43 protein-coding genes, 1 rRNA gene and 1 riboswitch (1 of these 45 cut by a window edge) are annotated in these 43,361 nt (G+C 42.3%); of the genes, 38 read left to right on the top strand and 6 right to left on the bottom strand.

The genetic code is table 11. The features are described 5' to 3' along the window. Positions 1 to 109: ribosomal RNA gene (gene rrf / locus LCL91_RS16005) — 5S ribosomal RNA — on the top strand; the annotation flags it as partial. 304 nt (positions 110 to 413) lie between these two features. Here rrf and LCL91_RS16000 read toward each other — a convergent pair. Continuing rightward, the gene (locus LCL91_RS16000; RefSeq protein WP_224599312.1) at positions 414 to 740 is read right to left on the bottom strand and encodes a winged helix-turn-helix transcriptional regulator; all 327 of its coding nucleotides are present in this window, start codon (positions 738 to 740) and stop codon (positions 414 to 416) included. 158 nt (positions 741 to 898) lie between these two features. Here LCL91_RS16000 and LCL91_RS15995 point away from each other — a divergent pair, with 158 nt between their 5' ends. From LCL91_RS15995 to LCL91_RS15950, 10 genes are all read left to right on the top strand, one after another. Then, positions 899 to 1,747 carry a VOC family protein gene (locus tag LCL91_RS15995; RefSeq protein WP_224883782.1) on the top strand — a complete coding sequence of 283 codons (849 nt, stop codon included), beginning with the start codon at positions 899 to 901 and terminating at the stop codon, positions 1,745 to 1,747. A 29-nt stretch (positions 1,748 to 1,776) separates the two neighbouring features. Further along, entirely contained in the window at positions 1,777 to 2,421 is a 645-nt protein-coding gene (locus LCL91_RS15990; RefSeq protein WP_224883804.1) for a nitroreductase family protein, read from the top strand. A gap of 270 nt (positions 2,422 to 2,691) precedes the next feature. Further along, positions 2,692 to 2,994 carry an urease subunit gamma gene (locus LCL91_RS15985; RefSeq protein ID WP_224883780.1) on the top strand — a complete coding sequence of 101 codons (303 nt, stop codon included), beginning with the start codon at positions 2,692 to 2,694 and terminating at the stop codon, positions 2,992 to 2,994. A 12-nt stretch (positions 2,995 to 3,006) separates the two neighbouring features. Then, on the top strand, positions 3,007 to 3,330 hold the full coding sequence (locus LCL91_RS15980; protein WP_224599307.1) for an urease subunit beta: 324 nt from the start codon (positions 3,007 to 3,009) through the stop codon (positions 3,328 to 3,330). Further along, complete coding sequence (gene ureC, locus LCL91_RS15975) at positions 3,327 to 5,033, top strand: urease subunit alpha (protein WP_224883778.1); 1,707 nt, start codon at positions 3,327 to 3,329, stop codon at positions 5,031 to 5,033. The genes LCL91_RS15980 and ureC overlap by 4 nt, the downstream gene beginning before the upstream one ends. A gap of 11 nt (positions 5,034 to 5,044) precedes the next feature. After that, positions 5,045 to 5,485 (top strand): urease accessory protein UreE, encoded by a 441-nt coding sequence (locus LCL91_RS15970; RefSeq protein ID WP_224883776.1) that lies wholly within the window; start codon positions 5,045 to 5,047, stop codon positions 5,483 to 5,485. A 13-nt stretch (positions 5,486 to 5,498) separates the two neighbouring features. Then, positions 5,499 to 6,164 carry an urease accessory protein UreF gene (locus LCL91_RS15965; RefSeq protein WP_224883774.1) on the top strand — a complete coding sequence of 222 codons (666 nt, stop codon included), beginning with the start codon at positions 5,499 to 5,501 and terminating at the stop codon, positions 6,162 to 6,164. Between the two features lie 17 nt (positions 6,165 to 6,181). After that, a complete protein-coding gene (gene ureG / locus LCL91_RS15960; RefSeq protein ID WP_224599299.1) occupies positions 6,182 to 6,799 on the top strand; it encodes an urease accessory protein UreG in 618 nt (205 codons plus the stop codon). Then, a complete protein-coding gene (locus tag LCL91_RS15955) occupies positions 6,796 to 7,605 on the top strand; it encodes an urease accessory protein UreD (protein WP_224883772.1) in 810 nt (269 codons plus the stop codon). The genes ureG and LCL91_RS15955 overlap by 4 nt, the downstream gene beginning before the upstream one ends. Positions 7,606 to 7,629: 24 nt before the next feature. Continuing rightward, on the top strand, positions 7,630 to 8,262 hold the full coding sequence (locus tag LCL91_RS15950) for a sulfite exporter TauE/SafE family protein (protein ID WP_224883769.1): 633 nt from the start codon (positions 7,630 to 7,632) through the stop codon (positions 8,260 to 8,262). A 39-nt stretch (positions 8,263 to 8,301) separates the two neighbouring features. Here LCL91_RS15950 and LCL91_RS15945 read toward each other — a convergent pair whose 3' ends face one another. Further along, positions 8,302 to 8,745, bottom strand: coding sequence for an Hsp20/alpha crystallin family protein (locus LCL91_RS15945; protein ID WP_224883767.1), 444 nt, complete (start codon positions 8,743 to 8,745; stop codon positions 8,302 to 8,304). Positions 8,746 to 8,969: 224 nt separating this feature from the next. Here LCL91_RS15945 and LCL91_RS15940 point away from each other — a divergent pair, with 224 nt between their 5' ends. From LCL91_RS15940 to purD, 14 genes are all read left to right on the top strand, one after another. Then, positions 8,970 to 9,497 carry a DUF2179 domain-containing protein gene (locus LCL91_RS15940; protein WP_098446117.1) on the top strand — a complete coding sequence of 176 codons (528 nt, stop codon included), beginning with the start codon at positions 8,970 to 8,972 and terminating at the stop codon, positions 9,495 to 9,497. A gap of 3 nt (positions 9,498 to 9,500) precedes the next feature. Beyond that, complete coding sequence (locus LCL91_RS15935) at positions 9,501 to 9,695, top strand: NETI motif-containing protein (protein WP_098446118.1); 195 nt, start codon at positions 9,501 to 9,503, stop codon at positions 9,693 to 9,695. Positions 9,696 to 9,774: 79 nt separating this feature from the next. Next, a riboswitch (purine riboswitch) is annotated at positions 9,775 to 9,876 on the top strand. 142 nt (positions 9,877 to 10,018) lie between these two features. Continuing rightward, on the top strand, positions 10,019 to 10,504 hold the full coding sequence (purE, locus tag LCL91_RS15930) for a 5-(carboxyamino)imidazole ribonucleotide mutase (RefSeq protein WP_224883765.1): 486 nt from the start codon (positions 10,019 to 10,021) through the stop codon (positions 10,502 to 10,504). Next, the gene (purK, locus tag LCL91_RS15925; RefSeq protein WP_224883763.1) at positions 10,501 to 11,613 is read left to right on the top strand and encodes a 5-(carboxyamino)imidazole ribonucleotide synthase; all 1,113 of its coding nucleotides are present in this window, start codon (positions 10,501 to 10,503) and stop codon (positions 11,611 to 11,613) included. Before purE ends, purK begins: the two co-directional genes overlap by 4 nt. Positions 11,614 to 11,638: 25 nt before the next feature. Beyond that, a complete protein-coding gene (gene purB, locus LCL91_RS15920; RefSeq protein ID WP_224883761.1) occupies positions 11,639 to 12,931 on the top strand; it encodes an adenylosuccinate lyase in 1,293 nt (430 codons plus the stop codon). Positions 12,932 to 12,953: 22 nt separating this feature from the next. Next, positions 12,954 to 13,679, top strand: a complete 726-nt coding sequence (gene purC / locus LCL91_RS15915; RefSeq protein WP_224883758.1) for a phosphoribosylaminoimidazolesuccinocarboxamide synthase — start codon at positions 12,954 to 12,956, stop codon at positions 13,677 to 13,679. Next, complete coding sequence (purS, locus tag LCL91_RS15910) at positions 13,667 to 13,918, top strand: phosphoribosylformylglycinamidine synthase subunit PurS (protein ID WP_098446125.1); 252 nt, start codon at positions 13,667 to 13,669, stop codon at positions 13,916 to 13,918. Before purC ends, purS begins: the two co-directional genes overlap by 13 nt. Beyond that, positions 13,915 to 14,598: a phosphoribosylformylglycinamidine synthase subunit PurQ gene (purQ, locus tag LCL91_RS15905; RefSeq protein ID WP_224883757.1), complete on the top strand. Its 684-nt coding sequence runs from the start codon at positions 13,915 to 13,917 to the stop codon at positions 14,596 to 14,598. Before purS ends, purQ begins: the two co-directional genes overlap by 4 nt. Next, entirely contained in the window at positions 14,582 to 16,807 is a 2,226-nt protein-coding gene (gene purL, locus LCL91_RS15900; RefSeq protein ID WP_224883756.1) for a phosphoribosylformylglycinamidine synthase subunit PurL, read from the top strand. The genes purQ and purL overlap by 17 nt, the downstream gene beginning before the upstream one ends. Then, positions 16,783 to 18,195: an amidophosphoribosyltransferase gene (gene purF, locus LCL91_RS15895; protein ID WP_224883755.1), complete on the top strand. Its 1,413-nt coding sequence runs from the start codon at positions 16,783 to 16,785 to the stop codon at positions 18,193 to 18,195. The genes purL and purF overlap by 25 nt, the downstream gene beginning before the upstream one ends. A 15-nt stretch (positions 18,196 to 18,210) precedes the next feature. Continuing rightward, a complete protein-coding gene (gene purM / locus LCL91_RS15890; protein WP_224883754.1) occupies positions 18,211 to 19,251 on the top strand; it encodes a phosphoribosylformylglycinamidine cyclo-ligase in 1,041 nt (346 codons plus the stop codon). Further along, positions 19,248 to 19,826 (top strand): phosphoribosylglycinamide formyltransferase, encoded by a 579-nt coding sequence (gene purN, locus LCL91_RS15885; RefSeq protein WP_224883753.1) that lies wholly within the window; start codon positions 19,248 to 19,250, stop codon positions 19,824 to 19,826. The genes purM and purN overlap by 4 nt, the downstream gene beginning before the upstream one ends. A gap of 14 nt (positions 19,827 to 19,840) precedes the next feature. Next, positions 19,841 to 21,379 carry a bifunctional phosphoribosylaminoimidazolecarboxamide formyltransferase/IMP cyclohydrolase gene (gene purH / locus LCL91_RS15880; protein WP_224883752.1) on the top strand — a complete coding sequence of 513 codons (1,539 nt, stop codon included), beginning with the start codon at positions 19,841 to 19,843 and terminating at the stop codon, positions 21,377 to 21,379. 15 nt (positions 21,380 to 21,394) lie between these two features. After that, entirely contained in the window at positions 21,395 to 22,663 is a 1,269-nt protein-coding gene (gene purD, locus LCL91_RS15875) for a phosphoribosylamine--glycine ligase (protein WP_224883750.1), read from the top strand. Here purD and LCL91_RS22265 read toward each other — a convergent pair. Both LCL91_RS22265 and LCL91_RS15870 read right to left on the bottom strand, forming a co-directional pair. Further along, positions 22,641 to 22,742: an EYxxD motif small membrane protein gene (locus LCL91_RS22265; RefSeq protein WP_337958033.1), complete on the bottom strand. Its 102-nt coding sequence runs from the start codon at positions 22,740 to 22,742 to the stop codon at positions 22,641 to 22,643. The genes purD and LCL91_RS22265 overlap by 23 nt on opposite strands. Before the next feature lie 66 nt (positions 22,743 to 22,808). After that, on the bottom strand, positions 22,809 to 23,054 hold the full coding sequence (locus LCL91_RS15870; protein ID WP_224883748.1) for a YgaP family membrane protein: 246 nt from the start codon (positions 23,052 to 23,054) through the stop codon (positions 22,809 to 22,811). A 93-nt stretch (positions 23,055 to 23,147) separates the two neighbouring features. On the opposite strand from LCL91_RS15870, the gene LCL91_RS15865 reads away from it, so the two are divergent. From LCL91_RS15865 to LCL91_RS15840, 6 genes are all read left to right on the top strand, one after another. Next, on the top strand, positions 23,148 to 24,887 hold the full coding sequence (locus LCL91_RS15865; RefSeq protein ID WP_224883746.1) for an adenine deaminase C-terminal domain-containing protein: 1,740 nt from the start codon (positions 23,148 to 23,150) through the stop codon (positions 24,885 to 24,887). A 155-nt stretch (positions 24,888 to 25,042) separates the two neighbouring features. Beyond that, on the top strand, positions 25,043 to 25,339 hold the full coding sequence (locus LCL91_RS15860; protein ID WP_136948324.1) for a YerC/YecD family TrpR-related protein: 297 nt from the start codon (positions 25,043 to 25,045) through the stop codon (positions 25,337 to 25,339). Between the two features lie 736 nt (positions 25,340 to 26,075). Beyond that, positions 26,076 to 26,765, top strand: a complete 690-nt coding sequence (locus LCL91_RS15855) for a heptaprenylglyceryl phosphate synthase (protein WP_224883744.1) — start codon at positions 26,076 to 26,078, stop codon at positions 26,763 to 26,765. Positions 26,766 to 26,828: 63 nt separating this feature from the next. Then, positions 26,829 to 29,051 (top strand): DNA helicase PcrA, encoded by a 2,223-nt coding sequence (gene pcrA / locus LCL91_RS15850; RefSeq protein ID WP_224883742.1) that lies wholly within the window; start codon positions 26,829 to 26,831, stop codon positions 29,049 to 29,051. Positions 29,052 to 29,070: 19 nt separating this feature from the next. After that, positions 29,071 to 31,077, top strand: a complete 2,007-nt coding sequence (gene ligA, locus LCL91_RS15845) for an NAD-dependent DNA ligase LigA (protein WP_425589691.1) — start codon at positions 29,071 to 29,073, stop codon at positions 31,075 to 31,077. 13 nt (positions 31,078 to 31,090) lie between these two features. Next, positions 31,091 to 32,308: a CamS family sex pheromone protein gene (locus LCL91_RS15840; RefSeq protein WP_224883737.1), complete on the top strand. Its 1,218-nt coding sequence runs from the start codon at positions 31,091 to 31,093 to the stop codon at positions 32,306 to 32,308. Positions 32,309 to 32,343: 35 nt separating this feature from the next. On the opposite strand, the gene LCL91_RS15835 is transcribed toward LCL91_RS15840, so the two are convergent. Then, positions 32,344 to 33,321, bottom strand: a complete 978-nt coding sequence (locus LCL91_RS15835) for a metal ABC transporter solute-binding protein, Zn/Mn family (protein ID WP_224883736.1) — start codon at positions 33,319 to 33,321, stop codon at positions 32,344 to 32,346. A gap of 616 nt (positions 33,322 to 33,937) precedes the next feature. On the opposite strand from LCL91_RS15835, the gene putP reads away from it, so the two are divergent. From putP to rlmD, 6 genes are all read left to right on the top strand, one after another. Continuing rightward, a complete protein-coding gene (gene putP / locus LCL91_RS15830; RefSeq protein ID WP_224883734.1) occupies positions 33,938 to 35,401 on the top strand; it encodes a sodium/proline symporter PutP in 1,464 nt (487 codons plus the stop codon). Positions 35,402 to 35,637: 236 nt separating this feature from the next. Next, positions 35,638 to 35,928: an Asp-tRNA(Asn)/Glu-tRNA(Gln) amidotransferase subunit GatC gene (gene gatC / locus LCL91_RS15825; RefSeq protein WP_224883732.1), complete on the top strand. Its 291-nt coding sequence runs from the start codon at positions 35,638 to 35,640 to the stop codon at positions 35,926 to 35,928. A 14-nt stretch (positions 35,929 to 35,942) separates the two neighbouring features. Then, positions 35,943 to 37,391: an Asp-tRNA(Asn)/Glu-tRNA(Gln) amidotransferase subunit GatA gene (gene gatA, locus LCL91_RS15820; protein ID WP_224599249.1), complete on the top strand. Its 1,449-nt coding sequence runs from the start codon at positions 35,943 to 35,945 to the stop codon at positions 37,389 to 37,391. 16 nt (positions 37,392 to 37,407) lie between these two features. Next, the gene (gatB, locus tag LCL91_RS15815; RefSeq protein WP_098446149.1) at positions 37,408 to 38,841 is read left to right on the top strand and encodes an Asp-tRNA(Asn)/Glu-tRNA(Gln) amidotransferase subunit GatB; all 1,434 of its coding nucleotides are present in this window, start codon (positions 37,408 to 37,410) and stop codon (positions 38,839 to 38,841) included. A 279-nt stretch (positions 38,842 to 39,120) separates the two neighbouring features. Further along, positions 39,121 to 40,068 (top strand): diacylglycerol kinase, encoded by a 948-nt coding sequence (locus tag LCL91_RS15810; RefSeq protein ID WP_224883730.1) that lies wholly within the window; start codon positions 39,121 to 39,123, stop codon positions 40,066 to 40,068. A gap of 298 nt (positions 40,069 to 40,366) precedes the next feature. After that, positions 40,367 to 41,746, top strand: coding sequence for a 23S rRNA (uracil(1939)-C(5))-methyltransferase RlmD (gene rlmD / locus LCL91_RS15805; protein WP_224883728.1), 1,380 nt, complete (start codon positions 40,367 to 40,369; stop codon positions 41,744 to 41,746). Positions 41,747 to 42,003: 257 nt separating this feature from the next. On the opposite strand, the gene LCL91_RS22070 is transcribed toward rlmD, so the two are convergent. Continuing rightward, positions 42,004 to 42,126: a hypothetical protein gene (locus LCL91_RS22070; protein ID WP_255640057.1), complete on the bottom strand. Its 123-nt coding sequence runs from the start codon at positions 42,124 to 42,126 to the stop codon at positions 42,004 to 42,006. 274 nt (positions 42,127 to 42,400) lie between these two features. Between LCL91_RS22070 and LCL91_RS15800 the strand changes: the two genes are divergently transcribed. Next, positions 42,401 to 43,361, top strand: the 5' portion of a protein-coding gene (locus tag LCL91_RS15800; protein WP_224883726.1) for a hypothetical protein. The gene runs 554 nt beyond the window's last position; the window shows 961 of its 1,515 coding nt (coding positions 1-961); the start codon lies at positions 42,401 to 42,403; the stop codon falls past the right edge of the window.

The raw sequence follows: 43,361 nt of genomic DNA, 5'->3' as shown, positions 1-43,361 counted from the left end.
CGATGGCGAAGAGGTCACACCCGTTCCCATGCCGAACACGGAAGTTAAGCTCTTCAGCGCCGATGGTAGTTGGGGGATCTCCCCCTGCAAGAGTAGGACGTCGCTGGGCAATGATGAAAGGCGAGAGACCAAATGGTTTCTCGCTTTTTTTGTGGTTTTACGGATTTGGTTTTGACTAGCTGAAAGCCCTTATGGACTACGTTCGTGGAATTAATCTCAAATTCGCGGAATTAATAAGGATAATCGCGGAAAAATCTCAACTATCGCGGAATTTCTGGTCAGTTCTAACTTTCTCACCTGATTTATCCCCCAATTCCCGCATTAAAAGTACTGGTTCTCCAAAAAGCTGCCGATTTTCTTAAAACAAAAGCCGATTGCTCAAAATAAGAGCAATCGGCTTTATTTATGCTATTTTACTTATCAGTATCATCAATTTCTATCCAATGCTCTGCCCAGTTTTCAATCTCATGCAAAACTGGAGCGAGTGCGTTCCCTTTATCGCTTAATGAGTATTCTATCCGAACAGGTGTCTCAGGATATACATTTCGGATAACGATCCCCTGTTGCTCAAGGTCCTTTAACCTCTCTGAGAGTACACGACCACTGATAGAAATGGAAGTTTCTATCGTGCAAAATCGCTGAGGTCCCTCTAAAAGTTGATGAATAATTAGACCTGTCCACCTCTGACTCAAAAGGGACATTGCTTTTTCAAATCTAGGACATAGAGACGATTTATTCATAATTACTCACTCCCAAATTTATTATAACTCAGTATGAATTCAAATCAAAAGATTATTGATTGAAATCAAGTAACTTGACGTATCTTATTTATAATTATATAGTTACTTACATAAAGTAAGTAACTGAGTGTATTAAGAACTCTTAAAGGAGATCGATTATGAAATTTCATTCTGAATTTGTTCCTCACACTAGTGAAATCCAGTTGTATGTAAGTGATTTAAATCGATCAATTAATTTTTATAAAAAAATAGTCGGGTTCAAAATACTTACTAAATCCAACGATACTGTCGTTTTCACAACGAATGGTAAGACGCCCCTTCTCACAATTGAACAAACAAGCACGAGAAGAGCACACCCTTCAACTGGACTGTATCACTTTGCTTTACTTGTACCTGAACGAAAGCATCTTGCGAATGTCCTAAGGCACCTATTAAGTACTGGATATCCCCTTCAAGGTGCTGCTGACCATTCTGTTAGTGAAGCGATCTATTTAGGAGATCCTGATGGAAATGGGATTGAAATCTATGCAGATCGACCTTCAACACAGTGGAGGTGGGAGGAAGATCAAGTAGTGATGACAACAAATGCATTGAACGCCGAAGACTTAATGAAAGAAGCGTCGTCAGGGGTTTTTGAAGGTCTTCCTGAGCATACCGTTCTTGGACACGTTCACCTTCAAGTGTCTAATCTACAAGAAGCTAAATACTTCTATCAAAATGGTTTAGGTTTTCAAGTTGTAAGTCAGTTAGGTGACCATGCGGTATTCGCATCGTATGGGGGCTATCATCATCATATTGGATTGAATACCTGGCAAAGCGCTGGGGCATTGCCCTCTAAGGAAGGAAGTATTGGTCTTAAGTGGTTTTCGCTTGTTTTTACAAGTGAGTTAGAAAGAAGTAAATGCGTAGAGCAATTGAAAAAGTTCAACAACGTATGGCAGAAGGATGATGATTACTATACAGAAGATCCTTCAGGGAATAGGATTCGTCTGAGTTTGAAAAAATAAAGAAAAAGGTGGTTATCAACTTGAGTATGATGGATAGGATTTTTGGTTCAACAAAAAACGAGACAAGTACAGACAAGAAAGGGTTTTACGAGGATGTAAAAGCAAGAAGGTCAATTTACGGGATTGGAAAAGAGCGCCTGATTTCAGACGAAAAACTGCAAGAGGTAATTGAGTATGCGGTTAAACACACACCTTCCGCTTTTAACTCACAAAGCGCAAGAGTACTTGTTCTTTTAGATGAGAACCACACAAAACTGTGGAATGAGATTACAAAGGAGACACTTCGAGCTATCGTTCCTGCAGATCAGTTTGAGGCAACTGAAGGACGTATGAACGGATTTGCAGGTGGTTATGGTACCGTTCTTTTCTTCGAAGATCAAGACGTGATTAAAGGACTTCAAGAAAAGCTTCCCACATTTGCTGACAATTTTCCGAAGTGGTCACAGCATTCTTCTGGTATGCTTCAGTTTGTTATCTGGACAGCATTAGAAAAAGAGGGTCTAGGTGCATCTCTTCAACATTATAATCCATTAATTGATGATCAGGTAAAAGAAGAGTGGGATGTACCATCTAATTGGGAGCTTATTGCGCAGATGCCTTTTGGAAACCCTACGGCTCCCCCAGGGGGAAAAGAATTTCAACCAGTTGAAGAAAGAGTAATTTTTCATAAGTAATCATTTAGAAGAAGCGAAAAGCTTCTTCTTTTTTTGGTATGAAATCCCTCGTATGTAAGTTAATCTAACATATTATTTCAAGTTTAAAATGAATTATTGAATGCGCTAACAAAAGCTGACATATTAGGGTTCTTGTTCATGTGCCATCTGTATCTCTATGTGAAGTTGTGAATTAAAAATAATCTTATGTTCTTTTATAACCGTCTATTTTATGTATAATATGAATTATCATAATTTTCGGTTTCTATTGTGAGTTAGGAGAGGATTTACTTGAAGTTAATGGCGAGAGAACAGGAGAAATTAATGGTTGTCGTTGCGGCAGATTTAGCGAGAAGGAGGCAGGATAGAGGGCTAAAGCTTAATTACCCGGAGGCCATTGCGATTATTACATATGAAGTACTTGAAGGAGCAAGAGACGGACAGAGTGTTGCTGAATTGATGCAATATGGAAGAACGATTTTAACTAGAGAAGATGTTATGGAAGGTGTGCCAGAAATGATTACGGATATTCAAGTAGAGGCTACCTTTCAGGATGGTACCAAATTAGTCACAGTTCATGATCCGATTATTTGAGGGGGTGAAGCGTTGATTCCAGGTGAGTACAAGTTAAAGTCAACTACCATTGTATGTAACCAAGAGAAAGAAGCGATTGAAATGGAAGTCATTAACGTTGGAGACAGACCGGTTCAAATAGGTTCGCATTTTCATTTCTACGAAGTGAATGAAGCGCTAAATTTTGATCGCGAGCGCGCTTTTGGTATGCATTTAAATATTGCTGCAGGTACGGCTGTTCGGTTTGAACCAGGAGATGCGAAAGAAGTAACACTCGTTGAATTTTCAGGTGATCGTAAAGTGTTCGGACTTAATAATAAAACAAATGGTTCGTTAGATGGTGAGGTGAATCGATGAGTTTTGAACTTTCAAGAAAAGCTTATTCGGATATGTTTGGTCCAACAGTTGGAGATCAAGTTCGATTAGCTGATACAGAGTTATTTATTGAAGTAGAACGGGATGAAACAAGCTATGGGGATGAAGTGAAATTCGGTGGTGGCAAGGTGATTCGCGATGGTATGGGGCAGCATCCTCTAGCGACTAGAAGTGACTCTGTCGATCTAGTTGTCACCAATGCTCTTATTGTGGATTATACCGGTATTTATAAAGCAGATATCGGTGTAAAGGATGGTCGTATTGCTTCGATTGGTAAAGCTGGCAATCCTTATTTAATGAATCATATCGATATTGTGATTGGTGCTTCTACAGAAGTCATTGCAGCTGAAGGAATGATTGTCACAGCAGGAGGAATCGATTCGCATATTCATTTTATTTGTCCGCAATTAATTGAGACTGCAATCGAATCTGGAATTACAACAATGCTTGGAGGAGGAACGGGTCCAGCGACTGGAACAAATGCGACAACCTGTACACCGGGTGAGTGGAATATTCATCGTATGTTGGAGTCAGCAGAAGCATTTCCAGTGAATCTTGGCTTTCTTGGGAAAGGAAATGCTTCAGGTGAGGAAGCATTACAAGAACAAATTGAAGCAGGAGCAATTGGGCTAAAGCTTCACGAAGACTGGGGAACAACTGCAGCCTCGATCGATACGGCATTAACGGTTGCCGATCAGTATGATGTTCAAGTAGCAATTCATACCGATACATTAAACGAAGGTGGCTTTGTAGAGGATACACTGAATGCCATTAACGGAAGAGTGATTCATACATATCACACAGAAGGCGCTGGAGGAGGACATGCTCCCGATATTATTAAGGCAGCTTCCTATGAACACATTCTTCCGTCTTCAACGAACCCAACTCGTCCCTTTACAACAAATACAATTGCAGAGCATCTTGATATGTTAATGGTTTGTCATCATCTCGACTCTTCCGTACCAGAAGATGTGGCATTTGCAGACTCGAGAATCCGGAAAGAGACAATTGCAGCAGAAGATATTTTGCATGATATGGGCGTCTTTAGCATTATTAGCTCTGACTCGCAGGCGATGGGACGAGTGGGCGAAGTGATTTCTAGAACGTGGCAGACGGCTGATAAAATGAAAAAGCAACGCGGAACCATGCCAAAAGACGATGCCAATGATAACGAACGTGTGAAACGTTACATAGCGAAATATACGATTAATCCAGCGATTGCACACGGCATTTCAGATGAAGTTGGATCTATTGAGGTAGGGAAGCTAGCAGATTTTGTTTTATGGAAGCCAGGCTTTTTTGGGGTGAAGCCGGAGCAAATTGTGAAAGGCGGGATGATTGCATGGAGCGTGATGGGGGACCCGAATGCTTCGATCCCCACGCCACAACCGGCTCTGTACCGACCGATGTTTGGGCAATTTGGAAAAGCGAAATCAAGAACCTCTATTACCTTTTTATCTCAAGCAGCTATTGAAAGAGGGGTTCATGAAAAGCTTGGTCTACAAAAGATGATTAAACCTGTCCAAAATATTAGAAAGCTTAGAAAGAAAGATATGAAATACAATGGCGAAACACCGGATATTCAAGTGGATCCAGAAACGTATGAAGTGAAAGTGGATGGTGAGCTGATTACATGTGAGCCCGCAACCAGCGTACCACTTGCTCAACGATATTTTCTATTTTGAGGTGATGGCGGATGATTATTAGTGAAATAAAGGGAAACATTCACGAAGAAAAAGAAGCACAACCGCATGTAGAGCGTGTTTATCTTCGTAGTGATGAGCTCGTGAAACGAATTCAGCGTGTGAAAACCGATCACGGGAAAGAGATTGGGATTAAACTATCCAAACCCGTCGATTTGATCGATGGTGATATTCTTCATCGCACATCAGAAAATGTGATTGTTATTAGTGTACTGGAGGATGAAGTCATCGTGATTCAGCCAGATTCATTAAAACAGATGGGAGAAGTAGCGCATATGCTTGGCAACCGTCATTTGCCCGCACAATTTGAGGGGAACGAGATGATTGTGCAGCATGACTATCTCGTCGTTCGGTTGTTAACTGAAATGAACGTTACCCACGTTATTGAAGAACGAAAAATGAAAGAAGCGTTTAAATACATTGGGCATGACTAATGTGCTTTTTCCAATGCTCCAAATGAGTGATTCCCAGTTTCCATCAGGTGCATTCTCGCATTCGTTTGGAATTGAGACGTATATCTCGAACGGTACCGTTCATGATGCCCCCTCCTTTCAACACGTGCTTGAGCTTTTTCTGATGAATCAGCTTGTTTACACGGATGGATTAGCCTGTCGGTTCGCTTACGAGTGGTTAGAATCAGGCAAAGTTGATCAGCTTTGGGAGCTCGATCAATCGCTGTATGCGCTTGGAATGGCGCGAGAAACAAGAGAAGGGAACAGGAGAATTGGCGATCGCCTTGTTAAGGTCGTCTCAACACTTTATCCCAATTTCATTTTTGAACAGTACCTCGATGAATTGAAAGAGAAGAACGTTTATGGACATGGTGCTTTAGTCTTTGCAATTGTTTCTCACCATCTTGGGATTGACGTGGAAACAGCGGTTTCCTGCTATGGGTTTGCGACAGCTTCGTCACTTGTTCAAAATGCTGTCAGAGGCGTGCCGCTTGGGCAAACAGATGGTCAGCGTATTCTTGTCGAGATCCAGCCTCTCCTCACCAAGAGTGTAGAAAAGATCATGTCACTTGATGAGAGTGACTTCGGAATCGGGTCCCCAGGTCTTGAGATCGCGCAAATGCAGCATGAGACGATTAATGTCCGATTATTTATGAGTTAAGGAAAGGATGATCGAAAATGAGTGAACCGATTCGAATTGGCATCGGAGGGCCAGTTGGTGCTGGCAAAACATTATTAGTTGATCGATTAACTCGAGCGATGAAAGATGAATTTAGCATGGCGGTTATTACAAATGATATTTACACAAAAGAAGATGCAAAGTTTCTAACGAAGAATGGGATTTTACCATCCGACAGGATTATTGGAGTCGAAACTGGTGGGTGCCCGCATACGGCGATTCGAGAAGATGCATCGATGAACTTTGCTGCTATTGATGAATTAAACGAACGTCATGAAGATCTTGATCTTATTTTTGTGGAAAGCGGAGGCGATAATCTCGCTGCTACGTTTAGTCCTGAGCTCGTTGATTTCTCCATTTATATTATTGATGTGGCGCAGGGAGAGAAGATCCCTCGTAAAGGGGGGCAGGGAATGATTAAGTCAGATCTGTTTATTATTAATAAAACGGATCTTGCTCCTTACGTTGGCGCGAATCTTGATATCATGCGTGAGGATACGCTGAAATCAAGAGGAGATCGCACATTTTTCTTCACGAACTTAAAGGATGAAACAGGGGTTAGTGATGTAGTGAACTGGATCAAAGAACAGGCATTTTTTGTAGGACTTGAGCAGTGACCTATACAGGTTATCTTCAGTTAGAAGCATCTGAGAGATATGGCAAGTCCGTTCTGTCAGATGCTTATTACAACGGAGTATTTAAAATCTCACGTCCTACTTACACAGAAGAAGGTCTCCCACTTGTACAGTTGATTCATGTAGGCGGTGGCTATGTTGATGGCGATACATATTTTACTAAGATTAATGTAAGAAAGAATGCGAAGTTAGCAGTGACAACGCAGGCATCTACGAAGATTTATAAAACACGAAACAAGCAAGTCGAGCAGAAAAGCGTTTATAAGCTAGATGAAAAGAGTCAATTACATCTAAAGCTGGATCCGCTCATCGCGTATCGAGATGCGCGCTTTATCCAACAAACGGATGTATACATGGATAAAAGCGCCGTTTTATTTCTAACCGATATTGTGACGCCAGGCTGGTCGAAGGAAGGGGAACTATTCCCTTATACGTGTGTGACATCTAAGGTGAAAATCTATCAGAATGAAAAGCTAGCCGTTTATGACCATCTACGATTAAAGCCTGATGAGGATGTAAGAAGCCTGCTTCAGTTAGAAGGGAATACCCATATCGGATCCTTATTTTTTATCCACCCGAGTGTAAGTGAGGAATGGATTGAGACGTTGAGAGAGGAACTTTCTTCCTTTCCTGATGCTCATTTCGGCGTTTCGATGTTACCGATTCCTGGCTGTTGCTTTCGAATTCTTGCAAAGCGGACTTCTCGTATTGAGAAGGTGTTTGCTGCAATTGAAACATTCATTCATCGAACAATTAACAATCAAAGCGCGATATCCTGGCGTAAATAGTAGGAGACATAGAGGGGGGAAAGGATGGACGCTAGTCTAGTATCCATATTAGTAATTGGTTTTTTACTTGGTATCAAACATGCAATTGAACCAGATCATGTGATTGCCGTTTCAACCATAGCGAGCAAAACGCGTAGTTTGTGGAAATCGTCGTTAGCGGGTGTTTACTGGGGAATTGGACATACCTCAACGCTTTTCCTGATCGGCATGCTTCTCTTTCTCTTTAATGCAACGATTACAGACACTTGGGCGATGTCGCTTGAAATGCTCGTAGGATTTATGCTCGTGTTTCTGGGGATTAAAACGTTCTTAACAAAAACAGCAAATAAAGAATTGAAGGGTGATCGCAGTTACCTCCAATCAGGTATGATTGGATTTGTTCATGGGTTAGCCGGAAGTGCAGCAATGGTTCTTTTAACGATGGGGACAGTAGAGACGCTGTGGCAAGGAGCGATCTATATTCTCGTTTTTGGAGTTGGGACATGCGTTGGTATGCTAGGATTTACCACTATCCTTGGTATTCCGTTCGTCATTACAAGAAAACAAAGGAAACTAAACCATCGACTAACTCAGCTAACTGGCATTCTATCAGTGGGGTTTGGATGCTATTATATCTACCGTATTGGCGTAACGGATGGCTTATTTAGCTTTCTATAGAGGGTGTGACAGAGGCAATCGTCAATTGCCTCTGTTTTTTTAGGATTCATCTAATTCGACATCGGTGATTTTCAATCGCTTCTTATCTTCTCTTGATTCAATAAGTCTATGAAGATGAATTAATAGGATACCTCTTTTATAACTCGCATCAATCGGTTTATCGCGAACGGGAAAAGGAAGTTCAACAATGCGTTCAAATGGGCCATGCTTATACTCCTCCTGAACGTTTCGATACCCTTTAAGGTTCATTGTCGTCTGACCTTTTACTTTAAGTGTCCGATAATGAATGTACACATCTACATCATCGATCTTCTTAATTCCCGGAAGGTAGACGGTGCAAATAAGTTCGTTTCCTGCTTCGTAAAGATTGACAAGTGGACCGTTCGAAGCGAACATATCCTGAAAATCTGTCCAGAAGTCATCCCCCATAAATTTATTCATCTTATTTCGCCAATCATACATTTGACTCCAATAGTCCCCCATATGGTTTCCTCCCCGGGCTTTTTCCCAGTATATGCACCAAACAATTGATTGTTAAGTGCATACAAAAACAGTTTTCAAAAGCGAATCCTGTTAAAAGAGAAACATGGAAAAATTAGTCGAAACTTTTTAGCTAAATTCGATAAATATCGCATGCGGTTTTCTGTTTCCTCGTGTTATGCTAGGGAAAGTTCGAGTTAGAACGATAAGGGAAAAGGAGGATGGACATGCTGGATACAGGTCTTGGCATGGTTTTGACTATTTTTGTGATTAATATTTTCTATGTATCGTTTCTTACGATGCGGACGATTCTAACACTTAAAGGTCAGCGGTACCTTGCAGCTGTTACAGGAACAATTGAAATTGCCATATATGTTATAGGACTTGGTCTCGTCCTCGATAACCTAGGGCAAATTCAAAACGTAATTGCATATGCCCTAGGTTTTGGTGTAGGAATTATCGTTGGGATGAAGATTGAAGAATACCTTGCGCTTGGTTATATTACAGTGAATGCCATTACAACAAAGCTTGAAGATGATATTCCTAATAAATTAAGAGATATCGGGTATGGTGTTACGCATTACCTTGCACATGGTAGACAGGGAGAACGTTTGGTGATGCAAGTACTAACGTCACGTAAATCGGAAAGAAAGCTCTATAAAGCGATTGAAGATCTTGATCCGAAAGCTTTCGTTATCTCTTATGAACCCCGGACCTTCCAGGGTGGATTCTGGGTTAGAAAAATTCGGAGGTAATGTATGGAAAAGAAAGCAAAGAAAAAGAAGTTCGAGGTTCATGAAAATGAATCACTTTCTGACTGTTTAAAACGAATGGATGACGAAGGATATATGCCTGTGAGACGTAGGGAAGAACCTGTCTTTAAAGAAAGTAAGGGATCTAAAGAACCAGAGCTAGCCGGTCGGAAAATTGTTTTTGATGGAAAGTTAAAGTAAAAACCGAACATTATAGTCGATATAAAACACATCGTTCGATTTTTCGTTGACAGTTGAACGTCGCTCTTGTTACTATGAAAGAGGAGCAAAAAGGATACCTCATATAATCTTGGGAATAAGGCCCATAAGTTTCTACCTGACGACCTTAAATCGTCGGACTATGAGGGGGAAAGTCGTGTTTTGCGTACGCGCAGATCAGGACGGATGTGTTTTCGCCCGAGGTAGAAGCTTCTTCTAAGTAAATAGAAGAATTCTATCTCGGGCTTTTCTGTTATTTTCACACTATTTTGATTAATTAGCACCTTCATTTAAGGAGGAATAGCATGAACGCAAAAGTTGGCGTCATCATGGGAAGCACTTCTGATTGGGATACGATGAAGCATGCCTGTGACATACTAGAAGAACTTCAAGTACCATACGAGAAAAAAGTTGTTTCGGCTCATCGAACGCCGGAATTAATGTTTGAATATGCAGAATCGGCAAGAGAACGTGGCTTGAACGTAATCATTGCTGGTGCTGGTGGTGCTGCACACTTACCAGGGATGGTAGCAGCCAAAACAACCCTCCCAGTCATTGGTGTACCTGTTCAATCACGCGCATTAAACGGTTTAGATTCTCTCCTTTCGATCGTACAAATGCCAGGTGGCGTGCCTGTAGCAACCGTGGCGATTGGAAAAGCGGGAGCGAAAAATGCTGGATTGCTTGCTGCGCAAATTCTAAGTACAGGTGATGAAACGATCGAGCAAAAGCTTAGCGAATATCGATTTCAAATGAAAGAAACCGTACTCGAAAGTAGTGACAGCTTATGAGGAAAACCATTTTGCCAGGAAGTACAATTGGAATTTTAGGTGGCGGACAGCTAGGGAGAATGATGGCGTTAAAGGCAAGAGAGATGGGCTACAAAATCGCAGTTCTCGAACCGAAAAAAGATTCTCCTTGTGGGCAGGTAGCGGATCATGAGGTGGTCAGTAGCTATGATGACTTAGATGGCGCTCGTAAGCTAGCTGACTTAAGTGATGTGATCACGTATGAATTTGAAAATATAACACACGATACAGCAAAATGGTTGGAAGAAAATGCATATATGCCTCAGGGGGGAGAACTACTTCGAGTGACGCAAGATCGCTATGTTGAGAAAACAGCGATTCAGGATTCTGGTCTTCAAGTAGCGCCTTTTGAACCAGTCGGCTCTCATCAAGAATTTATGGATGCACTCGAGAAAATCGGTCTTCCTTCAGTCCTTAAAACACGTACGGGTGGTTATGATGGGAAAGGGCAGTGGGTACTTAAAACGGAAAAAGATGTTGAAGCTCTCACTTTTCCGGATGTACCTTGTATTCTTGAAAGCTGGGTTCCATTTCAAAAGGAACTCTCTGTGATTGTGACACGCAGTGTATCAGGGGAAACAACAACTTTTCCTGTAGGTGAGAATGTTCATGTGAACAATATTCTTCATCAAACGATTGTTCCTGCTCGAGTAGACGAAGCGGTCATAACGAAAGCGGATGAGGTTGGAAAGAAGATTGCAAATTCACTTCAACTTGTTGGAACACTTGCAGTTGAGCTATTTCTTAAAGATAATGAGATTTATGTGAATGAGCTTGCACCACGTCCGCATAATTCTGGTCATTATACGATGGAGGCATGTGAAACATCACAATTTGAGCAACATATTCGAGCGATATGTGGATTGCCGCTTGGGAACACAGAACTGTTAAAACCTGTGGTGATGGGAAACTTGCTCGGTCAGCATGTGACTCCGCTTATGAACAGCATTTCAGAGCTCGGCGATGCAAAGCTACATTTATATGGAAAAGACGAAGCAAAGCCAAATCGTAAAATGGGCCACATTAACTTTCTTGCCCCTTCAACCGAAGAAGCAATCAAGCGAATGAACTCATGGAAGTTATGGCAGTAAAGACAAGAGACCAGGAGGACTTACAATGATTGAACGTTATACTCGCCCTGAAATGGGAGCGATTTGGACAGAGGAAAACCGCTACAATGCGTGGCTAGAGGTAGAAATTTTAGCATGTGAAGCTTGGGCTGAACTTGGCATCATTCCGAAAGAAGATGTTCAAAAAATCCGTGAAAACGCTGGTTTCAACGTTGATCGCATTCATGAGATTGAAGAAGAAACGCGTCATGATGTGGTGGCTTTCACAAGAGCGGTATCTGAAACACTTGGAGAAGAACGGAAATGGGTGCACTACGGCCTAACATCCACAGATGTCGTTGATACTGCACTTTCTTATCAGCTGAATCAAGCGAACGACATTTTGATTAAAGACATCGAGAAATTCATTGACGTTCTAAAAGCAAAAGCGCAGGAACATAAGTATACCGTCATGATGGGAAGAACTCATGGTGTTCATGCAGAACCAACAACGTTCGGTCTTAAAATGGCGCTATGGTATGAGGAAATGAAGCGTAACTTGGATCGATTTAAAACAGCTTCTGACAACGTTCGTTTCGGTAAACTATCAGGAGCAGTTGGAACATATGCAAACATTGATCCATTTATTGAGCAATATGTTTGTGAAAAGCTTGGGTTACAACCAGCGCCGATTTCAACACAAACGCTTCAGCGCGATCGTCATGCGCATTACATGTCAGCTCTAGCACTTGTCGCGACATCGATCGAAAAGTTTGCTGTTGAGATTCGTGGTCTTCAAAAGAGTGAAACGCGTGAAGTAGAAGAGTTTTTCGCGAAGGGACAAAAGGGATCTTCCGCTATGCCACATAAGCGTAACCCGATTGGTTCTGAGAACATGACTGGAATGGCACGTGTGATTCGTGGCTATATGACAACAGCTTACGAGAACGTTGCTCTTTGGCACGAACGTGATATTTCTCACTCATCAGCAGAACGCGTAATTCTTCCGGATGCAACGATTGCACTCAACTATATGCTGAATCGTTTTGCAGGAATTGTTTCGAAACTAACGGTCTTCCCTGAGAACATGAAGCGTAACATGACAAGAACATATGGCTTGATTTATAGTCAGCGCGTTCTGCTGTCACTTATTGATAAAGGCATGGCGCGTGAAGCGGCGTATGATCTCGTTCAACCAAAAGCAATGGATGCTTGGGAAAGAGGCATTCAATTTAGAGAACTTGTTGAAGCAGACCCTAAGATTACAGATCAACTGAGTGAAGCAGAAATTGAAGATTGCTTTGACTACAATTACCACCTAAAGCCGGTGGATATGATTTTTGAACGTCTCGGACTTTAATTAAGCATCGGAGGGGATCACCATGGAAAAGCAAACATTGTTGTACGAAGGAAAAGCGAAAAGAATTTACGCAACGGATGAAGCGGAGGTTGTCTGGGTCGAGTATAAAGACTCAGCAACTGCTTATAACGGGGAGAAGAAAGCAACGATTACAGGCAAAGGTCGCCTGAACAATGAAATTACAAGCTTGCTCTTTGACTATTTAAAGAGTGCTGGCATTGAAAGTCATTTTATTGAAAAGCTTTCTTCTACTGAACAGCTTGTAAAACGCGTATCGATTATTCCACTTGAAGTAGTCGTTCGAAATATCGCAGCTGGTAGCTTTTCCAAACGGACGGGTGTGGATGAAGGGAAGTTACTAAAACAGCCGATCGTTGAGTTTTATTACAAGAATGATGACCTTGGTGATCCTCTTCTTACGCTTGATCATGTGTTAGAACTTGAACTTGCAACAGAAGAAACCGTTCAAGAATTAAAAGAACGCGCGTTAAAGATCAATACGCTATTACGCGAATACTTCCTTGAGCGTGACGTGAAGCTCGTTGATTTTAAATTAGAGTTTGGTGTAACACCGGAAGGCAAGATTATGTTGGCGGATGAAATCTCTCCAGATACTTGCCGCTTATGGGATAGTAAAACGAATGAGAAACTAGATAAAGACGTGTTTCGAAGAGATATTGGAAATTTGACAGAAGCGTACGAACAAATTTTAACTCGCCTGGGGGGCTCCGAATCATGTACAAAGTAAAAGTCTATGTAACGTTAAAAGAAAGTGTTCTAGATCCACAAGGAAGTGCCGTAAAGAATTCATTGCACAGTCTTTCGTATCATGAAGTGGAAGACGTACGGATCGGGAAATACATGGAACTTACAGTGAAAGATACGGAGAATCTCGATCAGCGAATTAAAGAAATTTGCGAAAAGCTTCTTGCGAATACGGTTATTGAAGACTACACCTACGAAATCGAGGAGGGAGTCGCACAGTGAAATTTGCGGTGATTGTGTTCCCGGGTTCTAACTGCGATGTGGATATGTATCACGCCATCAAAGATGAGCTTGGAGAAGAAGCGGTTTATGTCCGGTACGATGAGCAAAATCTAGCAAACTATGATGCGATTCTACTACCAGGCGGTTTCTCTTACGGAGATTACCTTCGAAGTGGTGCCATTGCACGCTTTGCGCCGATTATGGCTGAGGTCGTGAAGGCAGCTGAAGCAGGGAAGCCGATTCTAGGTGTTTGTAATGGATTCCAAATTCTCTTGGAAGCAGGTCTGTTACCAGGAGCGATGAAGCGAAATAAAAACCTGAAGTTTATGTGTCGTCCAGTGACACTACGCGTTCAAAACAATGAAACTATGTTTACTTCAGCTTATGAAAAAGAAGAAGAAATTACGATTCCAATTGCGCATGGTGAGGGAAACTATTATTGCGATGAAGTAACGCTTGCAACACTGAAGCAGGAAAATCGAATTGCGTTTACCTATGCGGATAATCCGAACGGATCGGTTGAAGATATTGCTGGGATTGTAAACGAAAAAGGCAACGTCCTCGGGATGATGCCTCACCCTGAACGAGCGGTAGATGAGCTATTAGGAAGTGCAGATGGATTAAATCTATTTAAATCGATACTACGCAACTGGAGGGAATCCCATGTCACACATGCATGAACCAACACCCGAGATGATTAAAGACCAGAAGCTCTACAGTCAGATGGGCTTAACAGATGAAGAGTTCGGTATGGTGGAAGAGATTCTCGGCCGTACACCGAACTATACGGAGACGGGGCTATTTTCTGTTATGTGGTCGGAGCACTGTAGCTACAAGAATTCAAAGCCAGTGTTAAAAAAATTCCCTGTTACGGGTGAGCGTGTTCTTCAAGGTCCTGGTGAAGGAGCTGGAATCGTTGATATAGGTGATGAACAGGCGGTGGTATTTAAGATTGAAAGCCATAACCACCCGTCAGCTATCGAGCCGTATCAAGGTGCTGCAACAGGAGTTGGTGGCATTATCCGAGATGTCTTTTCGATGGGTGCACGTCCTATTGCCCTTCTTAACTCGCTTCGTTTCGGAGAGCTGAGCAATCCAAAAGTGAAGTATCTTTTTGAGGAAGTTGTAGCCGGTATTGCAGGATACGGAAATTGCATTGGTATTCCAACAGTTGGTGGGGAAGTTCAGTTTGATTCTTCTTACGATGGAAATCCTCTTGTGAACGCGATGTGTGTTGGCTTAATTGATCATAAAGATATTCAGAAAGGGATCGCATCAGGAGCTGGGAACACGGTCATGTACGTTGGCGCGAGCACGGGACGTGACGGGATCCACGGCGCAACCTTCGCATCTGAAGAATTGACAGATGCTTCTGACGAAAAGCGTCCTGCCGTTCAAGTTGGTGATCCATTCATGGAAAAGCTTCTGCTTGAAGCATGCCTTGAACTTGTTCACTGCGAGTCACTTGTCGGTATTCAAGATATGGGAGCAGCTGGACTAACGTCTTCAGCTTCCGAAATGGCGAGTAAGGCAGGCATGGGACTTGAAATGAATCTTGATGAAGTGCCACAGCGTGAAAAAGGAATGACGCCATACGAAATGATGCTTTCTGAATCTCAGGAGCGTATGCTCGTTGTGGTGAAAAAGGGACATGAAGCTGAGATTAAAGCGATCACAGATCGCTGGGGTCTTTTAGCGAAAGAGGTTGGTGTAGTAACGGAAGATAAGCGATTCCGTCTCCTTCATAAAGGAGAAGTCGTTGCGGACGTTCCTGTAGATGCATTAGCAGAGGAAGCACCTGTTTATCACAAACCATCTCGTATCCCAGAATATTATATTGAAAATCAGCAGCTTCATAAGCCAATTCCAAATGTGGAAGACGCGAAGGAAATGCTCTATACCTTGTTAAGTCAGCCGACAATTTCAAGTAAGGAATGGGTTTTTGATCAGTACGACTATATGGTGCGAACAAATACAGTTGTGGCACCTGGGTCAGATGCGGCTGTTGTTCGAGTGCGTGGAACGAACAAAGGGTTAGCGATGACGACGGACTGTAATTCCCGTTATTTATATCTTGATCCTGAAGTAGGCGGTCAAATTGCAGTTGCAGAAGCAGCGCGTAACATTGTCTGCTCGGGTGGCGAGCCACTAGCGATTACAGATTGCTTAAACTTCGGTAACCCTGAGAAACCAGAGATCTTCTGGCAAATTGAGAAAGCGACAGATGGTATGAGCGAAGCTTGCCGTATGCTAAATGCTCCTGTTATTGGGGGGAACGTGTCCCTTTATAACGAGACGAACGGCATTGCGGTATATCCAACACCGGTAGTTGGCATGGTCGGTCTCGTTCATGATCTTAGTCATGTGACAACGCAGCATTTTAAAAAAGAAGGTAACTTGATTTACATGCTTGGCGAAACGGGAGAAGATTTTGGCGGTAGCGAGCTTCAAAAGTACCTTGATGGTAAGATCTCAGGTCAAGCCCCAACTCTTAATCTTGAAATTGAAAAAGAACGCCAAAACCAACTTCTAACGGCCATTCAAGATGGTCTTGTTGAATCAGCTCACGATCTCGCGGAGGGCGGCCTTAGTGTGGCCCTTGCAGAATCGCTCATTGGCACAGAGCTTGGAGCCAACGTAAGGATTGACGGAGATATTACGACAGACCTTTTTAGTGAAACACAATCTCGTTTTCTTGTAAGCATCAAGGGAGAACACCAGCAGGCATTTGAGCAGCGAACGGGGGCAAAGCTAATCGGTGAAGTAACCGGTACGGGCGTATTAACGATGATGCATGAGGATGAAACACATATCTTCGATGCTCCAGTTCAAGAGCTTGAAGCAGCCTGGAAAGGAGCTATTCCATGTTTGGTGAAATCAAAGGCCTAAATGAAGAGTGTGGCGTATTTGGTATCTGGGGTCACCCAGATGCTGCGTCATTAACATACTACGGTCTTCATAGTTTACAGCATCGTGGGCAAGAAGGTGCTGGAATTGTTACGACTGACGGTGATCGTCTCTATAACCATAAAGGCCTTGGACTTGTGAATGATGTCTTTGGACCAGGTGACCTTGAGAAGCTTGAAGGAAATGGTGCAATCGGCCATGTGAGGTATTCAACTGCTGGAGGCGGGGGCTATGAGAACGTTCAGCCTCTTGTGTTCCGCTCACAGAACGGTGGCCTCGCTCTTGCGCATAACGGAAACCTTGTAAATGCGAATGCCCTTAAGCACCAGCTCGAAGGTCAAGGGAGTATTTTTCAGACGACATCAGACACAGAAGTTTTGGCTCATCTGATTAAACGAAGCGGCTACTTAAGTCAGCGTGAAAAAGTAAAGAATGCCCTCACAATGGTGAAAGGTGCTTATGCTTTCATTATGATGACGGAGAAAGAGATGATGGTCGCTCTTGATCCCCATGGACTAAGACCACTCTCATTAGGCATTTTAGAAGGGGCTTACGTTGTTGCTTCAGAAACGTGTGCATTTGATTTAATTGGAGCGGAATATATACGAGATGTGCAACCAGGGGAGCTATTGATTATTAGTGAGAACGGTTTGGAATCTGAGCGCTTTTCTTCTTCAATCTCACGTGCCATTTGTTCAATGGAGTATATCTACTTCTCAAGACCAGATAGTAACATCGAGAACATTAACGTGCATACCGCTCGTAAACAGCTAGGCAAACAGCTTGCTAAAGAAGCGCCAATTGAAGCGGATATCGTAACGGGTGTTCCTGACTCAAGTATTTCAGCTGCGATTGGGTACGCAGAAGAATCAGGTATTCCATATGAAATGGGCTTAATTAAAAATCGCTATGTTGGTAGAACGTTCATCCAACCTTCTCAAGAGCTTCGTGAACGCGGTGTAAAGATGAAGCTTTCACCAGTTCGAGGAGTTGTTGAAGGCAAGCGTGTCGTGATTGTGGATGATTCAATTGTAAGAGGGACAACAAGCAGACGAATCGTGACAATGCTTCGTGAAGCAGGAGCGAAAGAAGTTCACGTTCGCATTAGTGCGCCTCCGATTATCAGCCCATGCTATTACGGAATTGATACATCGAACTCAGGCGAATTGATTGCGGCGAAGATGAGCGTTGAAGAGATGTGTGAAGAGATTGGAGCGGATTCGCTAACTTTCCTTACAACTGATGGCATGACAACAGCAATTGGTAGAGAGGATAAAGATTCCTCGTGTGGTCAGTGTCTTGGTTGTTTTACAGGCAATTACCCGACGGAAATTTATCCTGATACCGTTCATCCTTACGAAAAAGTATAACCGAAGGAGGCCATTATGGCACAAGCATACAGGCAGGCAGGCGTTAACATAGAAGCAGGTTATGAAGCGGTGGATCGTATAAAGCCTCACGTAAAGAAAACGATGCGCAAAGGTGTCATGGGCGGACTTGGTGGCTTTGGCGGCATGTTCGATCTGTCTGAACTAAACTACGAGAAACCAGTTCTCGTTTCAGGAACCGACGGTGTTGGTACAAAGCTCATGCTTGCGATCCAACTCAATCAGCATGATACGATTGGCATTGATTGCGTGGCCATGTGCGTCAATGATGTTGTTGCACAGGGAGCAGAACCCCTCTATTTTCTTGATTACATTGCAACAGGAAAGCTCGCACCAGAGCGAGTTGAGAAAATTGTAAAGGGTGTGGCAGAAGGCTGTTCACAGGCAGGCTGTGCTTTAATTGGTGGAGAAACAGCGGAAATGCCTGATATGTATCAAGAAAACGACTATGATCTTGCTGGGTTTACTGTTGGAGCTGTTGAAAAGTCGAAGCTGATCACGCCAGAGAATGTGAAAGAAGGAAATATCCTCATCGGTCTTGCTTCAAACGGTATTCACAGCAACGGTTTTTCCCTTGTACGTAAAGTGTTGTTAAAAGATCATAAGATGGATCTTGCAATCTCATATGATGAGCTTGAGTCAACGCTTGGCGAGGCGTTACTTGCCCCGACGCGTATTTATGTTAAACCGGTTTTAAATGTTCTTAAGTCCCACACTGTAAATGGAATCGCTCATATTACAGGCGGTGGCTTTGAAGAGAACATTCCGCGTATGCTTCCTGAAGGACTGGCAGCCCAAGTTGATTATGGTTCATGGCCAATTCCGCCAATCTTTGATTTGATCGAAAAGAAAGGCAATCTTTCTCGTAAGGAAATGTTTACAACATTTAATATGGGCGTAGGTATGGTACTTGCTGTGCCGGAAGATGAGGCTGTTAATGTCATTAAAGCTCTTGAACAGGATGGCGAACGAGCTTATATGATTGGTCGTGTAGTCAAAGGAGCAGGAATTGAATTTGGAGGCGGTGATCTGTCGTGAAGAAGCTAGCCGTATTCGCATCTGGAAGCGGCTCGAACTTCGAAGCGATTGCCGCAGCCATTGAAAGAGGACAATTAGAGGCTGAAGTTGTTCTTGTTGTATGCGACCGTCCTGGAGCAAAAGTTGAAAAAAGGGCAGAACGCTTTGGCATTCCTGTCCTTTCCTTTTATCCTAAATCATATGACTCAAAAGCTGATTTTGAAAACTTTATTCTTCAACAATTGAACGATGCAGGGGTGGAGTGGATCGTTCTTGCAGGTTATATGAGGTTAATTGGTCCAACACTCCTTCAAGGTTTTGGAGGAAGGATCATCAATATTCATCCCTCTCTCCTTCCGTCTTTTCCAGGAAAAGACGCGATTGGCCAAGCATTTGAAGCTGGTGTTAAAATCACAGGTGTTACCGTTCACTTCGTGGACGAGGGAATGGATACAGGGAAAATTATTGATCAAGACAGCGTTCGAATTGATGAGGGAGATACGAAAGAGGACCTGGCAAATAAAATTCAGGCCGTTGAACACCTTTTGTATCCAGCTGTCATTCGTTCCCTTCTTCAAGAAAAAAACAAGAGATAGTAGGAGGAGTTCACATGACGATTAAACGCGCACTCATTAGCGTTTCTGATAAAACAGATATTACAGCATTTGCAAGAGGACTTGCGGACAAAGGAGTAGAGGTGATCTCAACAGGTGGAACAAAGCGTGCCCTTGAAGAAGCCGGTGTTAAGGTGATTGGCATTTCAGACGTCACTGGTTTCCCAGAAATTCTTGATGGCCGAGTAAAAACACTCCATCCAAACGTACATAGTGGTCTTCTTGCTATGCGTGACAATGAAGCTCACCAAGAACAGTTGAACGAGCTAAACATTAAACCGATTGATCTTGTCGTTGTGAATTTGTATCCTTTTCAGGAAACAATCGCAAAACCAGACGTGACGTATGAAGAAGCAATTGAAAACATTGATATTGGTGGACCTACAATGCTTCGTTCCGCTGCTAAAAACCATCGGGATGTTACTGTAGTTGTCGATCCTTCTGACTACAACCGCGTTTTACGTCAAGTTGAAGAAAATGGCGACACAACAGAAATTCTTCGTCGTGAACTTGCAGCAAAAGTATTCCGTCATACGGCTTCCTACGATGCTGTGATCTCTGAATATTTAACGGCTCAATCCGGTGAAGAAGAGCCCGAATCGCTAACGGTAACCTTTGAGCGTAAACAAACGCTTCGCTATGGTGAAAATCCTCATCAAAAAGCTGTTTTCTACAAAAAACCATTGTACAAAGGAGCATCACTTGCTTCAGCTGAGCAGTTAAATGGGAAAGAGCTTTCTTACAATAACATTAATGATGCAAATGCAGCGCTAAATATTGTGAAGGAATTTAATCAGCCTGCTGTTGTCGCTGTTAAACATATGAACCCGTGTGGCGTAGGTACGGGGGAGACGATTGTCGAAGCGTATCAAAAAGCGTATGAAGCGGATTCAACATCTATTTTTGGTGGAATTGTTGCGATTAATCGTGAAGTGGACGAAGCAACAGCGCTGAAACTAAAAGAAATTTTCCTAGAAATTATTATGGCACCTTCCTTCACGGAAGAAGCTCTCACTGTATTAACAGAGAAAAAGAATTTGCGTCTATTAAAGCTCGACGTAGCCGCTTCACCAGCTGTAGAGCATCAGCTTACTTCCGTAAATGGTGGACTTTTACTTCAAGAGCGTGATCGTTATGGATTTGATGAAGCGGATATTTCCGTACCGACGAATCGCGAACCAACTGAAGAAGAATGGGAAGCATTAAAGCTGGCTTGGAAAGTTGTAAAGCACGTGAAGTCAAACGCAATTGTTCTTACAAAGAATGATCAAACAATCGGAATTGGTGCTGGACAGATGAACCGTGTCGGTGCGGCAAATATTGCGATTGAACAAGCAGGCGAGAAGAGCAAAGGATCGGTCATGGGCTCAGACGCTTTCTTCCCGATGGATGATACGGTTGAAGCAGCAGGACGAGCTGGTGTGACAGCGATCATCCAACCTGGCGGATCGATCCGAGATGAGGATTCGATTAAGAAAGCGAATGAATACGGCATTACAATGGTCTTTACTGGCATTCGTCATTTCAAACATTAAGAGGAGGTTTTTCGAGTGAAGGTATTGGTAATTGGCCGCGGTGGTCGCGAGCATGTAATGGCCTGGAAAGCGGCAGAAAGCAGCCTTGTCGATCAAGTCTACGTCGCTCCGGGTAACGCAGGAATGACGGACGTAAGCCAGCTTGTAGCAATTGATGAGAGTGATCATGAGGGGCTAGTTGCCTTCGCGAAAAAGGAAAACATTGATTTAACACTTGTTGGTCCTGAACAACCTCTACTTGCTGGAATTGTGAATCGTTTTGAAGAGGCTGGCCTTCGCGTCTTTGGTCCAAAGAAGGAAGCAGCTTTAATTGAAGGAAGTAAAACGTTCGCCAAAGAACTAATGGTTGCCAACAGTATTCCTACCGCATTCTCTAAGTCCTTTACTGACTATGCAGAAGCGAAAGCCTATGTTGAAAAAGTCGGCGCTCCGATCGTCTTAAAAGCAGATGGGCTTGCTGCGGGTAAAGGTGTAGTCGTGGCAATGTCACTGACAGAAGCGCTGGAAAGTCTTCATGATATGATGGAGAACAATCAGTTTGGTGCCGCCAGTGAGCGTGTTGTTGTGGAGGAATTTCTTGAAGGAGAGGAATTCTCTTTAATGGCTCTTGTCGAAGGAGAACGGGTATACCCACTCGTTATATCGCAAGATCACAAACGGGCTTTCAATGGTGATCAAGGGCCGAATACTGGTGGGATGGGAGCTTATTCCCCAGTGCCCCAAATCTCTCAAGATATTGTTGATCATGCGGTAGAGACAATTTTGAAGCCGGCTGCCAAAGGAATGAAGACGGATGGTCGCTCCTTCACAGGTATTCTCTATGCGGGTCTTATGTTAACGGCGGATGGTCCAAGAGTAATTGAATTCAATGCAAGATTTGGCGATCCGGAAACACAAGTCGTTTTACCAAGAATGACATCAGATTTCGTTCAAGCAATTCTAGATCTTCTCAATGGAGAAGAACCTACGCTTGAATGGAGTAAACAAGCCGTTGTCGGTGTCGTTGTTGCTTCAGGTGGCTATCCAGGTAGTTATGAAAAAGGTAAGATCATTACAGGGCTAGACCATGTTGGTTCTGAGGCACTTGTGTTCCACGCTGGAACGAAACAAAGTGGAGAGCACCTTCTAACAGACGGTGGTCGCGTACTTCTTGTCGCTTCATCAGGTGTTGATTTGAAAGCGGCTAGTGAATCTGTTTACAACGAACTTGAGTATGTTCATGTTACGGACGGTTTTTATCGAACTGACATTGGACATCGTGCTATTTCACACGTTTCTTCCTAATGTAGGCAAACGCAACCGCTACAATACTTCCGATGATCATCGTGTAAATTAACCAGGTATCTGTTATATACTCGAGCATAACTAAACCTCCTTTTGATAAGGTAGAGAAAACTTCCCTAAATATAGGGAAGTTTTTTTTTGAAGATTAAGAAGGGTTGATCACTCTTTCAAGTGCTGTTTCATCTGGGTCGCGTGTTTCATCATGCGTCATAAGATCAACGACAGGGCAATAACGCGTATGGCCTTCTGCTACCTTCATGGCACCGACAGCAGCGAGAAGCCAGGCTGAGTTTGACTCCTCTTTAGAAAGCTTGGCGGTTGAATAGGCAAGCAGAGTGAAACCGGCTGTTAAGCGAATAAAGGCATTTAACATACTAATATTTGGCTTCATTTGAAAATCTCCTTTCTTCATTCACAAATCTAAAGTAGCAACGTGTCGAAATTATGTTAAAATAAAGAAAACTTCTTGAAGCGGGTGATGGTTATGGCGAAAAGAAAAAATTTATGGACGAAGCAGCAATTACGACAACACGTTCAAGTTGTGTCTGGAGAACTGCCTCCATCGATCGTTTTCTACAATGCAACGTATTTAAACCACGGAATAAAAAAATGGGTGACATCTAATATATGGGTATATGAAGATCGGATTGTTTACGTTGGCGATCATCTACCTGAAAAGCATCCAACGACTGAATGGATTGATTGCGAAGGCCGATGTCTTGTGCCAGGTTACATTGAACCACACGCACACCCATTTCAACTATATAATCCCCTTACTCTTGCGCGATATGCATCTCAGCGGGGAACGACGACAATGATGAATGATAACCTTCTTTTACTTCTGGGTTTGCCAAAAGAGAAAGCGCTTACATTGATTGAAGAGCTTGATCAGTTTCCTGTTTCCATGTATTGGTGGGCGCGTTATGATTCGCAAACAAAGCTGTTAGATGAAGATATGATTACGAATAAATTGATGAAGGAATGGCTTGCCCACCCATTAGTCATTCAAGGCGGGGAACTGACCGCATGGCCTGATGTACTTAGTGGAGATGATGAAATTCTAGAATGGATGCAAGAGACGCGAAGACTCGGTAAACCTGTTGAAGGTCATTTGCCCGGTGCCTCTCTTGCCACATTAACAAAGATGGGACTGCTAGGTGTTTCATGTGATCATGAAGCGATGACGGGTGAAGAGGCCTTACGCCGCTTAGAGATGGGTATGATGACATCACTTCGTTATTCTTCGATCAGGCCAGACCTTCCAGTCATTCTTGAATCCTTACTTAAAAAAGGGGTCACTTCCTTTGATCGAGTGATGATGAATACAGATGGTTCAACGCCTTCCTTCTTAGAAAAGGGCACGACAGACAAATTAATCGAAATGGCGCTTGAGAAAGGAGTATCCGCAGAAGATGCGTATTCAATGGTGTCATATAATGTGGCAAACCACTACGGAATAAGCGATACACATGGTATGATAGCACCGGGTAGAGTCGCTCATATTAATATTCTTGAATCAAAAGAAAAGCCCCTTCCTGTTGCTGTACTTGCGGGTGGGAAATGGTTAAAGTGTGATGGAGAAGAAATGGACCAGGACTGGTCTTTTGAGTGGGAAAAGCATGGGCTTACGCCACTTAACAATACCTGGAAAATACAGCCTAATGACTTAACGTTTTCAGGTCCAGCAGGAATAGAAATGATGAATGCGGTGATTACAAAGCCGTATAACTTATCTGTTGAAACGTCCGTAGACGAGCTTCCGGCAGAATCAGATGAAAGCTTTATCATGCTCCTTAGTCGCGAAGGAAAATGGCGGGTAAATACGATCATTAAAGGCTTCGCGAATCGAGTGAAAGGTTTTGCCAGCAGTTTTTCGAACACGGGTGATTTTATTCTTATCGGTAAAAATAAAGCAGATATGATGACGGCTTTTAATCGAATTAATGAAATTGGTGGAGGTATCTCACTTGTTGAAGACGGAGAAGTTATTTCCGAAATCCAATTGCCTCTGATGGGGAAAATGTCCGATCTTCCGCTTGAAGAATTGATTACAAAGGAAAAACAAATGATCCAAGAACTTGAGGATAGAGGCTATTTATACAAAGATCCGGTTTATAGCTTGCTCTTTTTCTCTTCGACGCATTTACCTTTTATTCGATTGACGCAGCAAGGAATTTATGACGTAAAGAGAAAAATGGTACTTTTTCCTTCGATAATGCGTTAAACTATAACCAAGTAAATCCTTAACGAAGTAAAGCACGTGAATTTCTCACGTTCAATTGTTAAAATGAACGCAAAGTGGAATAATAGCGCATCATGATGAGTGCAGAATAGAAAACATAGACCGATACAGAATGAAGTAAGGAGAGTGGATGTAACATGCAAATTGATAAACTTCGAGGTAAAACACTGGACCAATTGTTTGAAGCGATTCTTTCATTAAAAGATCTAGAAGAGTGTTATTTATTCTTTGATGATTTAGCAACTGTGAACGAAATACAATCTCTTGCTCAGCGATTGGAAGTAGCAAGAATGCTTCGTGAAGGGTTTACGTATCATAAAATTGAAACGGAAACAGGCGCAAGTACAGCGACGATTTCCAGAGTAAAGCGTAGTTTAAATTATGGAAACGACGGCTACCAAATGACGCTTGATCGCGTCCATAATAAGGAGTAGATGAAATGAGCCGGATTCCGGCTCATTTTTGTTTTGGTTGAAGTGTTACCGTATATGATGCAGTTTAGCGATTTCGCGGAAATATTTGAGGAATCGCGGAAAAAAGGTTCGATTTCGCGGAAAAAATCAGATTATCGCGGAATTATTAAGAAATTCGCGGGAATATGGCGCGGGTCTAAACGGAGGCTTCCGCTTTTCATGATCTAGCTGCAGTGGGCAGGTCCTTGATCGCTTCACCATTTCATCCGAACACAAAGGGCGTGTTTAAATGAAATGCCTCCAGCGCTTGTCGGACCTAAACGCCCACTTCCGCTTTTCATGATCTAGCTGCAGCCTCCAGACCCTCGGTCACTTCACCCTCCAACTCGAACACAAAGACCGTGTTCAATTTGGAGGGCTCCAGTGCCTGCCGGGTCTAAACGGAGGCTTCCGCTTTTCATGTATCCAGCTACAGCGTCCAGCCTCTCGATCGCTTCACCCCATCAAATGAACACAAAGACCGTGTTCTTTTGATAGGGTTCCAGCGCTTGTCGAGGCTAAACGGACGCTTCCGCTTTTAGGTGATCCAGCTGCAGTGGGCCAAATCTTCCGGCTGTTTCGCCCAATCGAATGAGACAAAAAGCGTCTCAGTCTCATGGGCTCCAACATCCTGCAGATTTAAACGGGCCCACTTCCGCTTTTCATGTATTCTTTGATATAATCCAATTTATGAGGAAAAGTGGGAGGAAGGGTTAGGATGTTTGATTTTCAAGAGTGGAAGCATGTGTTTAAGCTGGATCCGAACAAGGAGATTGAAGATTATGATCTTGAGGCGATTTGTGAGTCTGGGACGGATGCGGTGATTGTTGGTGGTAGTGATGGTGTGACGCTTGATCGGACGTTAGATTTACTTGCTAGAATTCGCCGTTACGCGGTACCATGTGCTCTTGAGGTATCGACTGTGGAAGCAGTGACCCCAGGGTTTGATTTTTATTTTATTCCAACCGTGTTGAATACGGAAGACAGCCGTTGGGTAACGGGTTTGCATCATGAAGCTGTAAAAGAGTTTGGTGAGATTATGAATTGGGATGAAATCATTATGGAAGGGTATTGTATTCTCAATCAAGATTCTAAGGTTGCTCAGTTAACTTCTGCTCATACTAATCTTGATGAAGAAGATGTACTTGCTTATGCCCGAATGGCAGAAAAGATGTTCAAACTGCCGATTTTTTATGTGGAATACAGTGGAACCTATGGAGATAAAGAACTTGTTCAGAAGGTAAGCCAGGTTCTTGATGAGACGAAACTTTTCTACGGCGGAGGAATTGACTCGCCGGAGAAAGCAAAAGAAATGGCTGCTTCTGCAGATACTGTGATTGTTGGGAATATTATTTACGGTAATATTAAACAAGCGATTAAAACAGTTGCTGCTGTGAAAGAAAATTGATTCTCTCCTATCGATCAGGTAAAATAAGATATAAGAACATACGTTTGTGAGGAGTGCGAAAACATGCAACGAATAGTTGATAAGTTATTAAATGGATTAAACCCCGAACAACAGGAAGCGGTCAAGCACACGGATGGACCGCTTTTAATTATGGCTGGAGCAGGAAGTGGAAAAACGAGAGTGCTCACGCATCGAATCGCGTACCTTCTTGTTGAGAAACAGGTCTCTCCATGGAACATCCTTGCGATTACCTTTACAAATAAAGCGGCACGAGAAATGAGAGAACGAGTGAATTCCATTACAGGCCCGGTTGCCGAAGACATTTGGATTTCAACATTCCATTCCATGTGTGTCCGTATTTTAAGAAGAGACGGCGATCGCATTGGCATTAATCGGAACTTTACGATTCTCGATTCTGGTGACCAGCTGACGGTAATTAAGAAAATATTGAAGGAACAAAACGTCGATCCTAAGAAATTTGAGCCGCGAGGGATTTTAGGAAGTATTAGCTCTGCTAAGAATGAATTAGAAACGCCGGAAGATTACAAAGCAAACGCAAAAGGACCGTACGAAAGTGTTGTAGCGGATGCATATGAACAATATCAAAAGCAGCTACGTAAAAACCAGGCGCTCGATTTTGATGATTTGATTATGAGAACCATTACACTCTTTAAAAAGGTGCCAGAAGTCCTTGAATTTTATCAGCGAAAATTCCAATACATTCACGTGGATGAGTATCAGGATACGAACAAAGCACAATATGTCCTAGTTAAATTAATGGCTGAGAAATATCAAAACCTTTGCGTAGTAGGTGATTCTGATCAGTCGATCTATCGCTGGCGCGGGGCGGATATTCAAAATATCCTTTCATTTGAAAAAGACTATCCAAGTGCACGTGCCATTTTCCTTGAGCAAAACTATCGCTCGACAAAGAAAATTCTCCAAGCGGCGAATGTTGTGATTGAAAACAATATGAATCGAAAACCTAAAAAATTATGGACTGATAATGAGGATGGTCCGCACATTACGTATTATCAAGCCAATGATGAACATGATGAGAGTCGCTTTGTAACAGGGAAAATTCTTGATATGGTGAATAGCGGAAAGCGAACGAATGCACAAATTGCGATTCTTTATCGGACGAATGCACAGTCTCGAGTGATTGAGGAAATTTTAAATAAGTCGAACATTCATTACAACATTGTCGGAGGTACAAAGTTCTACGATCGTAAAGAAATTAAAGACGTTCTTGCTTATCTGCGTCTTATTGCAAACCCGGATGACGACATTAGCTTACTTAGAATCGTCAATGTCCCAAAACGCGGTGTCGGAGCATCGACTATGGACAAGGTAGCGCAATATGCCGCTAATCAAGATATTTCTATCTTTACAGCCCTTCAAGAGGTGGAACAGATTGGGTTAAGTGCCCGTTTTACCAAGTCTCTTAAAACGTTTGGTAATCAAATGGCCAACTGGTCGCAAATGCAGGAATATTTAGCGGTATCTGAACTTGTTGAAGAAGTGATTGATAAATCGGGCTATCGAGATGCGCTACGAAACGAGAACACGATTGAATCACAAACCCGACTTGAAAATATTGATGAATTTCTTTCTGTAACGCAGGAGTTTGAGAAAGCAAGTGAAGACAAGAGTTTGATCGCTTTTCTAACGGACCTCGCCTTGGTTGCAGATATTGATAAGTTGGATGAGGATGAAAACGAGCAAAAGGAAGCTGTTACGCTCATGACTCTTCACTCAGCGAAAGGCTTGGAGTTCCCGGTCGTTTTCCTTATCGGGATGGAAGAAGGCGTGTTTCCGCATAGTCGTTCCCTATTTGAGGAAGAAGAAATGGAAGAAGAACGCCGACTTGCTTACGTAGGTATTACAAGGGCAGAGGAAGAATTGTTTTTAACAAATTCTCGTCTTCGAACGCTTTACGGGAAAACGAATGCCAACCCTGTCTCTCGCTTCATTGGTGAAATTCCAGAAGAATTACTTGAAAAGCAAGGACATGAAAAACCTGCAACACCTTTTGGAGGGACAAGTTCTCGACCTTCTTCAAGACCTGCTACTCCTAAAACTCCGAGACGCCCTCAGCTAACTTCCACAGGCGGAGATTCACTGGACTGGAAGGTAGGAGACAAAGCGAGCCACCGTAAGTGGGGAGTTGGAACGGTTGTTAGCGTGAAAGGTGATGGAGATTCGACTGAGCTTGATATTGCATTCCCAAATCCAGTTGGAATCAAGCGCTTGTTAGCAAAATTTGCGCCAATTGAAAAGCAATAGTCATTTTAGAAGGTGAGGTTTGACGATGGAAGAAAAGCATAAGCGCATCGAAGAGCTTCGTCAGCTCTTAAATCAATACAACTACGAGTACCATGTTCTTGATCAGCCGAGCGTCCCGGATGCCGAATATGATCGGATGATGAACGAACTATTGAATTTAGAAGAAGAGAACCCAGAGCTTAAAACAGATGATTCTCCAACACAACGGGTCGGAGGTCCTCCGCTAGAAGGCTTCCAAAAAGTCGAACACAAAGTGCCGATGCTAAGCCTTGGGAATGCTTTTGGAGAAGATGACCTGAAGGATTTCGACCGACGTGTACGCGATCGAATTGGCGAAAACTTTTCATATGTATGTGAACTAAAAATAGACGGTCTCGCGGTCTCACTTATCTATGAAGAGGGCGTTCTCGTTCGGGGTGCAACACGAGGAGATGGTACTGTAGGCGAAGACATTACTCAGAACCTCAAAACCATTCCTGCGATCCCTTTACGTTTACGAGAGAATGTGAGCATGGAGGTTCGTGGAGAAGCCTATATGCCAAAGCCATCCTTCATGAAATTAAATGAAGTACGTGAGAAGAATGAGCAGGATCTTTTTGCTAACCCTCGAAATGCAGCAGCTGGTTCTTTACGTCAACTTGATCCTAAAATTGCTGCTAGTCGTAACCTTTCTATTTTTGTCTATGGTGTTGGAACGGTTGATGGGAGAGAAATTAGCTCTCATTCCAATGGCCTAGATTTTCTTAAGGAGCTTGGGTTTAAAACCAATCCAGAATGGAAGCGATGCAACACGATTGATGATGTGATTGATTTTATAGGTGGATGGTCAGAGAAACGTCCTGATCTTTCCTATGAAATTGATGGGATCGTTGTGAAAGTAGATGCACTTAATCAGCAGGAAGAGCTCGGATTTACAGCGAAGAGTCCCCGTTGGGCGATTGCCTATAAGTTTCCTGCTGAAGAGGTCGTCACAAAGCTTCAAGATATTGAACTGAATGTGGGAAGAACGGGCGTCGTGACGCCAACAGCCGTATTAGAACCCGTTCTTGTTGCAGGAACGACCGTACAACGAGCTTCTCTTCATAACGAGGACCTTATTCGTGAGAAGGATATAAAAATCGGTGACTATGTTGTGATTAAAAAAGCAGGAGACATTATTCCTGAAGTTGTTTCTGTTCTAGAAGAGCGTCGCACAGGAGATGAGAAGGCCTTTTCGATGCCTGAGAAATGCCCAGAGTGTGAAAGTGATCTTGTTCGACTGGATGAAGAGGTTGCGCTTCGGTGTATAAACCCCAAATGTCCAGCGCAGCTACGTGAAGGATTAATTCATTTTGTTTCACGTAATGCGATGAATATTGATGGCTTGGGCGAGCGGGTCATTACGCAGCTCTTTCGTGAGGAATTAATTCACGATGTAGCTGATATTTATCAGCTCACTCATGGTCAGCTTATTGAACTTGAACGAATGGGAGAAAAATCAGTTTCCAATCTACTTGAAGCAATTCGAGTGTCAAAAGATAATTCATTAGAGAAGCTATTGTTTGGCCTTGGAATCCGTCATGTAGGGGCTAAAGCGGCAAGAACTCTTGCACAGCAATTTGGCTCGATGGATAGCCTTGTCCAAGCAAGCATAGAAGATCTTGAATCAATCAATGAAGTTGGGCAAAAAATGGCTGATTCTGTTGTACGATACTTCCAAAATGAAGAAGTTCATGAGCTTATTGATGAGTTAAAAGATGCTGGGGTTAACATGATTTATAAAGGACCTAAGCCAGTTTCAATTGAAGAAATTGACTCTGTTTTTGCAGGGAAAACAGTTGTTTTAACCGGTAAACTTGAACAGTTAAGTCGTGGGGAAGCGAAAAAGAAGTTAGAAGAACTAGGTGCAAAGGTAACAGGAAGTGTCAGTAAAAGCACAGACCTTGTGATTGCTGGGGAAGATGCTGGCTCGAAGCTCGAGAAGGCAGAGTCACTTGGTATTGACGTATGGAGTGAGAACAGGTTCGTTAAAGAGTTAAACGAATGAGGAGAGGAAATTAATGCCAAAGAAGCAAACGTTCATCGTTAGTATCATGGCTCTTTCGCTCGTATTATCCGGTTGTGTTCCGAGTTTTATGAAGGGCGAGCAGGACGATACAGTAAAGGTGAATGATTCAGAAGGCGAAGAAAGTGAAGAAATGATTGTAAGTGAAGATATAAAAACTTCAGAGACGTACTATCGTTCGGTGTTAGATAAAGAAGGGGAAAAAAATTCTCTTGATGCTTCACAAGTTAGAGGATTAATTACGGCTGGGGTTGATAACCGTCTTGATGTAGATGCACTTGAAATGGGATTGATTCGACTTTCACAAGAACAATTTGATCCTGATAAGTATTTCTTTAAAGAAGGACAGCTGTTTGATACAGAGCAAATCCATGGGTGGCTGTATCGTGATAACTCTGATGATAAGGAAAATCAAGGACTTAATCCGCAGCTCGGTGTGGAAGAAAACCCTGCACAATACGAGCAAGTAATTGAAGCTGAAAAGAAAAACCCTAAATTCCTCTCTTATATTCATGAACAGGATTATTATGTTCAAAACAAAGATGAAGAATTGCAGCTAGGCGGAGTTTCGATTGCCTTATCGCTTTATTCTGAATATCCTTACTCGGTTCTTGATGAAAATGGTTTGAAGTATACCGGTTCGGTAAAGTTAGATAAAGATGAAGTGGTTGCGAAGGCAAAAGAATCCATTAAACCAATCGTTGAGAAAATTCGAGCCGAGCATGACGTGCCAATCATGTTTACGCTCTTCTTAGAGCAGCCACGACAATCGGTTGTCCCAGGTAACTTCGTGGCAAGCACGATTGTAGAGAAAGGTAAATCTAGCCCTGAGTCATGGAAAGATTTAAATGAAAAGTACATTGCATTTCCTTCATCTGCCGCTGATGAGGAATATCCAGCGGAAGCTGAGAAGTTTGATGACTTCACACGTGAAATACAAGATTTCTTTCCGAACTTTGTAGGAGTTATTGGAACCGGCTTCTATAAACAAGACGAACTTTCTCAATTAAAGATTGAGGTTCCAATTCAGTTCTATAGCAAATCTGAAGTGATTTCGTTCACTCAGTTTGTAAATGGACTCGTTAAAAAGCGTAATGATACATTTCCTCAAGATTTACCAGTCTCGATCTATATCACAAGCAACGGAGAAACAGAAAGTTTGATTGTGAAGGATCCTAACGAAGAAGAGCCGTTTGTTCATATTTATCAATAAAATAAAGCCCTCCCGTTGTCTCGGGAGGGCTTTTGCTATTCTGATAGAGCCTCTTCTAGTGTTTGAATGTTTTGTTCCATTAAAGTGAAATACGTTTCATCATTTTCAATATCTTCTTCTGTTAAGACAGAGAGGTTATGAATGCGAAGCGTTTCAAGACCAAGTTCTTGTTGAACGGCTTTTGCTGGCTTTGGTGTAGCATTTTGTTCAAAAAGCATATACTTTAAATTGTAACTTCTAGCTGTTTCAATAATATCTTCTAACTGTTTTTGGGTAGGTTCTTGAGATGGTGAAAGACCAGATACACTTAATTGTTTAAGTCCATAGCGACTTTCCCAGTAGCTATAGGCATCGTGCGAAATAAGAAACTCTTTTTTCGGTGCCCTGTCAGCCATTTCACGGAATTCTTTATCTAAAGCTAAAAGCTCTTCTTCTAATGTTTCATAATTAGACTCAAATGTTTTCTTATTGTCAGGATTAATTTCTATAAGTGCGCGTTTAATATTTTCGGCCTGCTGGATAGCGAGGGTTGGATCAATCCAGATGTGTGGATTCACATCACCGTGATCGTGATCGGCGTGCTCTTCATCAGCATGTTCCTCATGCTCTCCTTCTTCATCAGCATGTTCCTCATGCTCTTCTTTTGTTTCATCAAAGTGAATTCCTTCAGCGGATTCAAGCGTCATGACGTCTTCATTTTTCAAGGTATCTTTAGCTGCATCAGCAAATCCTTCCATGCCTGCTCCATTGTAGATAAATAAATCGGATTCAGCTAACTCTGTCATTGTTTTCGTCGTTGGCTCGAAACTATGTGCGTCACTGCCAGGAGGAATGATGGATTCAGCGGTTACATGTTCTCCACCTATTCGTTCAGCAAAATATTCAAGAGGATAAAGTGTTGTATAGATACTTAGCTTTCCATCCGTATTTGTGTCTGGCTCTTGACCACAACCGACCAGGACAAGCGTAGATAAAGACAGTAAGAATGCTACTGTAAAAAAACGATTTTTCATAAGCGATTTTCCCTTCCCTAAGTTTCTCTGCCACTCATTATATCGTAACCATTACGTTTTGCAAACAGTAACCTTTTCGATTTATTTCGCTCCTGGTGAGGAACGAAATATAGGACGAAAAATAAGTTAGGAATTGAACATTTAAAACGGTATGAAAAGAAGAGAAACGCGGCAATCTATAAAAAATATTTCAATTCGGAGGTTAACATTACAAAAAGGTGGGTAAATGTTACTAAAGTGTGTCGAAGCTTTTCATATTCAGCAACTTATTTAAATAAATTTTCTTGAATACTTATGACATAAAAGTTGCTAAAAGAAGGAAACAAACTTCTTAAGTGAATTTTTATACATTAAAAAGTTTATCGTATAATATTTGCATTGTTCTGAAAAATATTTTGTGATATAGTAATCATTGGTTTGCAAAGGACTAATGGTCTACATCAATAATTTGAATTCACAGGAAAAATGCATAGCTGTGAATATTGACATTGGAGGGGGTGAAAGTGTGGAATATACCTTAACTACCGCAACATGGTTCTGGTTGCTTATACCAATGCCTTTATTAGTCGTATTATCAATAATAACTTTTTTTACCGAAAGGAGAGAATAGTACTCGATGGGTATTGAAACGCCAACGTTAGTCACATTTATCGTGTACCTTGTAGGTATGCTTGCAATTGGTTTAATTGCTTACAAAATGACAAGTAACTTGTCCGATTATGTACTTGGAGGAAGAAGATTAGGTGGATCTGTTGCCGCACTAAGTGCAGGCGCATCAGATATGAGTAGCTGGCTCTTACTAGGACTACCTGGTGCAATGTACGCTGGTGGTATGAGTCAAATTTGGATTGGGATTGGGCTCGCAATCGGAGCTTACCTGAACTGGCAGTTTGTTGCCTCACGTCTTCGTCGCTATACTGAGGTGGCGAATGATTCCATAACGGTTCCAGATTACTTGGAGAATCGATTCCGTGATGGTTCGAAAGCACTTCGCGTGATTTCAGCAATTGTCATTCTTGTATTCTTTACGTTCTATACGTCTTCAGGTCTTGTTGGGGGCGCAATCCTGTTTGAAAGCTCGTTCGGAATGAGCTATGAAACCGCATTGTGGATCGGTGCAATTGTTATTATTTCTTATACGTTCCTCGGCGGTTTCCTAGCGGTAAGCTGGACAGATTTCTTCCAGGGAATACTTATGTTCCTTGCACTCGTGATCGTTCCAATCGTTGCCCTAAATGAAATGGGTGGCTGGAATGAAACGGTTAATCAAGTTGGTGCAACGGATACAACTTATCTAGATATCTTTACTGGAATGAGTTTCATGGGAATCATTTCTCTACTTGGTTGGGGACTTGGTTACTTTGGACAACCTCACATTGTTACTCGTTTTATGGCAGTTAAATCTTCAAAAGAAATTCCTAAAGCACGCCTTGTTGGTATGACATGGATGGTTCTTTCTCTATTTGGTGCCATCTTTACTGGTTTCATCGGTATTGCCTATTTTGATGCGGGACTTCCGAACTCTGAAACCGTCTTTATCGAATTTACTCAAGTCCTCTTTAATCCATGGGTATCCGGCTTCTTATTAGCTGCCATCCTATCAGCGATTATGAGTACCATTGACTCTCAGCTACTTGTATCTTCAAGTGCTGTTGCCGAAGACTTTTATAAAGCCATTCTTCGTAAAAATGCAAGCCAAACTGAGCTTGTTTGGGTAGGGCGTATTGCTGTACTAGGTATCGCACTACTTGCGATCCTACTCGCTTACAACCCGGATAGCAGTGTTCTTGATCTTGTAAGTTATGCGTGGGCTGGTTTTGGTGCCGCATTTGGACCTGTTATTATCTTAAGTCTATTCTGGAAACGCATGACCCGTAATGGTGCACTTGCTGGTATTATCACTGGTGCCGTAGTTGTTATCTTATGGGCTCAACTATCAGGTGGACTGTTCGATCTTTATGAATTAATCCCAGGCTTTATCCTGGCATGGATTGCTGTAATGGCATTCAGCTTTGTTGGTAAAGAGCCAGGTGAAGAGATTGAAGCTGAATTCGAAGCGGCAAAAACGTCTAAATTCTAATTAGCTTTACTCAGAGACTCATCCCATTTGGGGATGAGTCTTTTTTATAGAATTAAGAATGGGTATGATTGATTGAGGCTACTATCTAAATATTCGTTAAACAAACGTTTGATTAATTCGGATTAATCAAACGTTTGTTTAAAATTGGAACAGACAGCGTTCTGTTGCTTAATGAAGCTTGTTTTTGGTATCATCTATATATTGCAGGTTGTTCGAAATTTGTGGAGGTGAAAGTGATGTCCAGAATTACCAAAGAAGAGGTTAAGCACGTAGCTAATCTCGCTAGACTAGAAATGGATGAGGCAGAGGTCGAAAAATTCACAACTCAGCTTGATGACATTATCTCGATGGCGGAGCAGCTAAATGAATTAGATACAGAGAACGTTGAGCCTACAACGCACGTTCTTGATTTGAAAAATGTAATGCGTGAAGACAAAGTACAGCCATGGCTAACACGTGAGGAAGCATTGAAGAATGCACCGGATCAAGCGAACGGTCAAGTAAAAGTTCCATCAATATTTGAGTAAGGGAGGCAACGTCCTTGTTTGATAAAAGCATAAGTGAGCTTCACAGCTTGCTTCATAAGAAAGAGTTATCCGTCAGTGAACTTGTTCAAACATCGTTCGATCGCATTCATACGGTCGACGAAAAAGTGAAAGCATTCATGACGTTAAACGAAGAAGGAGCCATGCAAGCTGCCAAAGCACTTGATGGAAAACTTGGTACAGAAGAGGCAAGAGGACTTCTCTTTGGTCTACCTGTCGGTGTGAAAGACAATATCGTCACGAAAGGTCTTCGCACTACTGCATCAAGTCAACTTCTTAGTAACTTCGAACCATTACATAATGCAACGGTAGTTGAGCGCTTAAATGCAGCTGAAACCATTACTGTCGGCAAATTGAATATGGACGAGTTCGCAATGGGTTCATCGAATGAGAACTCTGGTTATTTTGGCACGCGTAATCCATGGAATACTGACTATGTACCAGGGGGATCAAGCGGTGGTTCAGCTGCCTCAGTTGCGGCAGGAGAAGTATTCTTCTCTCTAGGGTCTGATACAGGTGGTTCGATCCGTCAACCAGCTGCCTTTTGTGGTGTCGTTGGATTAAAACCTACGTATGGTCTTGTATCACGTTTTGGCCTCATTGCGTTTGCTTCATCTCTTGATCAAATTGGACCAATTACAAACACAGTAGAAGATAATGCGTATCTCCTTCAATCGATTGCTGGCCATGACAAGATGGACTCAACTTCAGCGAACGTTGATGTTCCAGATTACCTTTCAAGTCTAACTGGTGATGTAAAAGGCCTTCGTATTGCTGTACCAAAAGAATACCTTGCTGAAGGTGTAGATGAAGACGTGAAGAACAGCGTCCTTCAATCGCTTAAAAAGCTTGAAGAGCTTGGTGCGACTTGGGATGAGGTATCACTTCCGCATTCAAAATATGCCGTAGCAACTTACTACCTTCTTTCTTCTTCAGAAGCATCAGCGAACCTTGCTCGTTTTGACGGTGTACGTTATGGGGTTCGTGCTGAAGCGGAGAACCTTCTTGATCTATATAAGAAAACAAGAAGTGAAGGCTTTGGTGACGAAGTGAAGCGACGTATTATGCTAGGAACGTTTGCACTTAGCTCCGGTTATTACGATGCTTATTATAAGAAAGCACAAAAAGTTCGTACGCTGATCAAAAACGACTTTGAAAAAGTGTTCGAAGACTACGATGTGATTATCGGACCGACAACGCCGACACCAGCCTTTAAAGTAGGCGAAAAAATTGATAACCCGCTAACGATGTATGCGAATGATATTCTCACAATCCCGGTTAACCTTGCAGGCGTTCCTGCGATTTCCGTACCTTGTGGTTTATCAAATGGCCTACCTGTTGGACTTCAAATAATCGGAAAGCACTTTGATGAGAAGACCGTTTACCGCGTTGCTCATGCATTTGAGCAAGCAACGGATCATCATAAGGCTAAACCAGAGCTGTAAGGGGTGACGACTGAAAATGAATTTTGAAACTATTATTGGTCTAGAAGTTCACTCAGAACTGAAGACAAACACAAAGATTTTCTGTAATTGTTCAACGAATTTCGGTGCGCCGCCTAACACGAACGTTTGCCCGATCTGTCTTGGCCATCCTGGTGTTCTTCCAGTGATGAACGAACAGGCCGTTGATTTTGCGATGCGTGCGGCAATGGCATTGAACTGTGAAATCGCAGAAGACACAAAGTTTGACCGTAAAAACTATTTCTACCCAGATAACCCGAAAGCATATCAGATCTCTCAATATGACAAGCCAATCGGTGAAAACGGATGGATTGATATTGAAGTTAACGGCAAAACAAAGCGTATTGGGATTACGCGTCTTCACCTCGAAGAAGATGCTGGTAAGCTCACGCACGTTGATGGTGAGAACCACTCTCTTGTCGACTTCAACCGTCAAGGTACTCCGCTTGTTGAGATCGTATCTGAGCCGGATATTCGTACACCTGAAGAAGCATATGCTTACCTTGAGAAGCTTAAAGCGATTCTTCAATATACGGAAGTATCTGACTGTAAAATGGAAGAAGGATCTCTTCGCTGTGATGCGAACCTTTCTCTTCGTCCGTATGGTCAAGAAGAATTTGGTACGAAAACAGAGCTTAAGAACTTGAACTCATTTGCTAACGTACAGAAAGGTCTTCAATATGAAGAAGTACGTCAGGAGAAAGAACTTCTAGCAGGAAACGTGATCGGCCAGGAAACGCGTCGTTATGACGAAGCTGGCAAGAAAACAATTCTGATGCGTGTAAAAGAAGGATCTGACGACTACCGCTACTTCCCAGAACCAGACCTTGTTCGTCTAGCGATCAATAAAGAATGGATGGACCGCGTTCGTGCGGACATTCCGGAGCTTCCAGACGCTCGTCGTGAGCGCTATGTGAAGGAGTATGATCTTCCTGAGTACGATGCGATGGTGCTTACTCAATCCAAGAAAATGTCGGACTTCTTTGAAGTAGCGATTGGCCAGGGTGCTGATCCAAAACAGACTTCAAACTGGTTAATGGGTGAAGTATCGGCTTACTTGAATGCAAACTATAAAGAAATTGACGAAGTGGCTCTTACTCCAGAAGGATTAGGAAAACTGATTTCTCTAATTGAAAAGGGAACAATTTCTTCGAAGATTGCGAAGAAAGTCTTCAAAGACCTTATTGAAAAAGGCGGCGATCCTGAACAGATCGTTAAAGACAAAGGCCTTGTACAGATTTCTGATGAAGGCGAGCTTCGTTCTATCGTGTCAGGTATTCTTGATGAGAATGAACAATCCATCGAAGACTACAAAAATGGGAAAGACCGTGCGATCGGCTTCCTCGTTGGGCAAGTGATGAAAGCAACCAAAGGAAAAGCAAATCCTCCAATGGTTAACAAGCTGATTGTAGAAGAAATGGATAAACGCTAAATAACGAAACCCTCCCACGTGGAGGGTTTTTTATGTCTAAAGAGGAGTTTGAGTACGGTCACCTAATTCACGTATTTTCGGCTTTGCTTTTTTTTAGGGAAAAGCCTATAATCAGAACAGAAGGTTAAGCGGAAGAAAACGGTCACGAGATTGTGGGCGTTTTTTGTTTGCGACTATCATATAAATAAGTAACGTGGATATTGCCGCGTGCTTTGATTCGGTTGAAGATTGAACAAATATAAACATTCTGCATGAAGAATTAAGATAGGATGATGAAGGATGAAACGTGCAAGACTAATCTATAATCCAACGTCCGGAAGAGAACAAGTGAAGAGGTCACTACCATATATCCTCGAACGCCTTGAAAAAAATGGGTACGAGACCTCTGCCCATGCAACCACTTGTGAAGGCGATGCAACGGAAGCAGCGCGCATTGCCGTCGAGCGACGCTTTGATCTTGTCATTGCGGCAGGTGGAGATGGGACGATTTATGAAGTGATCAATGGTATTGCGGAACAGTCATATCGACCGAAAATGGGGATTATTCCAGTTGGTACAACCAACGATTTTGCGCGAGCTATTGGCGTTCCGCGTACCATTGAAGGGGCGATGGACGTTCTGTGCAATGGTCTTGAAATGCCAATTGATATCGGTCGAGTGAACGAGCATTACTTTATCAACATCGCAGGGGGCGGTCGCCTGACTGAATTAACATATGAAGTACCTAGTAAGCTGAAAACCATGCTTGGCCAGCTAGCTTACTATATGAAAGGCATTGAGATGCTTCCATCGATTCGCCCTGCAAGAACGAGAATTGAATACGACGGTAAGCTTTTTGAAGGTGAAATTATGCTTTTCCTTGTCTCGAACTCAAACTCCATCGGTGGATTTGAGAAGCTAGCACCCCATGCATCATTGAATGATGGCCTGTTCGATCTAATGATTTTAAAGAAGACGAACATCGCAGAATTCATCCGCATTGCAAGCAGTGCACTTCGCGGTGATCATATCAATGATCCAAATGTTGTTTATAAGAAAGCAAGTCACATTAAAGTCGAATCCGTTGATAAAATGCAGCTGAACCTGGACGGCGAGTACGGTGGCCCGCTTCCAGCTGAGTTTACGAACTTATATCGTCATATTACGATGATCGTGCCGAAAGAAACGAGCGAGAAACATACAAATGAAGAAGAAGCCGCGCACAAGCGCGCCATTTCAGGTGAGTAGAAATGAAGGAGAGAAGTCAGAGGCGATGAGCTCTGGCTTTTTCTGATGTTCATGGGGGAGAGCGTTGGAAACAGGACGGGCATTCGGGTTTGGCCAATAACTATTGATTTTGGCTAATATATTTCAGATTTGGCCAATATATCGTGAGTTTAGCCAATATCTTTCTATTTTGGCCAATATACCACGAAATCGATCTCGCCTCCCATGCAAAAAGCACCGCGCTCTTCCATTTCGCGATCTCGCCACACTGTGGTACAATTTTTGTACATGAAATTGACCGGAAAAGGACGGAAACCTAATGAGTAATCAAGAAGTACCTGTAAAAAAGAATGACGTTGTCGAAGTAGAGTTTAGAGACCTTTCCCATGACGGGGCAGGCGTTGCGAAAATAGATGGGTACACGCTTTTCGTCCCGTATGGCATTCCAGGCGAAACCGCGAACGTAAAAGTAATCAAAACGAAGAAAGGTTACGGCTTCGGTAAGCTGCTTGATGTGAAAGTGGAGAGCGAAGACCGCAATACACCACCATGCCCGATTTTCTATCAATGCGGCGGTTGTCAGACCCAGCATATTACGTATGATAGTCAGCTAAGATTCAAGCACAAGCAAGTTCAGGACGTAATGGAGCGGATTGCGAAGATTGATATACCCGTTCACCCTGTGCTTGGTATGGAAGACCCGTGGCGCTATCGCAACAAAGCGCAGGTACCAGTTGGCGAACAGAATGGTAAGATCGTCGCTGGCTTCTACCAGCAGCGGAGTCACCAGATTATCGACATGGACCAGTGCCTCATTCAGGAGCAGGAAAACGATGAAGTTCTACGCGTTGTGAAAGAGATCGCAGAAAAGTACGGCATCCGTGCGTACGACGAACGCTCTCATCGTGGAACGCTCAGACATGTCGTTGCAAAATACGGGAAGCAAACGGACGACATCATGGTCGTCATCGTAACGAAAAACAAAGATTTACCAAATCGCAAAAACATCATCAAAGACATCACTGAGCAACTACCGAAAGTGAAATCAATCGTTCAGAACGTGAATCCAAAGCGCACGAACGTGATTTTCGGTGACGAAACACGCGTCCTATGGGGATCACCATACATTTACGATACGATCGGCGACATTAAATTCGCCATCTCAGCTCGCTCGTTTTATCAAGTAAATCCAGATCAAACAAAGGTGCTTTACGATCAGGCGCTTGAATACGCTGGACTGACTGGGAACGAAACGGTCATCGACGCTTATTGCGGTATCGGAACGATCTCTCTTTTCCTCGCGCAAAAAGCGAAGCAGGTGTACGGTGTGGAAATCGTACCCGAAGCGATAGAAGATGCGAAGCGCAATGCCGAGCTAAACGGCATCACAAACGCAGAGTTTGCGGTTGGTGAAGCAGAAAACGTCATTCCAGCCTGGAAAGAGCAGGGCATCAAGCCTGACGTGATCGTCGTTGATCCACCACGAAAAGGCTGTGACGAAGCGCTCCTTCAAACGATTATCGATATGAAGCCAGAGAAAGTTGTTTATGTGTCATGTAACCCGGCAACGCTAGCTCGGGACCTACGAATCCTAGAAGATGGTGGGTTTGAAACGAAGGAAGTTCAGCCGGTTGATATGTTCCCGCATACGACGCACGTGGAGTGTGTCTCGCAACTCATTAGAAGAAAAGGCAACTAACCCTCAGGGTGTTGCCTTTTTTATATTTCTTGGAGCGGATTAACAAAGCAATATTGGATATTAACACTGCCATCTTGGTTGCAGGTTATTTACTCAAAGAGGGAGTGAAGGATTTTAGGTGTCAGTTCTTTCATTGTTAATACATCATTCAGTCTTTTACCGATATGAACAGCATAGTTTTCACTCTCGCATCCCTGCGATTTTTCCTCCAGTTGAACCTGGTTGAGCTGTATCGTCTTTATTTTGATATCCGTTAACTATCGATATTCTGACAGTTCTTCTTTAAAGATCACATTGTCAGTGTGCCATAACCTAGAAGCATTAACTGTTTTCTGATTCAGTTCGATATAGTCAAGCGAATAGTCCGAAATTTTGTTCATATAACCTTCACCCATGATGATTTAATCTTGTACTAAAAAATGTATTGTATGGGAGTAAGAAATCAATCGATGACCAATTTCTTTATTTAATGTATAATTTTGTATATATATAGTATTCTAAATTTAAAATACTAACTATTCAATAAAATTGGGTGGACTTTCTATATTTTCTAATGTTATTTATTCTAATCATTTTTTGGATAGTAGCGACTTATACCACAAGGTTTAAAGTTTAACATAATCTTGTTAATTAACTTGAAGGAAGCGATATTTAATGAGTAATGATAGAAGATCTACTGATGTTAAACATTCTATTGCGGGGTTTTACTTTCAACTTTTAATTGCATGCAAAGAACTTGTAACCATGTCTAAACATTATCCGAAAGGTTATGTTGGGGTTGAATATGGTGCTGATATTAGAGTTAATAAAGGTAACGATAGATATATAGAGGCAAAATTTTATAAGCAAAATTATTTTACACGCTATAGTGAAGCTATTCGCCATACTATATATAATTTTTATCATACTCATAGAGATTCAAATAGTTTAAATGGAACATTTGTAATAAACTCTAATGTCCCTATCTCTAATTCAGATAAAAAATTTTTTAATGACTGGAATAACCAAGAATTTTCTTGTCGGACGGATTTCATCAATTATGTGAAGGATTGTTTAGTCTATGAGTATATAGGAAAGGATGCCTTCTCGGAGAAATATAAAACATTTAAAGAGACTTATCAAAAAAATCATCCTCATATTAAAAAGCCAAAATATAAAAGTGCCTTGATAAAGCAGTTACATGAAAATTTAGAGGAGTATGATTTATACATTCCGAATGAGGTTCTTATGAAGGATGAAGAAATCTTTGACTTTATTAAACAAGTGAGCTTTGAACTGCCGGAAGAAAAAGTTGAAAAATATGATAGTATTATTCAATTAAATAATACAATAGAGAAATCGTTAGAGGAATTGTTCCCTGGAAACAGTCAGTATTCAAGTATTAGGTATTTGATTATGAATGCATTTTTAAATACCACTGCAAGTTCCAATAATCATGTGCTCTATGTTAATGACCTAGAAGACATTGTTAGTGACCATGAAGAATCAGTAAGTGCCTTGTTTGAAAGTGATTCACTTGTCAAGACAATGAAAGAAATCGAAGAGGAATTAATTAAATATGAAAGAAAATTAAAAAAAAGTGGATTTTCAAGCCAATTAGAACATATTTTATTGG

The organism is Guptibacillus hwajinpoensis (assembly GCF_020171785.1).
Lineage (GTDB): Bacteria > Bacillota > Bacilli > Bacillales > Guptibacillaceae > Guptibacillus > Guptibacillus sedimenti.
The sequence above is the reverse complement of the archived record's forward strand: the minus strand, read 5'-3'. Positions and strand labels throughout refer to the sequence as shown.

What these genes read in the sequence shown, in the direction of transcription:
- LCL91_RS15870 (WP_224883748.1), bottom strand. Translation starts at nt 23,054, where the DNA reads ATGAAGCCAAATATTAGTATGTTAAATGCCTTTATTCGCTTAACAGCC.
- gatC (WP_224883732.1), top strand. Translation starts at nt 35,638, where the DNA reads ATGTCCAGAATTACCAAAGAAGAGGTTAAGCACGTAGCTAATCTCGCT.
- purK (WP_224883763.1), top strand. Translation starts at nt 10,501, where the DNA reads ATGAGGAAAACCATTTTGCCAGGAAGTACAATTGGAATTTTAGGTGGC.
- LCL91_RS15945 (WP_224883767.1), bottom strand. Translation starts at nt 8,745, where the DNA reads ATGGGGGACTATTGGAGTCAAATGTATGATTGGCGAAATAAGATGAAT.
- LCL91_RS15990 (WP_224883804.1), top strand. Translation starts at nt 1,777, where the DNA reads ATGGATAGGATTTTTGGTTCAACAAAAAACGAGACAAGTACAGACAAG.
- LCL91_RS15865 (WP_224883746.1), top strand. Translation starts at nt 23,148, where the DNA reads ATGGCGAAAAGAAAAAATTTATGGACGAAGCAGCAATTACGACAACAC.
- LCL91_RS15840 (WP_224883737.1), top strand. Translation starts at nt 31,091, where the DNA reads ATGCCAAAGAAGCAAACGTTCATCGTTAGTATCATGGCTCTTTCGCTC.
- LCL91_RS15860 (WP_136948324.1), top strand. Translation starts at nt 25,043, where the DNA reads ATGCAAATTGATAAACTTCGAGGTAAAACACTGGACCAATTGTTTGAA.
- purS (WP_098446125.1), top strand. Translation starts at nt 13,667, where the DNA reads ATGTACAAAGTAAAAGTCTATGTAACGTTAAAAGAAAGTGTTCTAGAT.
- purM (WP_224883754.1), top strand. Translation starts at nt 18,211, where the DNA reads ATGGCACAAGCATACAGGCAGGCAGGCGTTAACATAGAAGCAGGTTAT.
- LCL91_RS15970 (WP_224883776.1), top strand. Translation starts at nt 5,045, where the DNA reads ATGATTATTAGTGAAATAAAGGGAAACATTCACGAAGAAAAAGAAGCA.
- LCL91_RS22070 (WP_255640057.1), bottom strand. Translation starts at nt 42,126, where the DNA reads ATGAACAAAATTTCGGACTATTCGCTTGACTATATCGAACTGAATCAG.
- gatB (WP_098446149.1), top strand. Translation starts at nt 37,408, where the DNA reads ATGAATTTTGAAACTATTATTGGTCTAGAAGTTCACTCAGAACTGAAG.
- LCL91_RS15935 (WP_098446118.1), top strand. Translation starts at nt 9,501, where the DNA reads ATGGAAAAGAAAGCAAAGAAAAAGAAGTTCGAGGTTCATGAAAATGAA.
- ureC (WP_224883778.1), top strand. Translation starts at nt 3,327, where the DNA reads ATGAGTTTTGAACTTTCAAGAAAAGCTTATTCGGATATGTTTGGTCCA.
- LCL91_RS15950 (WP_224883769.1), top strand. Translation starts at nt 7,630, where the DNA reads ATGGACGCTAGTCTAGTATCCATATTAGTAATTGGTTTTTTACTTGGT.
- rlmD (WP_224883728.1), top strand. Translation starts at nt 40,367, where the DNA reads ATGAGTAATCAAGAAGTACCTGTAAAAAAGAATGACGTTGTCGAAGTA.
- LCL91_RS16000 (WP_224599312.1), bottom strand. Translation starts at nt 740, where the DNA reads ATGAATAAATCGTCTCTATGTCCTAGATTTGAAAAAGCAATGTCCCTT.
- pcrA (WP_224883742.1), top strand. Translation starts at nt 26,829, where the DNA reads ATGCAACGAATAGTTGATAAGTTATTAAATGGATTAAACCCCGAACAA.
- purH (WP_224883752.1), top strand. Translation starts at nt 19,841, where the DNA reads ATGACGATTAAACGCGCACTCATTAGCGTTTCTGATAAAACAGATATT.
- LCL91_RS15940 (WP_098446117.1), top strand. Translation starts at nt 8,970, where the DNA reads ATGCTGGATACAGGTCTTGGCATGGTTTTGACTATTTTTGTGATTAAT.
- putP (WP_224883734.1), top strand. Translation starts at nt 33,938, where the DNA reads ATGGGTATTGAAACGCCAACGTTAGTCACATTTATCGTGTACCTTGTA.
- LCL91_RS15835 (WP_224883736.1), bottom strand. Translation starts at nt 33,321, where the DNA reads ATGAAAAATCGTTTTTTTACAGTAGCATTCTTACTGTCTTTATCTACG.
- purE (WP_224883765.1), top strand. Translation starts at nt 10,019, where the DNA reads ATGAACGCAAAAGTTGGCGTCATCATGGGAAGCACTTCTGATTGGGAT.
- purB (WP_224883761.1), top strand. Translation starts at nt 11,639, where the DNA reads ATGATTGAACGTTATACTCGCCCTGAAATGGGAGCGATTTGGACAGAG.
- ureG (WP_224599299.1), top strand. Translation starts at nt 6,182, where the DNA reads ATGAGTGAACCGATTCGAATTGGCATCGGAGGGCCAGTTGGTGCTGGC.
- LCL91_RS15855 (WP_224883744.1), top strand. Translation starts at nt 26,076, where the DNA reads ATGTTTGATTTTCAAGAGTGGAAGCATGTGTTTAAGCTGGATCCGAAC.
- LCL91_RS15995 (WP_224883782.1), top strand. Translation starts at nt 899, where the DNA reads ATGAAATTTCATTCTGAATTTGTTCCTCACACTAGTGAAATCCAGTTG.
- LCL91_RS15810 (WP_224883730.1), top strand. Translation starts at nt 39,121, where the DNA reads ATGAAACGTGCAAGACTAATCTATAATCCAACGTCCGGAAGAGAACAA.
- purF (WP_224883755.1), top strand. Translation starts at nt 16,783, where the DNA reads ATGTTTGGTGAAATCAAAGGCCTAAATGAAGAGTGTGGCGTATTTGGT.
- LCL91_RS22265 (WP_337958033.1), bottom strand. Translation starts at nt 22,742, where the DNA reads ATGCTCGAGTATATAACAGATACCTGGTTAATTTACACGATGATCATC.
- LCL91_RS15965 (WP_224883774.1), top strand. Translation starts at nt 5,499, where the DNA reads ATGCTCCAAATGAGTGATTCCCAGTTTCCATCAGGTGCATTCTCGCAT.
- purL (WP_224883756.1), top strand. Translation starts at nt 14,582, where the DNA reads ATGTCACACATGCATGAACCAACACCCGAGATGATTAAAGACCAGAAG.
- purC (WP_224883758.1), top strand. Translation starts at nt 12,954, where the DNA reads ATGGAAAAGCAAACATTGTTGTACGAAGGAAAAGCGAAAAGAATTTAC.